Here is a 57,671-nt window from a genome sequence, read left to right as displayed (position 1 = left end):
CGCTCGGGTTTAAATTTAATGATACAAAAATTCTGCTTACAACGCAGGCTCATTATGATCACACCGGGGCAATGGCTGTTATTAAAGCCCAAACAAAAGCAAAGGTGATGGTTGATTCGGCAGATGCCGGCGTACTTGAAAGTGGCGGCTTGTCTGATTACGAACTGGGTAAATACGGCGTTACATTTAAACCTGTGCATCCAGACCGCTTATTGCATGATGGTGATACGATAAGCCTTGGTGAAATGCAATTGGTTATGTTGCATCATCCCGGCCACACAAAGGGTTCATGCAGTTTTTTGTTTACGGTGCACGATGCTGATACTTCTTACCGTGTATTTATAGCCAATATGCCGAGCATTATTGTAGATAAGCCTTTTAATGAGGTTACTGCCTATCCAAACATTCAGCAGGATTACGCCTATACTTTAAACGCTATGAAAAACGTTCAGTTTGATATATGGCTTGCGGGGCATGCCAGCCAGTTTGATTTGCATAAAAAACATCATCCCGGCGATGCGTATAAACCTTCGGTGTTTATTGATCAAAAGGGTTACGTTGATGCATTAGCCAAATTGGAAAAGCAGTATGATGAAAAAATAAAGGAAGATGTGAAGAAATGACCGCTGCTTGATTTGCTATTTAAACATTATATCTACAATACTTCCGGCACTTTATCCACCCGGTTTGTCAAGTATTGGCCCTGTATTTTACACAAAAAATTACTGCCAATAATTTTGATGGCAAGTGTTGCTATAGTTGATGTATTGCAATTTTATAGTTTGGGGCAATCGAGTGCTTTCATTTTTTTATGCCTGCCTATGCCACCAAACGATTCACTGCGTGAAAACATATAAATAATAGAAAGAGAAGAAGTATAATAATTATCGTTATGGGATGAACTGCCGCGTTGCACACCTTCGGCAGGAAAAGATCGTGAAGGATCAATCTCATCACCCCTGTATGAAAGATCAACAGCGAGTTGCCCGCTCCCATGCTGCAATGCAGCTTCATCGGGATAAGTTTTGCTTACATCATCCAGGTAATCTGAGAATAAAAACCGGCTGCAAAACTCCAGCGCTACATGCCAATGATCTGTAAGCTTATACTTAACACCAACACCAAGCGGTATGGCAAACTGCGTAAGTGAATACATTTCCCTGTCGGGATAGATTGAAAGGCCCTGGCCTTCTGTGCCCAGGTTTCTTAAATTAACCCTTCTGCCTTCATAAATGGTATAAGGGTTATGATAAAACAACGCTCCGCCTGCGAAAACATATGGGGTAAATTTTTTTTCATCCAGCGTGAATAAATCGTATTGTAAAGCAAGGCTGGCTTCTCCAAGTTTGCTTTGGAAGCTAAGGTTACGGACTTTAAAGCCACCGGTGGAATCGCTGCCCTGTATTTTTCCGTATGTAAGCGCCCCGCGTATGGTAAAATGGTTGAAATTGTATAATAAACCGCCACTTATGGCAAACCTGGCCTGGCTGAAAGTATATACTTTCTTTTGCAGGTCGCCGCCATAATTTATAATTCCTGGCGAAGCGTAAATACCAAAGCCCTGGGCAACAGATGTAATGGAAATAGTTAGAAAAAATGCAGCGATTAAAGTAAAAACAGTTGCTTTTTTGCTCAACATATAATGCTTCATAAACATAAATAACGCCAAATAGCAAAAATTATTCCCTTGTGCACGAATATTGCTAAATAATAACAAAAACCGGCAGTTCGGGCTGCCGGAAGCTTTAAACCGCAAGCCGTGAAACGGCCTCCGGCATACTGTATTGCCCTGTATATATCAGAACAGCAAAGCCTTTATAGCCGGTTTAAAGGCGGCAAGCCCATCCCATACAAACCGGTTATTATCATGTTCCCGTTCGCCAATATTTATTATTGCGCAATGTGCATTTATTTTTTCAGCAAGGTTATCAATAAGCTTAATGTTTGTAAGCGATTTTATAGCATCAGCAAACTGTTCTGCAAAAACATGCCCCCATATTTCAATGGTTATTGAATCGTCTGATACATCAAAATCTTTATTATAATTGTCGTAATATTCTTTTTTAACAACTGATATAAATTCTTCCATTGCATCTTCCGGCAGTTTCTTTACCAGTTCAAATAACCCTTCATTGCTTATGATGCCTATGCTGTTGCGATGAAATAAAACTGCAATGGTTTTATCCCTTATGATTATATCTTTCTTCATGTTTTTACTAATGTGATGTACCGGCATCATCTTATCCATTAAAAAATATCCGCCTTGTATTGCATATCCGGTTCTGATAATGCGGAATTATTCACAAAACTGCTATCGTTTAATGTTTGCAGGAAAGCCTCGAGTTGTTCTGCTTCTTTATTCGTCATATCAAAACCCCGCCTGCCTTTATGCATCAATAACGTATCAAGATTCGGATTATTTTCAATATAAAACCTGTATTGCGGAATAATGGATTTGAACTGATACAATTGCCCGTTATGCATATAAGGCGCGGTGTAAACAAGGTTGCGCAACGATGGCACTTTAAACTTATACATATCGGCTGAATCATGGGTTATATTAAAAACGCCTTTATCTTCTGTTGACACAATATTAAACCCATTGTTCCTGAATGAATAATCGGTAAACAAGGGTTCTTTATGGCAACCGTTGCAGGTTCTTTTGAATACTTCATAACCGGCTGCTTCATCTTCTGTAAATGTTTCGCCTTCATGCCGCATCACTTTATCATATTTCGAATTGGCGCTGATGCACATGAGCATAAACTGAGATAAAGCCTTTAATATATTTTGCTCTGTAATTGTTGAAGACCCAAAGGCTTTCTTAAACATAGAACGATAAGCTTTATCCGGTTGCAGCCTTGCAATAATCGTGTCAATAGAACCATCCATTTCCACATGCCCTGTAATGGGAATAAGCGCCTGTTTGTCTAATGTTGCTGCACGTCCGTCAAGCATGAACGATGTTGCCCATGCCAGGTTCATAACAGGCGGCGCATTACGAATGCCTGTGCGGTTATTTATACCGTGGCTTACAATATGTCCGTGCTGTGTAAATGCATCGCTTTGTATATGGCAAAAACCGCACGATATTTTAGCATTACCAGACAGCCTTGTATCATAAAACAAATATCTTCCTAATTCAAACCCGGCTCTTGTTACAGGGTTTTGTTCAAAATTATAAACAGGCTCGGGAAAATTGGAAGGCGGCTTAAATATAGATTTTGACTGATGGGTTGTTATATTGGTGAATGCATATAAAACCACAACAACAAAACTTAATATGGTAAACATTTTTATACGCATGCCCGCTTTTTATTACTGTTGTGTTGCAAATTCTTTCACAATAATACCGCATTTAAAAAATCAAAAAAATATTACGCAGGTACAGCTAACATGAATCAATTATTGAATTGCACCTGCTTAAATACTACGCTTTTTTTATCGTTATTGCTTTTTGTAAAAGCCACAAGTACTTTATTTTTATCAGCCGTACATATCACGGGAAATGAAGCGCCGCTGTTTTTATCCGTAATATACCTGCGGAGAATATTTTTATTTTCCGCGTCTTTTTCTTCCAGGCCAATGCAGCTACTATACGTATTGTTTACCGGCACACTTTCATCCCATACCGTAATTAAATTTCCCTGTGGCAGGGATGCAATCTGGCTGTGTTTTGCAGCATAACCGCTAACCATATCCCTGCTGCTGAACACCGTATCACTATGGGTTAAACTGGTATAATAAACACCTGCCTCCTTTCCACCGGTAAACCAGGTGCAATGCAACCCTTCTTTATTTTCAGTCATGCAGGGGCCGGTGTGTGGACAGCCGTTAATCACCCAGTTATCATTGCTTATTCTTTCAGGCCGTGAAAATGTTTGCCCGTTATTTTTTGATTCGATATGGGCAATATCGCGAATGCTATCGTTAATTATAGCACGATATAAAACATGGATATTGTTTGATTGATCAACAAACAAATCTGTGCGGCAGCACTGGCAGCAGGGTTCGCTGATAAGCTTTTCACTTTGAAAACCTCCTTTATTTTTTGTTACAGCATAATATAAACCGGAGCCTTCGTTGTTCATAGTTTTACGGTTATCCAGCCACACGATGGCAGCTTCTCCGCTCGGTAACAATGCCACATCAAAATAACGCTGGTCATAACTTGCCGTATCATTTGTGATAAGTTTTTTTGATGCCCATGTTTTACCATTGTCAAAAGACACAGAATAATACACAAGGCCCGCATAAGCATTTTTAGGATTTTTATTGGCAGCGCCCCATACCGCTATTATTTCACCGGAAGGTTTGAAAATAAGCTTAGGCATATTTTCCCCGTGCGGATAAACATTATCGCTTGCTGTAACCTCTATTGTGCTATCAAAGGTTTTGCCTTTATTTTTTGAAACCGCATAGCATACGATGGCTTTATCAGAACCCGTTTCCCTTACCCAGCTAAGGACGATATTATTGTTGTTGTCTTTTGTTAGAAACGGGCAGGAGCTTTGTGCGCTGTCAATATTCTTTTCCTGCGATAAACTGATAGAAGGCACGCTATTTTCCAGGTGGCAGGAAGAAAATATGAATATAATGATAGGATAAAAAGGAATTATCTTTTTCATGTCAATATGGTTTGCCATTATTTATTTATTTGTTTGACTGTCTTAATCCTTCTTAAGGTTTAATTTTAAAATACACAATAACTTGTTGTGCTATTAAAAATTTTAGGAAGTACTATTAAACAATGTTTTTAACACGTCATGCCGAGGTAACGAGACATCTCTGCACAATTACAAATTCAAAATAAAGCAGAGATTTCTCCTATCGTCGAAATCACGGCTCACCCTCCTTCTATATAGTTTAGTAGCACAACACGTTAAATAATAACCAATGTTCGATCTTCATTTTGCAGATGTTACAATTGAATATTCTTTTGAGTATAAATATTCACGTCATCATTTTCCAAACTTATAAGAAACACCAACCGTAAACGCCCTTGGATCGCCCAGTTGATAGGTATACCCGGAACCTGAATAAGTTGATAAAACAGAATAATATTTATCAAATATGTTTAAAGCGTTTATCCATATTTCATAATGCTGTTTTGCATAACCTGCTCTCAGGTTGAAAACATCATACCCGTTATAAGTATGCGTATTTAAATTGTCCATAAAGTATTTGCCAAGATGCTGCCATTCCGCATCAATCCTCAACCCTTTTATAACATTTGGTTTATAAGCTATTTCTGCATTGCAAAAAAAGTTGGGCGCAGCACTCATATCATAGCCATTATAATTTACACCACGTGAAATATAATTTACAAAGCTGTGCCTGGCATTGGTTGCGGAAAAACGCAGCATCCATTCCTTTGATGGTGTATATGTAATACCATATTCCAAACCTTTATGTTTTGTTTGCCCGGCATTCTGTGATTGCGAAGTGCCGTCATCCATCCTTACAGAAATGATCTCCTCTTTTCCATTCATAAGATAGGCGCTCCAGTCAATATATAATTTATGCTGCACCAGCGACAGCCATCCGCCAATTTCATAATTAATAAAATTCTGTGGTTTTAAATAAGTGCTGTTGGTTTTAGCAAACACATCTGTGATCTGCGGTGGCACATAACCCTGGCTGTAATTTCCATAAAACCCAATACCATTAAAGTTATAGGTGAAGCCGAGTTTCGGCGCCAGCTTATGATAATTGGTAACGGTGGAAGGGCCGCCTGTAACCTTTGAGCCGGTAAGAAAATTTACAAACGAATACCCGAATGCATCATACCGCAACGCCGTGGATATGCGCAGCCCTTTTGCAACTGCAAAATCATAAGCAGTATAAACGGATGCATTGGTAACAAGTGTTTTAAATTTTGCCAGCAGCGAATCCGGGCTGGCTTTTGTAAAGCTTACATAATTCCCGTTTTGTTTTTTTACCCATATAAAATCTTCATGAAAACGCTGCGGCGATACTTCAGCGCCCGAACCAATGATGAGCCTGCTTTGCAGGAATTTAAACTTCTGAACATGTTGTATAAATAATCCATAAGAGCTGAAGCTGTTGCTGTTAATATTGCCTGTGGCCGTATCATTCGATATAGGATTGGCTGCAATGCCCCCAACAGGATAAGAGGCAATCTGGTAGGCGGGGTTTTGTATTACAGAATTATTCCGGTACATAAAAGTTGCCGTGGTAACACTGTGATCATTCCATGAATGTTTCAATACAGACTTTCCCCTGAATGCATATATCTTCCTGTAGGTAAAAAATTTTTGCGCTGCATAATTTTTCTGTGCAAAATGTGCGCTGTCTAAAGAGCCGTACATATCGCTGTAATAATCCACATAAGTAACGCTGTTACTCCAGTTGGTTTTATTATCAATTTTATAATCCATCCTGAAAGTAGAAGCCGTTTTATGAAAATCACTGTGCTCTATGGGGCCGTTGGTTTGATCAGCATAATACCCGCTGTATATAAATCCAAGCTTGCCTTGTGTGGCGCCTGCCTGCGCATCGATGCGTTTATAACCCCTGTTGTTTAGCTGTGCGCTGATATAACCGCTTGTATACGCCGGCGGGGATTGTGTAATAAGGTTTACTACACCTGCAATAGCTTCTGCGCCATACAAAGCCGATGAAGGGCCTTTGATGATCTCAATATTTTTCGCCGCCGTCATATTCATTTCAATCAAAGCATTATGATTGAATACGGCTGAATTACGCAGTGGAATGCCATCTTCAAGATATAGAAAAAGATTGTTGGTGCTCATTGGCTGGCGTATGCTCATTTCGTGTTGCTCATTGCCAAGGTTCACCATGTTTACGCCGCTTACCTTATTCAACAAAAAATCCAGGCGCTGTGCTTTTGCATCTTCAATAGTTTGTTTATTGATAACAGCTATTGCAACAGGCGCCTCACTGCGTTTTTGCGCTGTACGGCTAGCACTTACTATCACCTGTGCCAGTTCGTAGACAGATGGTTGCAAAGCAACTGCCATATCTGAACCTGTAATTTTAATTGTGGCAATAGCATAACCTGTGCTGCCTATTTTTAAAATGCTGTCGCGGGTATTAATGGTGAACTTTCCATAAATATCCGAAACAACAGTTTTATTACCGCTGTTAATTGTAGCCCCATTAATAGCTTCCTTGCTTACCGCATCAAACACCTTTCCTGAAACGGAATGTTGTGCAACAGCCATGAGAGCTGTAAAACTGAAAAACAGGAATATAATAATACCTTTCATCTGATAATTTTTAATAGACCAGATGCAACACCCCGATAAATATTTTCAGTGTGCCAAAATTTGTATGGAGTGTCATAATCATCTGATCGTTATGTTTCGCTTCTTTCTGGTTATAAAAGAAACAACGTGTTTTGAATGTTTGTTCATAAGGCAATAACAATATTTAAATTACATTATGCATGGTCTATTTACATGCTTATAACCGGCACGGTAAGACCGATGCTGTTAAAAGTTATGCCTGCGGAGGATGGAAAATATCAGATGAACAGTTTATGGGATGATAGCAGGAAATAAAAACCTGCTTGTTATTATTAATGTCTGCAACAGGAACAGGTGGCAGTGAAGGCGCATGGAATTTTGAAAAAACAGCGATTTCCGTTTGACCACCTGGTTTTGTTTCAGTATTGTCCTGGTCCTTTTTATTCTCTTGTTGAAGCTTTTTGCTTAACCGGCATTTACCATTGCAATGCATTTGAGGTTTGTCCTTATTAATGCAGCGGGCAGCATAAGCATGTATGTTTGTATAATAATCCGCTACAATAAAAATGCAGGAAAAGCTTTCTGCAATCATCAATATTGCAAAAACCAATGCCGTTAAATACCTGTATGTTTTTTCTGCCAGCAATTAGTTATAATGTTTTAATATCGGCTATTAATTGTTGAACGGATTGTTTATCCGTAGCATCATAAAAACCGCGGATACGATTCTGTTTATCAACCAGTGTTATGTATTGCGTATGAATAAATGCACCATCATCACTGGCAGCAGTTGCCGTATCAGCGCTCAGCAAATAATCCTGCTGCGCCATTTTATATAATTCGTATTTATCACCTGTTAAAAATTCCCATTTGCCCGGGGTAGCATGTATGCGCTGCGCATATTTTTTTAATTCGGTAACGCTGTCTACACCGGGATCAACCGTGTGTGTAAGAATGATCACATCATTGCGTTGCTTAAAAGCATCCTGAACAGCTTTCAGGTTGTTATTCATAACCGGGCAAATGCCTTTGCAGGTGGTAAAAAAATATTCTGCTATGCGAATTTTCCCTTCAACATCCTTACCGGTAATGGTTTTGCCATCCTGGTCAATAAAAGAAAAATCACCCACGGTATGGCCGGGTTCTCCCAAAACCGGTAATGTTTTTTGAAAAGATGAATAGAGAAATATGCCAGCAAAAAACAGCAAGCCCATTAATATTACACCAAGGAAAAATTTACTGATCTGCTGGCCAACACGGAATTTCTTTTTCTTCGCCATAAGTAAACCGCTTTACAAAGCACATTGCTTAACTATAATTTCTTTTCTTTTTTAAGTACTGTAACAAATGCATTTTTACATTCTTTTGAACAAAAGCCATACACCTTGCCATCAAACTGTAAAGTATCTTCAATGCCTGCGCTTAAAGGCATGCCGCAGCTTGTATCTTTTTTTGTTGCAAATACAACGTGGCTAAAATCTTTCTTCACTGTATCTTTTGGCGGGCCTGCTTCAAAAACGGTTTGGTGTTCTTCTTTGTCTGATGCTGAATGGCAGGCTGCAATGCCAAAGCTTACAGCCATGCATGCAACAAAAATTATTTTATTCATGATTAATTTATTTTATGCTGAGGCGGCATAAAACCGCCGATATTTTAATGTTATGATAGTAGCAGGGTTTATGCGGTCAAACGCTTTAAACGTCAGACCGGTAGCAATCTCAGGCGCCTTATTAATAAACACCTGCTTTACCAAATGCAAGGCAGCTTTTTCATGCAATATTATATATCAGCATTGCAAATATTTTATATGCCTGTGCAGCATTACAAAGTGCTGCAGGCACTGCCTGCAAAAAGAGATCTTTAATAACTGGTGAAGATTATAGCTACTTATGCAAGAGGAGGGTGAAATATGGAAGAAGTATAACCCGGCAATTCAATATTGATAATATCGCCATAAGTTATAGGAAATGTTGTGCGGTAAACAATAGCAGTAATTTCCTGCGGCAATTCATAAACAGATACCTGTAGTTTTTCGGTTTTGTTATCGGCTGCCTGTTTATTGCTGCCTTCTTCTTTTTGCTTTTGTTTATTAAGGTAACAATGGCCTTCACAATGTGTTTGGGAATTGCTTTTGTTTACGCAAAAATTTTCCGCGATATAATTTTTATTGAGGGAATAAGCCGCATCAAATACAAACGAACTAAATGTTTGCACCATGATGATAAAAAGAAGCAATATGGAAATAGTGATTTTCAATTCTTTTTTAACCTGCGCAAAAGTAGGGATAATGTTTATTACGATAATATGATTTTGATCATAAGTAAGACTATTTAATGCAGTGCCCCGTCAATTGCATCCAGCAAACCACCGGTTGGTTTATCATCGGCAAGCTGCCAGAACATAATACCGTTTAAACCTTTATCAAGCGCATATTTTGTTTTCAACGCCATTGATTGCTCATTATCGTACGTAAATAATTTATGCTGTGTTTTATTATACATATAAGGCGCTTTGGCCGTATCATCCCAATAATAAACATATCCCTGCTGCTCCATATCCTGCTGGTTAAAATTCTTCCATGAAATGCCATGATCAAATTTGCCGGGCTGGTACAGGCCATTCTCTGCATCATTGTTTACATTAAATATTCTTCCATACATGGCAGCGCCAATAACCACTTTATTTAAAGGAAAATGTATGGAATCAAAAAAACGAATGGCATGGTCTGCCGACGCTACCTGTTGTGGCGTTGAATATAATGGTGTATGATGACCGGTAACGGTGCTGTTGCCATGCACTAGGTCGTACGACATTAAATTCACCTTGTCAACATACCGGTTAATCTTATCCCATTCAACAGATTCATGCAGAAAATTATCAAGCCCGCCGGCAGCAAAACTTATTTCATACTTGCTGCCAAGTGCTTTTCTGAGCTCCTTCATCAAAGCCGTAAAATTCTGTTTATCCTCCGGCAGGTATTGATGATCGGGATAGCCAGGGATAGCAGGATATTCCCAGTCAATATCAATGCCGTCTGTTTTAAAATATTCGTTTAAATGTTTTACCGAAAGGGCAAAATCTTTTCTTCCCTTTTCGGTGGCAAATACCGGCGAGCAGGTTTTGCAACCGCCCCATCCGCCAAGTGATAAAATAATTTTCAGCGATGGATTGCGTTTTTTCAACTCAACAAGATGCCGAATGGTTAAGGTATCTTCCATTTTATCAACATGCAATTCATTGCCCTGCAAATGACAAAAGCTGAAAATAATATGGGTGAGCTTTTCAACCGGGTAGGCGTCTATGGCGGTTGCATTGCCGGCATAATAGGCAATTACAGAAATCTTTTTGGGCGCGGTTTGCGCATTTGCCATACAGGCGACTAATAAACCGGAAAGCAATAGTAATCTCTTCATAAAATTTATGTTATGCTATGCAAGAATACAACATGCGGCCTGATATTAAAGCTGTTTATTTACGGGCGGATAATTTGCATAAGCCTTAAGCAGTAAATAAACATAATTAATTCAACATCACATAAAGCGATTAATACTAAGAAGCAATTTTTGATTTTCATTTAAAAATGATTAAGGGTTTATCGGTCATACGCTTTTCAGACGAAATAATTATAGATATCAATTAAAGCGTCACACCGTTAGCATTATTTTCATTATTTAAAACAGCTTCTTAATTTTAGAAAATATTTTGTACTACTAACAATTAAAACACCATGGCTGCAAATACAAAACGTTGCTTTGTTGTAATGGGTTTTGGTGTAAAAACCGATTACACTACCGGCCGCAAACTTGATCTGAATAAATCTTATCAATACCTTATAAAACCTGTACTGGAAAAGAAAGGATGGGAATGTATAAGGGCCGATGAAATTCCCAACACCGGCATGATAGATTTACAGATGTACCTTGAATTATTGCAGGCTGATGTAGTGATCGCCGACCTCTCAACCACCAATGCCAACGCCGTTTATGAGCTTGGCATACGGCATGCTTTGCGCCCTTTTACCACCATCGTAATTGCAGAAGACAAGCTGGTTTACCCATTCGATCTTAATCATATTGCCATTACCAAATACACCCATCTCGGCGACTCCATTGATTATGGTGAAGCGGAAAGATTTCATAGCGTGCTGGATGAGTTGCTTGATGCCGCGGCCAATCATACGCCGCCGCCAAGCGATAGCCCGGTTTATACTTTTATATCCAATCTTATTCCTCCCAAAATACAGAGTCAGATTGATAAGATTATCAGCAATGTTAGAACAACTGTTAATGCGGCAACTGCCGATGATGGCTCCGTAAAAACACTTGCGCTTATTTGCGATGAAGCGGAAGAAGCCTTAAAAGCAAAGAAGTTTACTGAAGCAAAAACATTATTTAATGCAGCAATGACGCTTAAGAAAAACGCTGACAAGAATAATATTTGTGTCGATCCTTATATTATTCAGCGGCTTACCTTAGCCACTTATAAGGCCGGTGAACCCGACACCGTAACAGCATTGAATGAGGCACTTCAATTATTAAACCAGTTAAACCTGGATCATACAAACGATCCCGAAACCGTTGCGCTGGCAGGCAGCATAGAAAAGAAATTATATGAAAACGGCCAGGGCGAAGAGCATCTTAAGAATGCTATCCTGTATAATGAACGTGGTTATTTTTTATTGAATAACCGCTACAACGCTATTAACCTGGCATATACTTTTAACTGCAGGGTTAACTCAAACCTGTATTCTAAAAAAGAAGATAAAATTGCGGATATGGTTTTTGCCAACCGTGTAAGGCAAAGGGTCTTATTTATATGCGATAACGACTGGGCGGAAATTGAAAAACGGGAAGCCGCTGAAATGGCAAGAACAGGCGATGCAGGTAACGCAGATATTCAAAAGCAGAAAGATTATAACAACGAACAAAAATTCTGGATACTGGTAAACAAGGCAGAGGCTTATTTTGGACTGGGCCGGTTTGACGAATACAGGCAAGCTATTGCGCAGGCGCAGGCAATTGAACATGCCGACTGGATGATGCAAAGCTTCCGGGAACAGGTAGATAAGCTAAAAGTGCTGCTTATAAAATATGGCAGCTTATTGGAAGAACCCTGGGTGTATAAGGAATAGTAATGAAGAAAAAATCAAGGTCAGGTTAATTGTGAGATTGTTCGTACTAAAAACGATATGTTATTCTTAGCATATCATTAATCGGTTTGAACGCGCAATATGATAAGTTCATCATTTTTTAACTCCGAAGGAAGGATGCCTTTCTTTCCATTTAAAGGACTTACTATTACAACATCATGGTCTTCGTAGCCAAGATCAATATATATCCTGTCATCTATCATCCAGCCGGTGCCCTTTATTATATTACCTTTTTTATTGAAAGTATTTTTTACAACAAGGTCCTGCTGCAACTGAAAAGATATAAGCTCACCGTCGGTGAATTTTTTATACTTCCCTATAATATTCGCAGCAACAGAAACAACTCTTGCCGGTTGTCTGGCAATATTTAATGAAGAAATATAACCTGAGGAATCATTATTACTTACATCCACCGTCATTGTATTAAAAGCGGTGGTATCAGCCTGCATTTCCTGCAAATGGCCGGCTGGATTTTGAAGCGCATTAAAAATATTGTAACCAAAATCTTTCATATAGAATTCGGGGTATTCAAAAAGCTCTTTCACAGCAATAATCTTATAAACATAAGATGCTGTTTCCGCGTTAAGGTTCATGGAAAAATAATCATTATTGCCTTGCTTATTTACAGCATTAAAAATATTCCCAATGCCAAAATTGTAGGCGGCGGCAGTTAATACCCACGATGATATATTGTATTTGTTTCTTATCATGCGGTAGTAATCCGTTAAAGTTCGGCAGGCTGCATTGGTTGACTTATAAAAATTTTCGCGGTCATCACCGTTTTCCGAAACATTCAGGCCAATGCCGCGGGCTGTGGCCGGCATAAGTTGCCAAAAACCACCTGCGCCTGCACTCGACGTGAGGTTTTGAAACCCGCTTTCTATAATGGGTATGTATTTTAAATCTTCGGGCAGGTTATTCTTTTTTAAATAATCTTCTATCCATGGAAGGTAAGTATTAGCGCGTTTGCGCAATGCAGGCATATTGATGTTCTTAACCTGTTTCCGTATTACATCCATCAGCTTGCCCGAAACAATAGCATTATTGGCAGGCACTGTTTCACCGCAAAAAATAATAGTATGCTGTGCGGATATTATTGATGAAGGAAATAAACTGGCACAAAAAATAAGATATGTTATAACAATAAATTTCATCCATGTATATATTATTTTTTTTGCCGGATGGAACGCCTTTATATTCTACTGTTTGAAAATATTTTACACAGGCATTTCATAGTTGCTGGCAATAAAGCATGCAATTTTTGCTACTATGGTTATTGCAAACAGGCATACTGTCTCAGTGCCCCTGCTCTTTGTTGTAAGCGGAGCCGGGTATTGTTATCTCAAGTTTTAATTTATCAAGCCTGTCAACTAATTCGAAGCGCAGATTTTCTTCATCAGCAATCGCTGCAGGCCTGGCTACATATACCAGCACCTTTTGCCTGCCGCCTAAAATTATAGGATAGCTGGCAACATAGTTTGGATAGAGCTTAATAGAATCCTTGCTGCCGCGTGGCTTATAACTCAGCAACATTCTGCCGGTAAGAAATTCTGTGGAGTCGTAATTCTGAACAAGAAATTTAAAATAAACATTGTTATGTTTAAAGTCTATATTTTGGCAAATAAGCTTAACATTACCGGAACTATCCATTAATTCAAGCTCAGGTTTTAATGACATTATTTCCCTGCCGATGAGGTTGCTTTGTACATTAAAATTTAAGAGGCTGTCAAACTTTTGATCAGTAGGAGAACTGAAAAAATTAATGTCAGGATATTTCCTGTAAACATAACCCAACGCAGGATCTTTCGGATTTGGATAATAAATGGCCGGTGCATAGTAAGCATAAGCCACAGGCGCTTTTGCACGCACGGTATCTTTATTGGTACCGGCAATGCTTTTTCTTTCCAATTCATCATTAATATTTGTGATAACAGTTCTTACATATTTAGTGATGTTTACCAGGTTGTATTGGCTTTGTTCCAAAGTAGCGCTATCCATATTGCCAACAATATCGAGGTACTTCCTGTAGTGGAACAAAACCTCTTCATAATTGTCTTTATATTTTAGTGCGTCTTTACCTTTTTCATAAGCGCTCATCGCCGAATCAAATTGCTGCTTTAGTGCTTCATGCGCCCTTTGTTTTTCAAGTATGGTTAACTGGTCTTGTATATAACTAACCTGTCTTTGAAGATAATATTGCTGTTCCGGTATGTTTAGCGCCATTGCCGCCTTAAAATTATCAAGGGCCAAAGGGTATAACTGCGTTGCCATTGCAATTTCCCCGTTGGCAATTAATGAATCAGCCTGGCTTTGTATAATTTGCTTTTGCGCTATTTCAGCCAGCTCAGAATCTATTATCACTATTTTATTTCTCGCTTCAGGTTCATCAGGTTTTATACCGGCTGCTTCAGAAAACATTACACGTGCTGTGGTATAATCTTTTTCACTATATGCTTTTTGTGCATCTGTAATAAGTGCTGTATATTTTTTATTGATCTCGTTTATTTTATTAATACTGTCTTTTTCCGCCTGCTTTTTTATGGCGTCTTCCGTTAATATGTGTTCTATTTCTGTTATCCTTGTATTGGTATATTCATCATCGGTTTTATATACCAGTGCAGCATTATATAAAGATTTCGCAGTTATATATTCTTTTACGACAAAAGCATCATCAGCTTTTTTTATAGCTGCCGTATATTTTATATTGTTGAGAGAATCCTGTTTCAGCTTTAATTGCTTTTCTTCAAGTGCTTTCTTTATCTGGGCTATTTTGGTTTTTGAATACTGATCATTTTTGTTAATGGTTAATGCTTTGGTATAACCTTCAAGTGCATCATTATACATGGCTGCCTTATAGGCCTCGTCTGCCTTACTGATCAGGTCATTGTATTGTTTTTGAAGGATTTCATTCTTTTGTTGTTCAATTTCTATCCGGGCCTGGCGTTGCTGTTCAGCTAAAATATCATCTATCTTTTTTATTTGGGCATTGGCATATACATCGCCCGGTTTTAGCAGTAAGGCACTATCGTAACCAGATTTTGCAACGCCAAAAGTTTTTTCAGTGAAAGCTTTATCCGCCGAATTGATATATGCAGCGTACAAATCTGCGTTTTTCCTGTTCACTGTATTTATGCTGTCTGCAATAATTTGCTGATTGATATTCTTCAATCTTGCTGCAACGGCTGCATCGCCGGGCTTAATCAGTAAAGCCTGGTTATAAGCGGTTTTGGCCGCGTCATACGATTTTTTATGCACCGCTGTATCGCCGAGCATAACATAGTTTGCATACAACGCTTCTTTCTTTTGCTGAACGGTTTTCACACTATCCACAGCAATATTTTCGTCAAGCTTTTTTAACCGATCCAGGGCAGCCGCATCACTCGGTTTAATCTTCAGCGCCTCCAGGTAAGCTATTCTTGCGGCGTTGTATTGTTTATCATTTAATGTTTTGTCGCCCGCATTAATATAGCTTTGAAATGAACTGTCTTTACGGCGATTTTCTTCTTCAATCTTTGCTGTTGCTATGTTCTTCTGAATAACCTGCACCTGGGTATTCAGGTATATATCATCCGGTTTTAATGCCAGCGCTGCCGTATAAAATTTAAGCGCATCATCATACCGGCTGGAAGTAAAAGCATTGTTGGCCCTTCTCACCAAATCTGCATATTTCGCTTCATTATTATCTGCTGTTTCAGCAGTTTGCACTGCAGCAGGCGCTTCATTTTTGGGTGGTTCAGGCTCAGGTGATGCAGCAACAGGCTCGTTTACGGGCGCTTTGCTTAATTGTGCTACGAGGTCCAGGTCAGTAAAATAAATATCTCTTTCGGCATCTTCAAGATGCTCTTTATATATAACGGTAAATTTATGTTTGCGCCCGCCTTCGGTTACATACAAGGTATAAGGCGCTGTCACATCACTTGATGTTTCTAATGCAATAGATTTTTCATCGCCCAGCAGGGAATTGAATTTATAAGGGCAGGTGGCTTCACCAAAATTATACTTGGTATAAGCATCGTGAAAATATAGCGTGGTAGCATATAGTCTGGATACATAAACTTTATAGCCGTTAATGTTTTGGGCCAGGAGGTTTTGCGAGCCGGCCAGCAAAAAAAAGAATAAGAGGTAATTATGCCTTTTCATTTTTCGTTTAGACGATTAAATGAAGATCAGGCAAACAAAAAAGCTTAAAGTTTGATGTTCAATATTTCAAAACTCGCAAGTGCACAGGTCTATTTTCAAATTTCTAATTCCTGATTCCCAAATTAGCCACCAATCAACTACTCTCCGTTATTCAAAATCTTCATACAGCAGATACTTTTTTCTTATTTGTTTAAACTTATCCAGGCCGGGTTGCCAGCTCGCACGGATCTCGGCTTCTGTTTTCCCATCTTTTATCTGCTGCATTAAAATATTGTTGCCGGCGAGTTTATTAAAGAAATAATCACCGGTTTTTGGCTTTAGAAAGAAGTTGTTTTTATCAGGAAATAATTTATAAGCTTCCAATAAATAACTAAGGTTTATTTTCCCGTTATCTGCCTTCTCATCACTCACATTCCATCCGTAACATTTTTGATTCACGAGTTTAGGCGCTGTAGCGCCGGGTTTTGAAACCGGCGTAAAAGCATAGAGGTTTTTTGGTAAAGACGGGTGGCCGAAAATTTCAAAAGGCTCATCTGTTCCCCTGCCTTCACTAAGATTGGTGCCTTCAAAAAAACAGGTGGACGGATACCAGTAAACAGCGCCCATATCCGGCAGATTAGGCGATGGTTTCACCGGCAACTGGTACCTGCTTTTGTGATTATAATTCTCACATTTAATTACCAGGAAATGAAAAGGCGTATCCACCGAATTCTGCGCATGATTTTTATACCAGGCAAATTTTTTATTGGCTTTGTCAGTAAACAGCCAGCCTTCGCCGGAAATCATCATGGCATATTCGCCCATCGTCATTCCATACACAACAGGTATGGGTTGTTTGCCAATACCACTCCTGAAATTTGTATCCAGCACGGGCCCGTCAACATAAAAGCCATTGGGGTTTGGGCGATCGAGCAGCATTAAAGGTTTATTGTTTTCAGCAGCAGCTTCCATAAAATATTGCATGGAATTGATATACGTATAAAACCTCGCGCCCACATCCTGTATATCAAATACCAGCACATCCACATCTTTAAGATCATTTGCATCGGGCTTGCTTTTATTGCCATATAAAGAAACAATGGGCACATGCGTGTCAGGGTCAACAGAATTACCCACATGTGCACCGGCATCTGCATTGCCGCGAAAACCATGTTCGGGCGAAAATATCTTTACCACGTTAATACCGCTTTTAACGAGCGTATCTACAAGATTGGTTTGATGAATAACGGAGGTTTGATTGGCAAACACACCCACACGCTTTCCCTTTAATAAAGGCATATAAACGCTGGTTCTGTAAGCGCCGGGAATAGCAGGCTTTGACAGATCAACCTGGGAAAAGCAAACTGTTGTACATAATATGCACACTACAAAAACGGGCAATAATTTCATGTAATAAAATTATGTGTTGAAAAATAAACTCTTTGTGAAAAGATCAACTGTATTTCAAAAATAGGCAAGCAAAACAAAATTGCTTTTTAAGATATCTTCAGCGTAATTTTATTGAGCGATCAAACTCACTATTTGCATTATTCATTAAATGTTTTGTAAATATGCCAGTGCAAAATCCTGAAACAACATCTTTAAAACCCCGTAGCTCAAAGCTGAAAAAATTTTTTACCATATTGATAATAATACTTGTAATAATTGGGGGCGGCATCTTCTGGTGGAATTATCTTTTTGTGTTTGGTGAAGGCGTAAAATCCGGACAGTTAAATTATGTGGTAAAGAAAGGCAACCTGTTTAAAACCTATGAAGGCAAGCTGATACAAAGCGGTTTCCGGTCACAGGCTGCCGGCAGTATTCAGTCGTACGAATTCGAGTTTTCTATTGCCAACGACAGCCTCGCCAATTATTTAATGAACAACAGCGGCAATTATTACGACCTGCATTATAAAGAATACAAACATGCTTTACCCTGGCGTGGCTTTAGCCCTTATATTGTTGATAAAATAATTAAGATGCAGCCTGTTCAGCCGGGACGTTAATCATTGATGCGCTTCATAATAATCCCACATTATTTTAAACACTTTGTCTTTTAATGCTTTTGCAGAGGTATTAACGCTTTCCACAGGCGGCAGAAAATGCATTTCCAAACGATGCGGTACCAAGTAAAATATTTTATGTGCGGGCAAAACTTTCCTTGTATTAAAAACCAGCGTTGGTACAATTGGTTTTTGCGTATCCACAGCCAAACGAAACGCCCCGTCATAAAATTCCTTCAAAGGTTTATCTGTTCTGTTGCGTGTGCCTTCAGGATAAATAACCATATCGAGGCCCTGGCTTAATACCCGCTTCATATCATCGTAACTTTTACGCCGGCTGCGGTCATCATTCCTGTCAACCAATACGCTGCCAAAGCTGTATATCCACCCAAAAACCGGTATGCGTGAAAAACTTTTTTTGGCAATGGTTTTATTTGCCCTTGACATAAACGGTGTTGTTACCGGCACATCCATTAAGCTGTTGTGATTGGAAACAATAACACAATTGGGCAAACCTTTAAAATATGATGCGCCTTTAACTTTGAGGGGGCAACCAATAAGGGTAAGGTAAATGAACATCCAAACCCTTGATACATGCCGGTGCCATTTTGCTTTTTGCGGCTCTTTTAAAAAATGACAGGGGATATAAAATATATAGGCGATAATAATTGTACTTACAAAAAGAACCAGGGCCCATGTTGCCCAAATGCGTCCAAATATTTCTTTTATAAATTTCAAAAAGTAAGCGTTATTTTTTTGTTACCAGCTACTGTAGATGTGGCATCACGGTTGTGTCACTCCCTTCAGCTGCATATTTTTAATCAGCTATAACCCGGCGGAATATTTCAAAATTCAGTATTTCTCAAAAAATGCCATGCTGCCGCCAACCCATTCACGGTCTTTGTTATAACGAACACCAATCATTTTGCCTTTGCTTATGCGGGCCAGGTTTTGGGCGGCCACCGGCCTTGCTTCGCCATCTTTCCAGAAATAGAAAATTCTTATTTCCACCTTTGCATTATCATCAGGCGTTTTAATAACATCAGCATATTTCACCTTGCGCTGCAATATCCAGTTATGCCGGTCTTTCACCGCATCAATATCTTTCTTTGTTATATCAATTACCACACCTTGCCCTGCAAAAGAAAACAAAGGTTTCAATACATAATTTTCAAGGTCTGAAGGCAATTCTTTTACATCGCTTAAAAACTTTGTTTCAGGCACGAACTTATGTTTTATAAACGGCAGTGTGTATTTGCTGATGCGGTAAAACCAGTCAGGATGCGGCGCCCACTCAACATCCAGATCTTCAAATAATATTTTACCTTTTTTCTGTACTTCGGATGATTGCTGCTGAAGTTCATCGAAAATAATCCTGTTGTAAATGCGTTTTACTTCAACTTTCTTTTCATGCTGCACATAAAATAATTTTTTCCCTTCTTTTACAAGCTCTGTCAAACAAACCACGGGAATGTTTAAATAATCCTGTGTACAGTAAAAGTCAATTTTAGTTTTTTGTTTATGCGGAAAAATTTCAAGCAGTATTACATTTTCAGGATCATGGCCTGCAATAATTATATCTTTCAATAACTGTATGTAGGTGCTCTTTATATAACCGTTTAGGTAAGAACTGTAATTATCCGGAATATTAAAATGTTTGCGGGTAACCTCATCATCTAAAACCTGGTAAGCAAACAAGGTGGGAAAGCCCTGCATTTCTATCAGTTGCGGTTCCAGTTCGCCATCAGTATTTTCACAAACACCAAAATCAAATGCTATAAAATGCGAATGCGCATTTTCGTTTGGCACTTTCAAATCCTTGGGTACAGCATTAGCAGTAAGTTGTTTAAAATCCGGCTGCGCAATTACATCAACAATGCTTTCGCAGGCATCCAGCATCTTTTTTGTAAAAGTTTTATCTACAAACACAGGTGTTTCTGCAAGCCTGAATTCAATACCGCCCGGATGCAGCGCATTCATTTCTTCTAAAAAATCTGTATATTTTTTTTGCGTAAACGCTGCATTGAAATTATCGCGCAAGCCAGGTACCATACAGTTGTTTTAATGCAAAATACGAAATGACAAATTAGATATTAAGGAATCTATAATCAATGGTCGCCAGTCATACAACAAAACTCTCTACTCACCATTCATCACCTATTTTAAAAATCCTTCGGTATATAAAACTTATTACGCTCTTTCACTTTATTGTCCTCATACAGTTCAAAATAAAACCAGCCGGAACGCATAAAATCTGTTTTATCAAGCAGCAGCATCGGTTGTGTTACATGCTGAATGCCGAAGAGTGGCTTATGAAATTCATCAAAAAAACGAATCCTGTAATTTTTTTGCAAAGCATCTGCAAGTGATATCTGCACATAGCCATCAGCATTGGTGAATACATGCGGCGAAGGCATCCAGTTTATATTGTTGGCATAATAGCGTATCAGTATATCTGCATCAGTTAATGAATACAACGTATCTCTGGTATAGTTAACAATCGAATCGCGGAAATGTTTGTATTGATCATAATTAAGCTGCGCAATCACTGTATCATCGTCGTGCACGGTAACCAGAAAATTTTCATCAGCCTTGCTTGCTTCGCTGATATCATCCGTAAAATCAGACCCGGTTTTAACTTTTTTTGCTTTTGTAAAAAAATAAGAACCGTTGGCCAACACATAAAAAACGCGGTAATACATACCATTGTAACCGGCAGTTTCATCAATATAACCGTTTTCCGGAAGCCCGGGCGACAAAGGTGAAAAGATAGTCTTGTAGTTTTTTACACTGTCCCATGAGCGCTGCACATTCAACTGCACTACGCTGTCTCCATACGGATTAGTCCATGCAACCCGCACTTTGGTATTGCCTGCATCTGCCACTGTTACTAAAAATTTATTCTGAGCATGTAAACTATTTGCTGCTGCGAAAGCAGTAAAAACAAAAAACAATATATATATCTTCTTCATACCGGTTACGTACGGACAAATATAGTGTCGATGCTTTTTAGAAACTGAAACTTTAATACATTAATGTAAAAACAGTGCAGTGTCAACGCAAATTTTATCATTTATTTTGCTGCATGAATAAAACAATTCTTGTTACAGGTGCAACATCAGGCCTCGGAAAAGCCATTGCTGAAAAATTTGCGGCTGCTAATTATAACTGCATTATTACCGGCCGCAGAAAGCAGCGGCTGGAGGAACTTGCTGCAACATTATCATCAAACCATAATATAAAAGTTTTACCGCTTGCTTTTGATGTAACTAAAAAAGAAGAGGCTTTTAATGCCATCAATAATTTAAGTGAAGAATGGCGCAATATTGATGTGCTCGTAAATAATGCAGGCCTTGCAGCAGGCCGCGACCCTTTTGATGAAGCTTCCCTTGACGATTGGGAAACCATGATAGATACGAATATAAAAGGGTTGCTGTATACATCGAAAGCTGTTATTCCTTTCATGAAGAAAAATAAAAAGGGCCATATTATAAATATTGGCTCAACAGCCGCTAAAGAAGTATATAAGGATGGCAACGTGTATTGCGCTACCAAGTTTGCGGTAAATGCCATAAGCCAGGCACAGCGTATTGATCTGTTGCCGCACAGGATAAAGGTTACATGCATTAATCCTGGTGCTGTTGACACGGAATTTTCAATCGTACGTTTTAAAGGTGATACGCAGAAAGCAGATGCTGTGTATGAAGGTTATGAACCATTGCATGCAGAAGATGTGGCTGACACTGTATTTTACTGTGCTACTTTGCCCGCGCATGTTTGCATTAATGATCTCGTGATGACCTGTTTATCTCAGGCAAGTTCGTTTTATACATATAAAGAATAACCTCATCATCATTCTCTTCTCACAAGTGCAGAGGTTATCCAATTGCAGCCCCGTTATATAGTCTAATTCACATTGTTGAAAGATATTTCACATCCTTCATAACATGCTTTTTTACTTTGCAGCATGGATACAACATTTTCTTATCAGTCTTTATACAATTTTACTTATTCCGTTTTTAAACATATTGGCTGCAGCGATACCGATGCAACAACTGCCACAAAAACTTTACTGGCTGCGGATGTGCGGGGTATTGACAGCCACGGCGTGGCCCGTCTTTCAGGCTACGTGCGTTTATGGGAAGCGGGCAGAATTAATAGTAAACCCAACATTTATATAAAACATCAAACGCCTTCTACCGCTGTTGTTGATGGCGATGCAGGTCTGGGTTTGGTGGTGGCGCCGCATGCCATGCAAATCGCTATTGAAAAAGCGGCTAATGTGGGAACAGGCTGGGTAAGTGTTGGCAACAGCAATCATTTTGGTATAGCCGGTTATCATGCCATGATGGCTTTGCAACATGATATGATCGGCATTGCCATGACCAACGCCAGCGCGCTGGTTGCACCAACCTTCAGTATTGAAAAGATGTTGGGAACCAACCCGATCGCAGTGGCTATTCCCGCAGGCAGTGAAGCACCTTTTGTTGCCGATATGGCCACAACAACTGCCGCCAATGGCAAGCTCGAAATTTTACAAAGAAAAAATGCAGAAGCACCTTTGGGCTGGGTGCAAACAAAAGAAGGCTTCCCATCAACCGATGCGAATGCATTAAAAACAGGCGGTGCTTTATTACCGCTGGGCAGCGACCGGGAGCACGGTTCGCATAAAGGATATGCATTGGGAAGCATTGTCGATATTTTCTCTGCCGTATTAAGCGGCGCCAGCTATGGCCCCTGGGCGCCACCTTTTCCTGCCTATATTCCCATACCGGAAAACATGCCGGGTAAAGGGCTTGGCCATTTTTTTGGCGCCATGCGCATTGATGCTTTCCGTACCGCTGATGAATTTAAACAGCATATGGACAACTGGCTGCGCCGTTTCAGGAATGCCAAACCTGCTGAAGGCTATGAGAAGGTGCTGGTGCCCGGCGATCCCGAAAGGGAAATGGAGACAATAAGAATGATGGAAGGTATCCCGGTTGTGGAAAGTGTTGTAAACGAATTGCTGGCTGTTGCCGCAAAGTTCAATATTGAATTCCGGTAAGATTAACCTGCATAATATAAACAAACTGAGGTGATGCTTGAAAGATTTAAATAAGCCGGCTATTTTCAGGCAGCTTTCCGTTTAAGATTGGGCAGAAAAGCTGTGAGCAACCCGATAAGCGGCAGAAAAGCGCATAACTGGTAAACATATTCTATGCTGGTTTTATCGGCCAAAGCACCTAAAACCGCAGAACCTAATCCGCCCATGCCAAATGCAAACCCGAAAAACAAGCCCGAAACCATACCAATTTTTCCCGGCAGCAATTCCTGTGCATACACAAGAATGGCGGAAAAAGCAGAAGCTATTATTACCCCGATAAAAACCGTAAGCACACAGGTGAAAAACAGGTTGGCATGCGGCAATATCAAAGTAAACGGCGCAGCGCCTAAAATGGAAAACCATATCACATATTTTCTACCAAAACGGTCGCCGAGCGGACCGCCCAATATGGTTCCGGCAGCTACCGATGCCAGGAAAATAAACAAATAGATCTGTGATGATTGCACCGAGACATTGAATTTATGAATAAGGTAAAAAGTATAATAACTCGTCATGGAAGCGAGATAAAAATACTTTGAAAAGATGAGCACCAGCAAAATAACCACGCTGCTGATGATCTTTCTTTTTGATAAATGAATATGGCTTTCAGCGCTTATTGTTTTTGATTTTTTTCGCAACGAGAGATGGTCGCGGTACCAAAATCCAAGCTTGCTTAAAATAATAATAGCTGCAAATGCGAGAAGTGAAAACCACAGAATATTACCCTGGCCGTAGGGCTCTATTATTAATGCAGCCAGTAACGGGCCGATAGAACTGCCTGCATTCCCCCCTACCTGGAAAATAGATTGCGCTAACCCACGCCGGTTACCGGCAGCCATGTAGGCAAGTTTTGATGCTTCGGGATGAAATACGGAAGACCCGATACCTATTAAAGAAACAGCTACCAAAATAATTGTATAGCTTGATGCCTGCGACAGCAATACCAGCCCCACCAGGCTGAATGTCATGCCGGTTGCGAGGGAAAACGGCTGCGGCTTTTTATCGGTAAAAGAGCCAACCATTGGCTGCAGCAATGAAGCAGATAACTGAAAGGTTAAAGTTATAAAGCCAATTTGCGTAAAACTCAAATGAAAAGAGTTTTTTACTATCGGGTAAATAGACGGAATAAGCGACTGAACCGTATCGTTCAGCAAATGCGATAAACTTATGGCAATAAGAACGGGAAATATTGTTTTTGGCTGAATTGCGGCGCCGGCATTTTCAACTTCCAATTGCAAAATTTTAAGGCGCGAAAATACAATGGTAAATTTTTTCTATTTCGAAAATTAAAAGGCAACATTAAGCGGTTTATTAAGAATCCTTTCATATAATCTTTTGTACTTTTGCACTTCTAAAAGTTTTCTGATGATTAAAACAGGTAACCCCATTATAAGCATTTATACCGAAATGACGCCCAACCCGGAAACAATGAAATTTGTTGCCAACAAATTGCTCTACCCCGGCAAAAGCATAGATTTTCAGGATGAAAGCCAGGCTGGCCCCAGCCCGCTGGCAAAAGAATTATTCAGCTTTCCTTTTATAAAAGGGGTTTTTATAGCCAGCAATTTTATTACACTTACCAAAACTGCAGATACTGAAGACTGGCAGGATGTTATTCCTTCCGTAAAACAATTCTTAAAAGATTATCTCGAAAACGGCGGCCCGGTAATTAACGAAGATGAAGTGGCCAAAGTAAAACAGGATACAGGCAATATTATTTTGAGCGATGATACCGATGTGGTAAAACGCATTAAGGAATTGCTTGATAATTACGTGCGCCCGGCGGTGGAAATGGATGGCGGTGCCATTCAGTTTAAAAATTATGATGATGGCGTGGTAAGCCTTATGTTGCAGGGAAGCTGCAGCGGCTGTCCTTCATCAATGGTAACTTTAAAAGCTGGTATTGAAGGCATGATGAAACGCATGATACCCGAAGTGAAAGAAGTGGTAGCTGAAGCAGAATAGTTATTCTTATAAAAAAATTAAACGCCGGGCAGTTAATAATGCCTGGCGTTTTTATTTGGGATTGTTGTTTGGTCGTTATTTTTTTGGATTACATCCATTTTATCATAACACTTTGTCGATAAATATTACTTTGAAGCATTATTTTTAATTTTTAAATGATTGAATAAAATCATGCACAGGCATAAAAAGCTTTTTTTCCTTTCATTAATATGTTTAGTGTGTTTATTAAGCTGCCATTCAAAACAGGAAAATAAAGAGCCACGGCAATCTCCGCCACCAGTTGTGGATGTAATTATTGCGCAACCGCAAACTGTTTCAAATATTATAGAAGCAAACGGAACGGTTGTGGCAAATGAGTTTGTTGAGCTGCATCCCGAAGCCACGGGCCGCATTACTTATTTAAATGTTCCGGAAGGAAAATATATTACCAAGGGAACGGTTATAGCCCGCATTAATGATGCAGACCTTGTTGCCAATCTTAATAAAAGCAAAGCTGCACTTAAACTTGCACAGGATTATGTTAACCGCCTGAAACCTTTGCTTTCTGTACAGGGCGTGAACCAGGCCGATTATGATGTTGCCGTCAATACGGTTATAAGCACAGAAGCTGATATTCAATATACACAGGCATTGATTGACAAAACAGTCATCCGCGCCCCTTTCGACGGCGTTGTGGGATTGCGGCAGGTGAGCCTTGGCGCTTATGTAAGCAATTCAGATGTTATTGCCACCATGCAGCAGGTAAATAACCTGAAGATGGATTTTACAGTGCCGGAAGAATATGGCAAATACGTTTCCACCGGCTCCACAGTCCAGGTTACGCTGGATGCAGCCAACGATACATTGAAACATAATGCTACTATTATAGCTGTAGAACCGCAGGCTAATACGGTAACACGTAATCTCAAAATAAGGACTATACTGCAGGACAAGACAAAAGCAAACCCGGGTGCTTTTGCCAAAGTATATCTTGCGCAGGGCGGTTCCAAGCAAAGCATACTGGTGCCAACAAATTGTATTATTCCCAGCGATATAAACAAGCAACTTTTACTTGTTAAAAACGGCAACGCACAGTTTACAGATGTTACAACCGGCGTGCGTTTGCAAAACAATGTAGAAATAACAAAGGGCATTGCAGTGGGCGACACTGTAATTGTAACAGGCGTTTTATTTGCAAAAGATAAAAGACCCGTGCGGGTGCGCAGAACATTATCGATAGACAGCCTTACCGATTAATGTTACATATTTCATCCGGCAGCGCCTGTTTCATTTATCCGAACTATTCTCTGGCAGTATTCTTATATCTTCCATATTTATTTCGAAAAACTTACAACGGCAAGTGATTATTTTTGCACATTGTACTATGCCTGAAGCAAATTCAAATACAACATTAAAGCGGCTTCGCAACCATTACCGTATGGTAATTATGAACGATGATACTTTTGAAGAAGTAATAAAGTTCCGCCTTTCCCGCCTGAGCGCTTATATCGTATTAAGCACAACATTTTTATTAATGATAGGGCTTGCTGTTGCATTGCTGGTGTTTACACCATTACGGTATTATATGCCGGGCGCATCTGCCAACAGCGATACCCGGCGTGAACTGCAAACATTAAAAATACGTACAGATTCACTGGAGCAGGCGCTGAAATATAAAGATGTATATCTTAACGGAATAAAACAGGTGTTAGGCGCCGATGATGTTTTAAGGGATACCGCTTCTCTGAAAGTACCAAAATAATGTTGTCGATGAATGAGCCTGGTAAAAAGAAAGATACTTCAAACAAAAACCTGCTGATACAATATGCAGGTATTGGTGCGCAAATAATTGCCGGGTTGCTGATTTTTGTTTTTATTGGTAAATGGATTGATGGCAAGTTGCAATTCTCCTTTCCAATATTTATCTGGCTGATGCCGCTTATTTTTATTATCGGAACAATTATAAAAGTTATAAAAGATACTTCAACGAGGAAAAAAGATGAATAAACTTATTAAAAATAAACTCTTCGGGCCTGTTATAATTTTCTTTATAATCATTAATGCATTGTGCCTGTCATTTTCAACATGGCTTGATGAGAAGAATATCAATCACTCCGTATTGCTGGCTGCTAACTTCATCCTGTTTATTATTACTTTAACAGCCTGCTATATATATGCAAAATCTCTGGCCTCAGACAATGCGCATGCATTTGTGCGCAGCGTTATGATGGTTTCATTTATTAAACTGATGGCTATTGCAATAAGCGTTTTTATTTACCTGATTGCCGCAGGCGAAAACAGGAGTTTGTATGCAGTTGCCGGCGGCATGCTGCTTTACATCGTTTATACAGTGCTTGAAGTAAGTGGTGCAATGAAGGTTAACAGGCTAAGAAATGTCAAAAACTGAACATCCGTTACAGGCCCTTGCATCTTATTTACCTGATAACAGTTTTGAGCAGGTGGCCTATTTTCTCCAGCATTATAAAGTACACTTAACCATAACAAGACAAAGACAGTCTGTACTGGGTGATTACCGCAATGCGGTGAATGGCAAAAATCATCGTATAAGCGTAAATGGCAATCTTAATAAGTATGCTTTTTTAATTACGCTGCTGCATGAACTTGCGCATTTGCTCGCTTTTGAAATTCACGGTAACCGCATACAGGCACATGGCAAAGAGTGGAAACATTTATACAGCACACTGCTGAAAGATTTTGTAAACAACAAAATCTTTCCTGCTGATATTGAATTTGCGCTGAATGAATCCATAAAAAACCCTGCCGCCAGCAGTTGTGCAGAAGAAGGCTTAATGCGGGTTTTGCGTAAATATGATGAGCGAAAAAAAGGAATTGTGTTGCTGGAAGAACTGCCGAAAGGTGCTTTCTTTTCAACAAATGATGGCCGCATATTTAAAAAAGGCGAGCAGCTGCGCAAAAGATTTCGTTGCGTGGAAAAAGATACGGGGCTTGTTTATTTGATAAGCCCTTTATATGAAGTAAAAATAATGCAATAAAAAGCGCTTATACAAAATTGTATAAGCGCTTATATAATTTAAGTAACGGGCTTATTATGCCACCGCTTTCTTAACCAGATCGGCCGCTTCGCTCAGCAATATAGCCGACTGAACTTTAAGCCCGCTTTCATCAATTAATTTTTTTGCTTCTTCTGCATTGGTTCCCTGCAGGCGCACAATGATTGGTATATTAATGTTGCCTAAGTTTTTATAGGCATCAATTACACCGGCTGCCACACGGTCGCAACGCACAATACCGCCGAATATATTGATAAGAATAGCTTTTACATTCGGGTCTTTCATAATAATACGAAAACCGGCTTCAACAGTTTGTGCATTGGCTGTACCGCCCACATCAAGGAAGTTTGCAGGATTACCGCCGCTTAGCTTGATCATATCCATAGTGGCCATTGCCAAACCTGCGCCATTAACCATACAACCAACATTGCCATCAAGTTTCACAAAGTTGAGGTTGTATTTACCGGCTTCCACTTCTGTCGGGTCTTCTTCCGCAAGGTCGCGCAGTGCTTCAATATCCGGATGACGCATCAAAGCGTTATCATCAAGGTTCATTTTACAGTCAACCGCAATAATTTTATCATCGCTTGTTTTAAACAAAGGATTTATTTCCAGCATAGAGCAATCAAGCCCAACATAAGCATTGTATAAGTTGGTTACAAATTTTACGCAGTTTTTGAACGACTCTCCTTTCAATCCAAAATTAAACGCAATCTTTCTTGCCTGGAATGGCAATAAACCACCTGAAGGATGCACCCATTCCTTAAAAATTTTATCAGGGGTTTTATGCGCTACTTCTTCAATGTCCATCCCGCCTTCCGTGCTGTACATAATTACGTTCTGGCCTTTTGCACGATCCAGCAATATGGATAAATAAAATTCTTTTGTGGGATTGGGGCCGGGATAATAAACATCCTGCGCAATTAAAACCTTGTTTACCTTTTTACCGGCTTCACCTGTTTGAATAGTAACCAAAGTGCCGCCCAAAATATTACCGGCGATAGTTGCAACTTCTTCAAGACTTTTACCAACAGCCACTCCACGTTGTTCAGTTCCTTTAATTTTTCCCTTGCCGCGGCCACCCGCATGTATCTGGGCCTTTACAACAGCAAAATTATTTTGTGTCTGGCTTTTAATGTTGCGGTATGCTTCTTCGGCTTCATGCACCGTGCTGCTTGCATAGCCTTCCTGCACCGGCACGCCATATTTTTTTATTAATTCCTTTGCCTGGTATTCGTGAAGATTCATAATCTATGTGTTTGCGCGAAGATAATAGTTTGTGTTTTGATGATTAACAGTTAATAATATTTTTAGGAAACCGGTATATCATAAGGCAGTTAACCGCTTCAGAAAATCATCTTTCCTTCTTGTTGAAACTTCAATTTCTGAACCGTCATTCATTGTTACAGTTCCGCCTTTTCCTTTATTATACATTTTTATATAAGCAAGATTAAGAAGGTGCGAATTATGAACGCGGTAAAAATTATACTCAGTAAGCATTTCTTCAAACTCCTTTAGTGTTTTTGCCACAAGCAGCTTTTGTTTATCTTTTAAAAAGAGGGTTGTATAATTTACGTTGCTTTCGCAACGGATAATATCATCTGTTTGAATAAATACGAGCCCGCTTAACACGGGCACACAAATTTTTTTGGAAGCGCTTTGTATGTTTTTGAGATTATGAAAAAGTGCATCAAATTTACCGGCAATATCTTTCTGCGAGACTTTATCATTAAGCTTTTTCAGCGCTGCCTGCAATTCATCCGTATCAATGGGTTTCAGCAAGTAATCCAGGGCGCTGAACTTAAACGCCTGCACTGCGTATTTATCATAGGCAGTGGTAAAGATGACTTCAAAATTTATTTCCGGCAATTGTTTTAAAAGATCAAAGCCCGTTTTATTACCTATTTCAATATCTAAAAAAACAAGCTGGGGTTTATATGTTTTGATAGCAGTTAACCCTTCATCAACAGATTGAACGCTGGCAAGCAATTCAACCATATTGCTCGAATTTCCGGAAAGCATCTTCGTAAGCCGGTCTATGCAATGTTGTTCATCATCTATAATGATTGCTTTAATCATAGTGTGAATTTATAACTTAATCGCAAAAAGATTTGCCGTTAATGCCAGGCTTGCCGGGTTCACGTTTTCTCAAAATTTTTCAGCAGAAAATAAATCATGCTTTGCACTTAATCAATTAAGCTTGATACAATCCATTATACAATTTAGGTTTATGCTGTATTTAAAACAAATGAAAACAATGCCGTTGCCTGCATCGCCTGTTTCACTTTCCCCGGCTGTATATACCAATCGGAGTTTCTGCTGCATGTATTCAAAATGGCATTGTTTACATCGCTTTTAATGATGTGTGAATAGATTCGGGCATTATAATTCCATTTCTTTAAATACGATACCGATCACCAATCATAATTAATATTAATGGCAAAACATAATGTAAGGGTTAAGATTCCACGCAATGCAGAACACCTCCTTCAACTGGCGAATGCCGTATATTTAAAGCATATAGCAGATGCGGAAAAATCGCCGTTAAACCTGTTAAATGATTATAACTGGAAAGATAACAGCCACCGCATGACTGAGGCACAGGCCCTGCAACAGCAGATAAAGCAAGCTGAAAAGGAACTAGATAACTTATACCGTAAACGGGATACACTGCTCGCGCCTGTAAACCTCACATTAAAATGCAGCCGCGACCTGCTGCTGGGTATGTACAAAGCCAATTATAAAAAACTTACAGAATGGGGCTTTGAAGTAGATGATACGCCAAAACAAAAACAACCTGTAACCATTAATCAATAAAAACAGTATTACATTGAATATATGTTGTAAGAAATAATCAGAAACTCAATTCCAGCGGCAACCGTATTTCAGCCCTTACCCCGCTTCCTTTGCCAGCTACAGTTACGCTTGCATTGGTGTTTTTCTGTTTATTAATAACTTCTATACGTTCCCTCGTAATGCGCATGCCTAAAGACTTTCGCTTCTTCGTATTTTCATTTGGCTGCATACCAATACCATTATCTTCAACAATGCAATTAAGCATATTGTTTTGTTGCTGCACATGAACAAGAATTTTCCCTTCGCCTTCCTTATGGGCAATGCCATGCCATATACTGTTTTCAACAAATGGCTGCAGTATTAATGGCGGTATAAGTGTGTTTTCTTTATCAATTGTATCATCAACAATAATTTTATAATCGAATTTATTGTTAAGCCTGAAACGTTCAAGCTGCATGTATAATTCAAGGGCTTTAAGATCTTCATCCAGCGGAATTTCTTTTTGTTCGGAATTTTCCAAAACCATGCGCATGAGCCGTGCAAACTTTGATGCAAAATCAGAAGCAGCCTGCGTTTGGTTCTTATCAATATAATCAGCAATAGAGTTGAGTGAATTAAAAATAAAGTGAGGGTTCATTTGTGCACGAAGGGCTTTCATCTCAGTGTCGGTAACCATGGCTTGTAGTTCCGCCTCATTCTTTTGAACTTTTATATCCCGGTTGTGTTTATAAAAAATGAATGTGCCGATGCCTGCAAGTATTAAAAAAACAGAACCCGCCATTATAGCATTTTTCACTACATGCTGCTTCTGAATTTCTGCTTTGGCCAGCGCCTGATTTTTCTCGTTAACAGCTTTTATCGAATCCTGAGTTTTACTGAATTCATACTGCATTTCAAGGCGGGTTATTTTCTTAGTATTACTATTGTTCAATATGCTATCGTTCAGTACCACAGCCTGTTCATAAAAATCCAATGCCTTTTTGTAATTATTTTGTTTTATATAAATTTCTTTCATTGTTTCCAGCGCAAACCATTGCCTTCTTAATGCATTGATGCTTTTTGCCATATTAAGGGCAGTTTCATTAAATTTTATAGCGCTGTCAAAACGATGACCAGGATTAATTCCTGCATGCAGCAGGTCTTTATCAGGCGCCTCAAGTATGCAAACCGCCATAATATTGTACATTAAAGACAGATTAGATTTATCGTTTAGTTTCTTATACATAGGGACCGACTCTCTAATAATATCCATTGCCAGTTTATAATTGGAATGATAGTAATGAAAAATGCCAATATTGCCCATATTACTGGCAATACCAAACTCGTAGTTTATCTGTTTGCTTATCTCAAGCGCCTTCGTATAATTAGCTATGGCATTTGCAGAATCTTCCAGATTGTCATACGCTGTTGCTATATTACCAAGCGTATTTACCATTGCCTTTTTATTGCCCGTTTGCTCATTCAGCTGCAATGATTTTTTGTGGTACTCCAGCGCTTTATCAAAGTTTTCAAGGTTTAAGTAAATTATACCCATATTGGTAAATACATCTGCAATGCCCTGCGTATTATTTGTTTTGGTAAAAATGGTTAATGCCATTTGCTGGTACTTTAATGCTTCGGGTAAATTTGACATAAACTGATAATTCAAACCCATACCCACAAAAGCTTTCGCAATAGCCGCACTGTCATTTATTCTTTTAGCCTGCATTAAAAGTTTTTCCTGCATTTTCATGGCCTCACCATATTCCGACATATTAAAGTAAGCTGTGCCCAGGCGCTGGTAAGCATTCAGTAAAGTTTGATTAAAATTCCGTTGTTCACTAATAGCCAATGCTTCTTTAAAAGATGCGACAGCGGTTTTGTTGTCGCCTGCTGAAATATAATTTTCTCCTTTGCATAGATAAGCAGTTGCCAGCAATTGCATTGCATTTAATTTCTTCGCCAGCACAATAGCCTGTTCTGCTGTTTCTAATCCTTTAGCAGGATTAACATCAGAAAAAGCAAAAGCAAGATTATTCAGCAACTTTAATCTTACGGTATCTTCTTGCGGATGTTTGTTTAATGCGTTTAATAAGCTGTCTGATTCATTTTTCTGCGCAAACATCACTGCAGTTATCAGCAAAAAAGGGGTTATTAATAACTTTCTCATGTGGCAGAATATTTAGTATGAAAATGCAACTGTAAAAGTCAGGATTTCATAAACAGTTTTTTCAAAATCCCCTGCAAAAAATAAATCAAAGCCTTCAATTAATCAATGTTGCTTGTGTCCGGATTATAAGCAGGTTAGGTTTATGCAATAATAAGAAACAAATATAAACAACGCGGGTGTTAATGAATGCAACAGCAATGTTCATATAAATTTTCTTAAGACAAGAAATGTTTGGAAAAGAAGATTATTAATGCACCTGCATTTTAAAACCGAAACAATGAAAACTTATCAGGCATCAGGAAAAGAAATTCAATTGTACAATTTCACTGGCATTGTTGCCGAAACCGGCAAAAACATGGAAACAATTGTAAGCGGCGGCGGAGGCGGCGGTTACAGTTACCAGGGCACAGGTGGTACAGCGCCCGTTTCCATTCGTTCCCGCACCGTTGTGCACGACCAATTCTTTCTGGTTGATGCAAAGGGAAATGAAATGTCCTTTCAGTTGCAGGATTTTAATATAGCCTGCAGGAGAGACAATAAACTGACTGTGATATGGGGTATTAAAAAAGGCAAGGATAAAGGCCCTTACATAATTGTGCATAACCATTCTACCAATAGTACTTTTTATGATGATAAATCAATGGCCAGGCTTTTCAGGCCAAGCCCCTTGCTATTATTTGGTGGCGGTTTGCTTGCAATAATTATTCTCTGGAATATAATAGGCGGCTGGATTTTAGCCATCGCAATCGGGGGACTTATTTATTATGAAATAACGCTGCGCAAACAAATTAAAGCATTTAAAAACAGTATCGATTTTACTGAATTTGCCTGATTCCCCATCCCTTCTCTTACCCTTAAAATGTACCTTCTGTGAAAACAATAAAAACAATTTTATGAAATACGATCACTTCAAAACCACTTTATTATTTGCTGCTGCATTTCTATGTATGAATACAGGAAGTTTTGCACAGTCGCCAAAAGCAGACAAGAATAAAGACAAAGTAACGATTGAAGATATTAAACCGATATGTACTGATCTACCCAAAGAAAAAAAGCCAAGGGTAACCGTTGCTAATTTTAAGCTCACAGCGCCCAATGCGCCACGCGATCAATTTGGCGAAAACCTTGCCACCATGCTTACAAATGCCTTACAAAAGGTACAGTGTTTCCGTGTGCTTGAGCGGCTGGCCAATATGGGCGATGTGCAGGCAGAACTGGACTACCAGGGCAATTCAGGTAATGTAAATAAGAAAAGCACGGTTCAAAAAGGCAATATGATGGGGGCCAACGTAATCGTGCAGGGTGAAGTAACAGAGTTTGAACAAAGCGCCGGAAGCGTAGGCGTAACGCTTGTAAAAACAAAAAGCTACAAAGCTAAGGTGGGTATTATCATCCGCCTCGTTGATCCGGAAACAAGGGAAGTAATCGCATCAGAATCATTCAATGTGGAGAAGAAGACTGGCGGTGGTGTTCAGGTGGGCGTAACCATGCCTTATGGTTTAGGCAGCATTAATGCCATGAGCACTGCATTTCAAAACCCTGCCGTTCAGGACGCAACAGAAGATTGTATAATTCAAGCCACGCAGTACATAGCAGGTGAAAAAGATAAAATTGACCTGCCTGAAAATGATGTGCCTGATGGAGCCTCCCAATACACGCTTACATTTAAAAATATTGATTATACCCAATTGGGAAAAGTAACATCTGCCCTTGAAAAAATTCAAGGCGTATCAAATGTTAACAGCGATGATTTTAGCGACAATGTGGCCAATGTTATGGTAACACAAAACATTAAGCTGAAAGAAGTGGTTGATAAAATAATTGCTGCAAATACAGGTGTGAAATTATCTGTTTCCGGCATGTCGAAAGATGGGGCAACGTTTACTGTGAAATAATGTCTCAGCGCGTTACAATTCAAAAACCTGCATTTTCGATGCAGGTTTTTTGCTACGGTTGCAAAAAACCATTAACAAAAGCCCCTGTATATAATCCTGTAACTCTATTGTACCTTTGCACAAATTCTATATATGCTGAATACGATAGAAAGTGCGGTGGAAGATATAAAAAAAGGCAAACTGGTAATTGTGGTAGATGATGAAGACCGTGAGAATGAGGGCGATTTTATAACAGCAGCCCGCAATGTAACACCGGAGATCATCAACTTTATGAGCAAGGAAGGCCGCGGCCTTATCTGCGTACCAATGTCAGAAGAGCGCGCCAACGAGTTACAGCTCGACCTGATGGTGAGTAAAAACACAGCGCTGCACGAAACACCATTTACGGTAAGTGTTGATTTAATCGGGCATGGTTGCACCACCGGCATCAGCGCTCACGACCGGGCCAAAACAATACAGGCATTAATTGATCCCCATACAAAACCCGAAGACCTCGGAAGGCCGGGCCACATTTTCCCTTTACGTGCAAAAAAAGGCGGCGTTTTAAGGAGAACCGGGCACACGGAAGCCACCGTAGACCTGGCAAGGTTAGCCGGTTTTGAACCTGCTGGTGTATTGGTTGAAATTATGAACGAAGACGGCACCATGGCGCGTTTGCCCGAGCTGAGAAAAATTGCTGATAAGTTCGATCTCAAAATAGTTTCCATCAAAGATTTAATTGAATACAGGCTGAAATCGGACTCCACTATTGAAGAAGTGGTACGTGTGGATATGCCTACAAAATACGGGATGTTCAAACTGGTAGCATTTAAAGAAAAAACTACCGGCGGCGAACATCTGGCTTTAATAAAAGGCGAATGGAATAAAGATGAACCTGTTTTAACGCGGGTGCATTCAAGCTGCTTTACCGGCGATATCCTCGGCAGTTTCCGCTGCGATTGCGGCGAGCAACTGCACAAAGCCATGCAAATGGTAGAAGCCGAAGGCACAGGCGTTATTCTCTACATGAACCAGGAAGGCCGCGGCATTGGATTAATGAACAAACTGCGTGCTTATAAGTTGCAGGAAGAAGGAATGGATACGGTGGAAGCTAACCTGCATCTTGGTTTTGGCATGGATGAACGCGACTACGGAGTGGGTGCACAGATTTTGCGGCATTTAGGTATAACCAAGCTCAAGTTGATGAGTAATAACCCAAAAAAGCGTGCAGGGCTAAGCGGGTATGGCCTGGAAATTGTTGAAATTGTACCGATAGAAATCAAGCCTAATGAATTCAATGAAAAATACCTGCTCACCAAGCGTGATAAGCTCGGCCACAAAATATTATCACATAAATAAAAGGTGTTACACACCTTTTGTTTTTTATTTGGTTACCGGCAGTTGTTTTTCATGGCATCGTTCCTTGCCTCGCAACACTTGTACAAATTTTTCATGGCAGCAGTAAAACTGCATTAAAAATCAAATCATAAATCAGATATAACAACATGGGTTTCTTCAATAAATTATTCGGCAAAAAAGAAAAAGAAAGTTTAGATGAAGGTTTGCAGAAAACCAAAACCGGTTTTTTTGAGAAAATAACCAAGGCCATTGCCGGCAAAAGCTCGGTTGATGAAGAGGTGCTTGATAATCTTGAAGATGCATTGGTAAGCGCTGATGTTGGTATCGATACCACTATTGAAATCATTAAGCGGATAGAAGACCGTGTGGCCCGCGATAAATATGTTAGCACAAGTGAATTGAATAAATTGTTGCAAAGCGAAATTGAAAATATTCTTACCGACGCGCCGGAAGATTCCTACAAAGAATTTGATCTTCCGGAAGACAAAAAACCCTATGTATTATTGGTTGTTGGCGTAAATGGCGTTGGCAAAACTACAACCATCGGTAAGCTTGCACATAACTATAAAAAAGCAGGTAAAAATGTGTTGCTTGGGGCCGCCGATACTTTCCGAGCCGCTGCGGTTGACCAGCTTACGATCTGGAGTGAAAGGGTTGGCGTTCCCATCGTAAAACAGGCAATGGGCAGCGATCCGGCTTCTGTGGCTTTTGATGCCGTTCAAAGCGCAGTTTCGAGGAAGTCGGATATTGTAATTATTGATACGGCAGGCCGCCTGCATAATAAAGCACATTTAATGGAAGAGCTTTCCAAGATCAAGCGTGTTACACAAAAAGTTATCCCGGATGCACCGCATGAGGTGCTGCTGGTGCTCGATGGATCAACCGGTCAGAATGCACTGGAACAAGCCAAACACTTTACCGCAGCCACCGATGTTACTTCTCTTGCCATTACCAAATTAGATGGTACGGCAAAAGGCGGCGTTGTGCTGGCAATTGCCAATCAGTTTAAAATTCCGGTAAAATATATTGGTGTAGGCGAGAAAATGGATGATTTGCTGCTGTTTGACAAGCATGAATTTGTTGACAGTTTGTTTAATTTGGAAAAGGCATAAATTGTTTAAATTTGAATCATGTCAGCATTGATGAACAAACCTGAAACGCTTGTAGATGTGTACCGGCTTTTGCCGGAAGGCACGCCTATACAGGTTATCAATAATCAATTCTATATGAGCCCTTCGCCAGCATTTGCACATTTCTCAATTGCAAGAGAAATATTTAGGAGTATTGACGCATACGTTCTCCAAAACAATTTAGGCGAAGCAATTTATGCTCCCGTTGATGTTTATCTTGGTGACAAAAATGCGGTTCAGCCGGATGTTTTCTTCATAAGCAATGCTAACAAGCATTTTATTAAAAACGATGGTGTTTATGGGCACCAGATATTATTGTTGAAATACTTTCTCCATCTAATAAGAATACAGATCTTATAAAAAAGAAAGCCGTTTATGAGCAGTTTGGCGTGCAGGAATATTTTATTGTTGAACCTTCTGACAAATCTGTTTTAAGCTATTATTTAAAAGATGGAAAATACGCCGAACCTAAAAAACAAAAAGCCAGGTTTACCAGCAAAATACTGCGCAAGACATTTAGCTTTTAATTGAAATTTTTTGCACCGTTGCAATATTTATCTTTACTGGGGTGCAGCCAAAAATCTACATAGCACATTTCGATCTCGATTCATTTTTTTACAGTGTTGAGGTTTTAAATAACCCGGAATTAGCGGGCAAAGCTGTAATTGTTGGCGGCAGCCGTGAACGCGGCGTAGTTACCACCTGCAGTTACGAAGCGCGCAAGTTTGGGGTGCATTCTGCCATGCCTATGAAAAAAGCGGTGGAGCTTTGCCCCCATGCTATCCTGGTACGCGGCTCTCACGGCCAATATGGCAAATTTTCAAAATGGGTTACGGATATCATTGCTTCCAAAGCGCCTAAGTTTCAAAAGGCAAGCATTGATGAATTTTATCTTGACCTTACCGGTATGGATAAATTTTTCGATCCCTTTCAGTGGACAATCGAATTGCGCCAACTGATAATGGATGAAACCAAACTGCCCATTTCTTTCGGGCTTGCCAGTAATAAACTTGTTGCCAAAATTGCTACGGACGAGGCCAAACCAAATGGCTATCTTTTTATCCAGCATGGCAGGGAAAAGGATTTCCTGGCGCCGCTGCCGGTAAAAAAAATACCGGGTATGGGCGCACACACTTTATCGGTTTTAAACGAAATGGGTATAGAACTGATTGGTGATATTCTCAGGTTACCAAAAAATGAACTGGAAAACCGGCTTGGTAAGTGGGGGCTCGACCTTTGGGATAAAGCGCAGGGCCTGCATCACGGCAGTGTTTCAGAATGGCGGGAAGCCAAATCTATCTCTACAGAAAATACTTTTGAAACCAATACAAATGATGTTGAATTTCTTTTAAGCGAACTTATCCGCATGACCGAAAAAGTGGCTTTTGAACTGCGGCAGGATGAAAAACTTGCCGGCTGCATTGCGGTTAAAATACGCTATCCAAATTTTGAAACCACTTCCAAACAAACCGCAATAGATTACACTTTTCGTGACGATGAATTTATTCCCGTGGCAAAAGATCTATTTCATCAATTATACAAAAAAGGCATGCCTGTGCGGCTGCTCGGCGTTCGCCTTAGCGATTTTGCCAATATTACCATGCAGGGAAATTTATTCGATGATGTTTCCCGCAAATCAAATCTTTATAAAGCCATCGATAATATTAAACTCAAATTCGGGAAAAATTACCTGGCAAAGGGCCGGAGTATAAAATAGCATCAATAAAGCAGGTTTTGTACATCTGTGGCTTACTTTAATCAAAAACTTTGCTGCCTGCAAACCAAAAAACAGCCAGCCATATTAAACCTTTAATCAGGAAAAACAAAAACCCGGCCCAGCCAATACGCTTAAGCCAAAGTTTAAAATTCCTTGTTTTTTTCTCCTTCACGGCAAAGGCTTTAGAAACTGCAAAATTAAAGCACTCTTATAAGTATGGATGTGAAATTCAGGTAACAAAAAAAGCCATCCCGTTTTAGGCGGAACAGCTTCTTAATATTTTAAATGCAAAAACTTATTTACCGGCGAGAAAATCCTTGATCTTGTCTTTGTGCACAATCGCTTCCTTAAAAGTATAAGCGCCTGTTTTAGGGCTGCGCACAGTGCGGATTACTTTACTCCAGTTCTTAGCTTCTGCTGCGGCTTTCTGGTCTTTCGTTTTAATCGCCGTTTTTGCTGCTTTTGCCATCTTTATATAAGTTAATAAGTTGAATTGCTGGTTAAGTTAATAAGTTAATGGCAATACCAGTTAACCTTTCAACCGGCCAACAAACTATTTAATTTCTTTATGAACAGTAACTTTTTTCAGGATTGGGTTATATTTCTTCAATTCCAAACGTTCAGGTGTATTTTTTTTGTTTTTGGTGGAAATATAACGGCTTGTACCCGGCAAACCGCTGTTTTTATGCTCTGTGCATTCCAAAATTACCTGAACCCTGTTTCCTTTCTTTGCCATTTGTAAAAAGCTTTAAATATGATTACCGTTGGCCCTCAATTCTTTAATAACCGCAGCCAACCCTTTTTTGTTAATTGTACGAATAGCGTCTGTTGATACTTTTAAAGTAACCCACCGGTCTTCTTCAGCAAAATAAAAACGCTTTGTTTGAAGATTAGGTAAAAAACGGCGCTTTGTTTTTATGTTTGAGTGAGAAACATAATGGCCGCCCATTGGCTTTTTACCGGTTACTTCGCAAACTCTTGCCATAAATAATTTTTTTGGGACGGCAAAGGTAATAAACTGCAATCAATAAAACGCCATCATTACCAAAGTTTTTGCAAAAACTGCGTTTTTTGATGGCTTTTTTGGTTACCAACTACGGAACCCCATTCTACTTCATTGCGTCGCACACTGCAACTGAAGCAAATTATTCAGCCCCGGTTTCCGTTTCAAAGTTGCAGCATAATCACCAACCGCATAAAAATTTCAGGTTCTTTAATTCACCCGGCGCAAATTCCTCGTATTTATCTTTGAGAAACCTTATTGAAACACAACAAATGAAACCGGGTATGGTATTTTTTCTAACACGGGGAGATGTATATCCTGAGATCATTGAAAAATCAAACTTGTAAGAATGAAAATATTACTCCTTTCCGATATTCATGATAACGTTTGGGCCTTGCAAACCATTTTGCAATCCGGCCACGCCACTGAAGCCGGTGTTTTAATTTGCGGCGGAGATTTATGCTCGCCATTTATTATAGACCTGCTATCGGCTTTCAAAAAACCGGTTCATATTGTGCTTGGCAATAATGATTGTGATGTAGCCGCAATGACAGGCAAGCTGCCCAAATATCCCAATATCAAAATTCATGGCGAATATTACCGCGATGAGCTGGATAATAAAACCATTGCTGTAAACCATTATCCTGAAAAAGCACAGAAGCTATTGCAGTTACAGGCTTATGATATAGTTTGTTATGGTCACGATCATTCCATTTTTGCAAGGCAGGAAGGCAAAACCTTATTGCTGAACCCGGGCGCAGTAATGGGGTTTAACGCTATGCAGCTAAAAGATATTGATAGTTCCTTTATGATATACAACACCCGCACGAATGCTGTTGATGCGTATCGCTTTGCATCAAAAAAAAGTAATGATATTGTCCGTTGGGATGCATATTGTATTGACAGCCCTTTCTGAGTTTATTCGCTTTGATAAACTGCATAATGTTTCAGCACTTTTACCTTCAGTTTATTGTTGGCAAATGCAATCAGCTTCGATTCCCTGAACTTCTTTTCCTTATCTAAAAAACCAACAATGCATGAAGGGTGAATAGAATCGCCTTTTACAATATCAACAGCAGGCGGAGTACCAAAATTGGGCACACGCAAAGTGTCTTCCACTTCCATTTGTTTGTAAGAAATTTTTATAAGATACCTGAAGGTTTGCCGGGTTTCATATAAACCGACTTTAAATTCATCTGTTGTTTCAAAACTTTTTATGGTTTCCGTATATGTCTTTATAGGCTGGGGGTTTATATTGTTTCTTTCCAAAGGAATATTATCAGAAGTAAGTACAACTGAATCTTCCTGGTTCTCTGGGTTTGTACCTGCTGAATTACAAGCCGCCAATACGAATACTAAAAAAAAGGGGTAAATGGTTCTCATGCTAATAATATTGTTGTAAAAATAAAAGAGGTTGCTTTCTGCAGCAACCTCTTTTAAAAAAATATTTGGGAATTTATTACCTGGCTATAATCAGCTTTTGTGTGTGCTTATTGCCTTTTTCGTCCATAACCGTTACCAGGTAAGTACCGGCAGCGTAGCCAGAAACATCAATAGACTGCAGCCCTGATTTAGCCGATTGCAATTGTAACTTTCTTTGCTGCAATACTTTGCCTTTCAGATCGCTAACGAGTATAACAACATTGCCGGTATACCCGTTAAGTGAAATGTTTGTGGAGTTGATTGCCGGATTAGGCGACAGCTTAATTCCATTATCTGTTATAAATGCAGCCGATGCGGCATCTTCATTGCCCGCTGCTGCAATGGCTGCGCCATCATCATTAATAATTGTTCCTGTTGCTTCACCATCACTTATAGTAGCATTAACCGGGTCGCTCAGGATAACTTTAAATGTTTCATCTGCCTCGTTAACCTTATCACCTTTAATAAGCACTGGTATTTTTTGTATTTTAGCGCCGTTCTTCGGGAATATTAACGTGCCTGACGTTGCAATATAGTCGCTGTTTATTTTGGCAGTACCCGGCTTAATAGCAAATTTTACTGTTACTTTTTTTGAAGGTTTATCGCTGAGCGCAACATTAAAATTCACTAGTTTATAACCAATGTTCCCTTCTTTTACTGATTTATCAGCTATGGAAATTGAAAGCCCTGGCGGTGGCACTTCAGCGCAAACATCACTTGCTGTAGTAATGGTTAATTCCCATCCGCCATTCAAATTACCCTGGTCAAGGCCGGAATAATCATCCACAACATACAGGCTCCATGTTCCATTCGGATCATCACCGCCAAACACACTGTTTAAAGTTGCAGCGCCTGCGGTTGCCGCATTTTCATAAGGACCAGCAGGGGCCGGTGCGGCAAATGCATCGCCTGCACCATAATTGGTAGGTTTGTAAGTGCCTGAAACAAGGCCACTTCCTGCAGGCATCAGGTTAGCAGCCTCATCATCTAATACCAGGTCAATATTGGCCGTAGTATTTGAGGCTTCCATTACATCAGACATAATTACCATCTTCCTGCCCGTTGGGCTAACCAGTAATATATCCACATCTCCGGGCCATGTATGATTAAACTGTTTTAAGCCCACTGTTATTTTGGTAACTTTTCCTGATAATCCTGTAACAGAAATATCTGAAGGATATGGTGTTACCGAACCGGTAAGTGGTATTGTAACAGCATTTGTATTAGCAAATGTAACCGGCGAATTAGGCGTGCCCGTAGTGCCCAGTTTTAAGGTATAGGTTACTGTACCAAGATCATCACTGCCATCCTGCAGGGCAAGCGTAAGCGTTATGTTATCGCCGCAATTGCCTTCTGCCTTGAATGTAAATGACTGCTCAACCGTATCCCCTGCATTTATAACGCCGTAAGCCTGGGGTCCGCTTGGGTCGGTTACGCCGCCGGATGCCTGTAATGTGGCTACAAGATTGGAGGTGGCTGCGTTTCCTGCATTTGTCAATGGCAGATTTACAGTAACTGTTTCACCGGGATCAGGGGCATTATTAGGCGGAACGCCATTTTCAGCAGTGATTGTAACAGGTGAGGCGGGCTGTATATAAACCGCAGAGGCGCCTGCGGCTTCGAGGGCTTCATAAGCCATAACTATACCCGCACCGGCGTCCCTGTCAGCGCCGGGTGTTTCAATATCAATAGCGCTGCTTATCAGTGCCGTGCGTATTTGCGCAGGCGTTAAAGCCGGGAATGCAGATTTCACAAGTGCTGCTATGGCTGCGGCATTAGGCGCAGCGGCAGAAGTGCCATAAAAAGTTTCGAAACCAGGTGTGGTGGTAGCGCAACCATCTGCCGCCGTAATATCTGGTTTTTGGAGCAATGTGCCGCCACCGGTACCAAATAATACATTGCCTGCAGTAATTTCAGACCCGTCGGGATTGTAAAATATCCTTCTCGGCCCGTCTGAACTAAAACCTTCCACCACATTGGTGGCATTGAACGGATCGGGATATGGCCCCTGGGGAAAATTACTATAAAAAGGAATGCCCGCAGGCGTAGCTGCAACGGTATAAGCACTGCCGGCAGCATTATGGCCATACATTACTCCAGGCGTAGCATTTTGAAGCCTTCCCCTGTTTGTATTTAAATGCAGCGCTCTTATTGCTGCCCCTTCATTTTTAATAATATAAAACCTGTAGCCGGCCGGAAAGGCGTAGTTCAGGTATTCATAAGCGTTATCATTCCCATCCTGGATATTGGTGGAGAAGTCAACGATAGATGTACCGGCAGAGTTGGTAGCATAGATGTCGTAATCATTTGAAGACTGGCCCAATGGGTCAGACCATTTTAAAGTTACCAAACCTGTGGTTCCTGTAACTGTATTATATAAAACGCCACCGCCAAAATCGTTTACGGTGCCCGGGAATAACGGGAGGCTTCCGCCGTCTGTAAAATCGCCTTCCCATACACCAGCAGTACCATCATTTACATTGCCTGAATTGCCTGCTGAAGAAAAGTAAAGCGCACCTGAAGATGTAACAGTATTTACAGATTGTGCCACATTATCATCCTGGAAAACGCCTTCTGCGTAATAGGTTACATCATCCACAATAATATCGCAGCCTGCTGTGCGAAGGTCAAGTATATTTTGAGCGAAACCTGCCTGGCTGGTGAAGGCTGTGGCAAAATATAAATCAGCATCGGGAGCAATGTCATGTATCAATTCCAGCATAGCCCTTCCCTCCCTGCCGGAGCCAGCCTGACCGGGAAGAATGTTAAGTACGGCCGGTAAATCGCCGGTAGCCTGTGATGCCGTATAACCATCTACGCCATCAGATAGTACACCAATTTTTACACCGGCGCCTGTAACTCCAAAAACAGTTCTTGCCAAAGCTGCTTTGTGCGTGGCATCAGCTTCTGATGTTACAGACCCTGCAAAATTGTTATTCGCTTCAGCATTGAAAATATTGTTTAATTCATTGCGAACAGTGGCTGCACGGGCGGCAAAGCCAGCATGCTTTTTATGGCCTGTATTATCATTTCCTGTTATCTCCTTTTTGCGGATGCTGCCTGAATTGTCATTAATGTACGGATCATTGTGCGTGGGCGCCAGCCATTGGTTCACATGCAGCACCGCTTTATAACCCGCAACTTGTTCAACCTTATTCAAAGGCACGTTGGCAACAATATTATTGAACCTTTCCGAAGAAAAAATAATATCGGCGCCAAGCGCTTTTAAATCGCTTAATAACTGCTGCGAAACATGCGCTTCTATATCTACTTTTACTTTTCCCTGGCTGTTAGTCTTTACACTTATACTAAGATCGGGCAGTTGTTTTGCGAGTGCAGGGTTGCTTTGCATTTTATAGGCAAACAGCAAACGTGAATCAACTTTCTTTTGGGCCGGCGTTCGCAATGCTTTTTCCTGCGCCAGCAGCTTAATTTGTTGTATTGCCTGGGGCTTAAGATCCTGTGCACTTGTCCTGAAAGAAATTAATACAATAATTAAAAGGAAAATGCACTTTGAAATAATTGTTTTGCCATTAATCTTTAGACTGATTAACGGGAGGATTGGTAGATGTTTTCTCATATATGTGTGTTTTTGTGAACGGTTGTTAGCGCTGACAGCAGGTCAGGATGGCTACGGATGAACTTACAAGGTACACATATTTTTAACTTTTTTCCTAATCTTATTAACTTTTTTTTATTTATGATACTACAGGAAAAGCACGCTTCCAGCATGCTCTTAATGCAACAATAAAAGTTATTGGGTTTTGAATATATTATTTGAGAAATGAGTAAATTTATTGCTTGGAGCTCTTTAAAGCGCGGGATTGTTTTTCTGTTAAGCATAGGGAAATAGCAAGGTAGTTACTATTCTTATTTAATTATCTAATACAATTTTTTATGAAAACAATCAATATTGCCGACAAGCTAATCCCAAATAAACCAACCTCCTATTCATTCCTGAGGATTTTAACCGGGATCATTATTCTCTTAAGGGCTTTCATTTTTATTTTTGTAACAGCCAATCTTCAATCAATCATAAAAGCTGATATAACCGTATTTGCAGAAAACTCATCAGCGCTTTCCACTATAATTTCAATACTTAATATTGCCTGTGGCCTTTTTATACTGGTTGGCTTTGTTACAAGAATAAGCGCCATTATACAAATACCTATTCTGCTTGTTGCTGTGTTTATTGTAAACATAAAGCACATTGGTGAAAACCCCACTGAATTTATACTTTCACTTATTACGCTCGTTTTATTATTTATAGTTGCCTATAAAGGAAGCGGGCCTTTTTCTGCAGATGAATATTTCAGGCGCGGTGCTGCGTTGGATAAAAATAATGAGGGCAATAGCTGATATCCGTTGAGGTATAAATTAATTGTTGCGTACTTAAAAGCACAAAAGCTTTTGCTTTACATTTACGCCTCATTTAATCAACATGAAAACAAGAAGGGATTTTATTAAAGCATCGGGCATGATGGGTGCAGCCACATTGCTTTCATCAAAAAATATTTTCGCTAATAAAGCATTGGATTTTGAAAGCAAACGCCCGCCGCTTGCAGAACGGAATTTTACCAGTGATGCTGTTGAAGCCACCATCAAACAAATGAAAGCAAGCCTGCCAAACAAAGAGCTGGGCTGGCTGTTTGAAAATTGTTTTCCCAACACACTGGATACAACTGTTTTTTATGAAGAAAACAGTGGCGTGCCTGATACGTATGTTATAACCGGCGATATTGATGCCATGTGGCTGCGGGATAGTTCTGCGCAGGTGCATCCCTATATTCCATTGGCCGCAAAAGATAAAAAATTGCAGCAACTGATTACGGGCGTTATTAACCGGCAGGTAAAAAATATATTGAAAGACCCTTATGCCAATGCATTTTATAAAGATCAGAACCAGGTAAGCGAATGGAAAGATGACCTTACCAATATGAAGCCCGGCATTCATGAACGCAAGTGGGAAATAGATTCGCTTTGCTTTCCCATTCGTTTAGCTTATGAATACTGGAAAACAACCGGCGATACAAAGCCATTTACAAATGACTGGAAAGAATCCATTCGTTTAACCGTTCAAACATTTACAGAACAGCAACGCAAGCATGGCAACGGCCCATACAGTTTTCAGCGTAAAACGGCATGGGCTACAGACGGTGTGCCGTTGGGCGGATATGGTTATCCTGTAAAACCCGTGGGGCTTATCTGCTCTATGTTCCGGCCAAGCGATGACGCCACTATTTTTCCTTTTTTAATACCCAGTAATTTCTTCGCCGTAACATCGTTAAAACAAGCAGCTGAAATTTTAAATACCGTGCTTAAAGATGCTTCGCTTGCACAAAGCTGCCATGCGCTTGGAACAGAAGTAGCCAATGCCTTAAAACAATATGCCGTTGTGGAGCATACACAATTTGGTAAAGTATATGCGTATGAAGTAAACGGTTTTGGCAGTTTTAATTTAATGGACGATGCCAATAACCCCGACCTTTTATCACTTCCTTACCTGCATGCCATTGACGCCGGTGATACCGTGTATAAACAAACCAGAAAGCTGGTATTATCTGCTGAAAACCCCTTCTTTTTTAAAGGCAAAGCAGCAGAAGGTATTGGCGGGCCACATGCCGGAATGGATATGATATGGCCGCTGGGCATTACCATGCGGGCATTAACCAGTAACGATGATGCTGAAATAACACATTGCATAAAAATGCTTATCGCCTCCAATGCAGGTACCGGTTTTATGCACGAAAGTTTTCATAAAGATGATCCATCAAAATTTACGCGCAAATGGTTTGCCTGGGCCAATACATTATTTGGTGAAATGATCATGCATGTACAGGCCACAAAACCAGCATTGCTGCAAGCGGTATAATTTTTTAGTTTATGCAGCATAATATCAGGGCTTTCGTTTTTCCAAACGCAGTTGGAAAATATTCACCAGCAATGCAAATGCCACTGAAAAATAAATATAGCCTTTGGGAATATGAAAATCCAATCCTTCCCCAATTAATGATACGCCAATAAGCAGCAAAAAGCTTAATGCAAGTATTTTAAAGGACGGATATTTATGGATAAACCGGGCTATAGGCTCTGCTGCAAACAACATAACGGTTACACTTATAATAACGGCGGCATACATTGTCCATAAATGGTTTACCATGCCTATTGCCGTTACAATGCTGTCAATGGAAAATACAATATCAAGCATAATAATCTGGCCAAGGGCGCCGCTGAAATTTGTTGCTTTTTTTGTGTTCACCTCCTCCGGGCCGCCATCAGCCCTATGATGAATTTCGGTAGCGCTTTTATACAGAAGAAATAAACCGCCAAGAATAAGAATGATATCTTTTCCGGAAATGTCAATACCAAAAATAGTAAATAAATTTCCCTGCAATTTTAAAATAAAAGAGATAAGCGTTAGCAACACAAGCCGCATTAACATAGCCAGCAGCAGGCCTAACCTTCTTGCTTTTTTTTGCTGCTGCAAGGGCAGCCTGCCGGTAACTATCGAAATGAAAATGATATTATCAATGCCCAGAACAATTTCCAGTAAAATAAGCGTTAGCAATGCAACTATATCTTCCATTTACGGCTTGTATTTGTACCGAAAATAGTGGATTCTTTAAAGAAAAACGTTGGTAAAATTCAACCGGTAAAAGCAGGTATAAATAGCACTGTAAACCTGTGCATCAGAGAAAAAATTTGAAGCGCAATTAATTTTTTCACGCTGCTAATACTTTATATTGCATATTCAAAGCTAATTGTACCGCATACACTGAAAATTTATTCAATCTTTTAAATTTTTTCTCATGAAATCTGGAATTCTACAATTGAAAACAGCAATGCTGCTTTTGGCAGTATTGTGCTTATCTGTAAACGGGCTGTTTGCTCAGGAACTTACAGATGTATCGGCATTAAGCCTCGTTAAAAAAAATGCTTCATTAATAGGGCTAACCAAAACAAACCTGCAGAATGTACGCATATCGGCGGCATACATTGATAAAACTTCAGGCGCAACGCTTGTATATGCCCAGCAAACCTACAAGGAGGTGGATGTGTTTAATTCAATTCAAACCTATTCATTTAAAAACGGCAGGTTATTTTCCAAGGCAGGCAGCCCGATAGATAATATTGCAGATATAACTAATTCAAAAACAGGCAAACCTTCAGTAACGCCTGCCAATGCCGTAAGCGCAGTTGCATCTCACCTTCGTTTAGCCGCTGCATTCGCCGTTGCCAAACAAATTACAGATAGGGAATTTGATTTTGGTAACATGAATGTTTCTTCCGTGAACGTAGTATCAAAATTGTGCTGGCTTCCTGACGAAGACAACAGGAATGCAGTATTAACATGGCAGGTTGAAATTCAGCCTAAAGGAAGTTCAGATTACTGGCTTGTGAATGTGGATGCTTTAAAAGGACAGGTTATAAGCAAATTAAACCTTACTGTAAAATGTAAATGGAACGGCCCCAGGCTGGATGCTGTTGATGCAGATCAGATTGAATGGGATAATGTTGATGCAGCAATGGAAGACGGGCCGGAAAGCGCTGAGGCAATCAGTTCTGCCAAATATAAGGTTATACCATTTCCGGCAGAAAGCCCTTTACATCCCGGCGGCACGCCTGCTGTTAAATCAAACCCATGGTCGCTTGCCGGTTCCGGCAATGATGCCACCACTTTAAAATGGAATGATGATGGCGCCACTTCTTACGATAGTTCAAGAGGCAATAATGTGCTGGCGCAGGAGGATGCCAATGGCAATAATGGTTTTGGCATTGGCGCACATTCTTCAACAGCGGTTCCCGATCTTACTTTTAATTATACGCCTAATTTTAGTAGCGCTCCTTCCGTTGCTGCTAACCAGCAGTTTGCCATCACTAATCTTTTTTACTGGAACAATATCATGCATGATATTTCTTACCGCTATGGCTTTGATGAAGTGTCGGGCAATTTTCAAAAGAATAATCTTGGCAGAGGCGGTAAAGCAAACGATTTTGTACTGGCAGATGCGCAGGATGGTTCCGGAACAGATAATGCCAATTTTGCCACACCAAAGGATGGCAGCAGCCCGCGCATGCAAATGTTCCTGTGGAGTGCCAATGCTGTTGTAAACGTAACAAAACCAGATGCCATTAAAGGTAAAAAGGCAAATAAGGAAAGCGCTTTCAGCACTGCTAACAAATTATCTGATGTTGGCCCTGTTCAGGGCAGGATTATTTTATATGCCGACGATGCAGGCAACACCACCCACCTGGGTTGCGGCGCAGCAGCCAACCCAGCACAGCTTAATGGTAAGATTGCCCTTATTTACAGGGGGAATTGCGGCTTCACAGATAAAGTGAAGAATGCTCAAAATGCAGGCGCAATAGCGGTTATTATGGTTGATAACATCCCGGGCGAATACCCGATTACTATGGGTGGCACGGATAATACTATTACCATACCAGCCGTAATGGTGAGCTATGAAACCGGTGAGGAAATGAGGCAGAATATTGAAGCCGGTACCGTAGTGAGTGCAAAACTAAGCGCAGGCGTGCAAATTGATGGCGACCTTGATAACGGGGTAGTTGCTCATGAATATACGCATGGCATTTCCAACAGGCTGACAGGCGGGCCTAATAACGCAGGTTGCTTAAGCAACAAAGAACAGATGGGTGAAGGCTGGAGCGATTATATGGCTTTAATGGTAACCACTAACTGGAAAACTGCAACGGTGGCCGACTCATCCAAATCAAGGCCTATAGGCACTTATGCTTTTGGCCAAACACCAGACGGGCCCGGCATCCGTTATTATCCTTACAGCACAGATTTGAATGTTAACCCGTGGACTTACGACAGCTTAAAACTCAGTTCACGCATTCCAAACGGTATTTTAACCTACGACTCCCATGTAGTGGGCGAAGTATGGTGCAATATGCTCTGGAATATGACCTGGGCAATTATTAAGGACAAAGGCATTGGCACCAATATTTACAATGCAGGCAGTAAACTGGGTAACCAGGTTGCATTGCAGTTGGTAATTGAAGGCATGAAACTGCAACCATGCAGCCCTGGCTTTGTAGATGGCAGAAATGCTATTTTAAAAGCCGATACACTGTTGTATGGAGCTGCACACAGCGCCACGATATGGAAGGCTTTTGCCAGCAGAGGCTTAGGTTATAATGCATCCCAGGGTTCTACCGGCAGCCTGAAAGATGGCGTTGCAGATTACAGCCTGCCGCCTTCACTTTTTGCGAAAGCAGTTCAACCACAGGCAGATGCTGTTGCAGCCAAAGTGCTTGCTTCTTCCATAAGCTTATCTCCTAACCCTGCCAATAAAAAAATAACGCTTTCAATTGCAGGCAATAAACAATCATTAAAAGTTAGCCTGCTCAGTGAAAATGGCCAGGTGCTGAGAAGTTTAAATATGACCGGGCAGATATTGGAAATAAATCTTCCCAAACTGGCATCAGGAATATATTATGTAAAGATTACAGGCGATAATTTCTCAGAAACACGAAAAATACTGGTTAACCAACAGTAATAAAAAAGCCCCGTTCCGGGGCTTTTTTATTTAATAATCATGAAGTTATAAAAAGAAACCTGTTCTTTAACAAACCCGGAAGGTTACTTTTTAATAAATAATGGTATTAATGTGTAATAAATACATATTAATATATACAAACTGATATACCATGAAAAATTTAAAAAGCTTATTTTTCGACAAAGAGATAGTAAGGCAGATCCGCAGTGCAAAAGTTGATGCGAATTTTTTATACAATCAGCTTTATGCAGGCAGAATTACTTTGCAGGAATACCTTTCTGCAGTTAAAAATGCTTAACCAGCAGACTTTTTAGACTTTAAGATTAAACAATAGTCTAAACAATTATACAACGCCATGTGAGTAAGTAAAAAATCTCTTACGAGCATGGCGTTAATTTTTATACTATGAAATTAGCGATCTGTTTCCCTGCAATCCGCCACTATGTATGAAAAGTATCCTGACGTTTTCCGGAAAATATTTTTTGGCGGAAAGATCGCACACTGCATAAAATGCTTTAGCGGTATAAACAAAATCAAGCGGTAATTGATGATTGATTTTAACCTGGTTCATAAATGCAATCAGTTCGGAAGTATGTTTCGCATAACCGCCAAAATGATAATCATGAAAAACATTTACCTGTTTTTGCCGGGCCTCATCAGTAAGTAAAGAATTTACGGTTTCATTCAGGCTGAGATTATTTTTCATTACACTTATGCCAATACACTGCTGGTGTGGTAATGATGCATTTGTTATCCCGGCTAACATTGTTCCGGTGCCAACGGCGCAAACTATATAATCGTATGCAGCAAGATTGGGCACAGGCTGCAAAATTTCCCCCGCTCCTTTTGCACCTTTTATTCCAAACCCACCTTCCGGTATAAAAAACATTTGCGGGCTTTCATTTATAACCGCCTGTTTATTTTTATAAGCTTCACGACTTAAGAATTTAAGTTGCATATTCAGCGCCGCAGCATCAAGCAAGGTTTGCGAATAGTTCGTGGGTTCTTCGCCTCTTATAAAACCTGTACATTTTACATTGAGTTTATTACAGGCATAGGCAGCAGCAATAATATGGTTTGAAAATGCGCCGCCAAACGTTGCAACAGCTTTTGCATTATCAGCTATTGCTTGTTGCAGGTAATATTTCAGCTTAAACCATTTATTGCCGCTGACAACAGGATGCAGTTTATCAAGCCTTAAAACATCTGCGTGAATATTTGAAGAACTAAAGACCTCGCTCTTTATGGATTCAACAGAAACCGCATTAAAATTTAATTCTTCGGGCAAATTCATAATGTAGCATTATTCAATTTCAAATTCATCACTTTCATTCAGGCAATTTTTGCTTTACCCACCCACAGTTCACTTGCTCACCGTTTATTTCCAAATCCCAATTCTTAATTCCAGGTAATCAACTACCATTTGCAATTATAAGTTGAATGATTTTATTTTTGAATGATGATACAGCTACAAAACAATAAACTTTCTGTTGCAGTAAGTGAAAAAGGTGCAGAACTGCAAAGCCTTCAATTAAATAATGTTGAATATTTATGGCAGGCCGATGCTGCATTCTGGGGCAAGCACTCGCCGGTGCTTTTCCCAATTATTGGTGAATTAAAAGATGGTAAATATATTTTTGATAATAAAGAATATAAATTATCAAGACATGGTTTTGCGAGAGATAAAGTGTTTGAAGTAACAGTACCTTCCCAAACACAGGCTATATTTAGTTTAAAGAGCGATGAATCAACTTTAGCGCTCTATCCATTTCGCTTTGCGTTTAATGTAATTTATTCAATTGATGATACATCGCTGTTCTGTACTTACCAGGTAATTAATACAGGTAATGATAACATCTATTTTTCTGCCGGCGGCCACCCTGCTTTTAAAGTTCCGCTGAATGATTATTTGCAATACACGGATTATTCTTTATGGTTTAATAATGATGACGTATTAAACCGTTATTTATTGCACCAGGGCTTAACCGGTGATAATACTGAAAAAATCGTACTGGATAATAAAACGCTGCAACTAAAACCTTCACTGTTTTATGGAGACGCCATTGTGTTGAAGCACATTGACAGCGATCAGATAAAATTATTTTCAGCTAAAGATGAACATGGTTTAAACTTCAATTTTAAAGGCTTCCCGTATTTTGGAATATGGGCGGCAAAGGACGCGCCGTTTGTATGCCTTGAGCCCTGGTGCGGCATTGCAGATAATATCAGTCATAACCATCAGCTCACAACAAAAGAAGGCATTAATACACTGGCTGCCGGTGAAACATGGGAACGTACATGGAGCGTTGAACTATTTTAAAAGCTCATCAATTCTTTTAAACGAATAACCTTCCTGTTTTAACCATTTAATTAATTCGCCGAGCCTGTCATACAACTTATCTTTTCTTCTTGCGTCTGTTCCTGCATGAATTAATATGATAGCACCGTTAAAAGCGTTTGTATTTTTTTCTTGTTGTTCTTTTAATGACTGCATTATCCAATCACTGCTCTTGTAGGAAGCCATTTCAGGATAAGTATAATCTGCATTCGTTCTTATGCCGGGCGTAAAGCAAAACAGTTTCAGGTCCAGCTTTTTACTCCATGTTGTAATTGAATCATTCCACCATTCATACGGCGGAATAAAATATTGCGGATGATTAATATTTATATGTTGCAGGCGCATGGCATTAAGGTTGTTTTGCATGTCTGCATTAAACTGGCTGTGCGTTACTAATAGACTGTCACGTTTATTCCAGTCGTTGTATAAAAGATGATTGTCAGAATGCGGGCCGGGATAATGCCCGTCTTTATTTAACTGCTGTACATAAGGCTGAAATTTTTTGTTGCGATAAAATCTTCCCGTAAAAAAGAAAGCGCCTTTTACATTTTCAGTTTGCAATGTTTTAATGATTGAAGGCAGGCCGTCACCAAATTCATCGGCGCTAAATACCAATGCAATTTCTTTTTTGGTTGAATCACCCCGGATTATACCACCATGCGAATAGGTAAAGTCGTTTGCATGGTTCGCTTCTTTTTGTTTGGCTGCAAGCAAATAAATTAAAGATGCTGTGCCATCCATCGTTGGTTCATTCGTGCTGTAGTCGCCATAATCATCATGATATACGGCAAGGTCGCTTTGATAGGCTGCATATTCATCTTCCTCGTGCAATTGAATGCCGATCAGGTCTTTATAGATGGATGTATAAACCGGCCCATCAACCAACCCGCCATCAATAGGATAATTTTTCAGGTGCGTAAAAGCCGAATGTGGATCGGTTGGCGTATCGCCCCATGAAGGCAAACCATATACCATGCTGGTGCCCCAGGGATTACAACCAAATATCCAGTCGAAACAGGCCTGCTCCAATGCCTGGTACGTTTTATCACCCGTTAATTGCCTATACCAGTAACATTGAATGGCAAAGCTTACCGTTAAATTATTGCTGCACCAGATAAAAGGCACGCCGCGGTAAAACGCATTTTGCTTTGCTTTTTTCCAAACGCGTTCAATACCTTCTTTATAAAATTGAATGATGGAATCTCTTTTTGTACCGGTTAATTGTTTGGCCAATTCATAATGCCCAAGATTTATAAATGGATACCATTGGTAATGTTTCGCCGTATCAGCGCCCAGCCAGGGCGTTATGCGTTCTTCCAATGCATATTGATATGCCTCATCAAGCAACGAAGTTTCCCCTTTTTCTTTTGCAAGAGTGGCGCTTGCCAGTTCCATATCATCTGTCCAGTTATCTTCTGCATAAATGTATGGGGAAAGCACAGACACGGTTTGTGCAACACCGGGTTTATCAATTCCGAGCTGAAATGCAGTTTGCGCATTATGCCTCAATCTGCCCGAATAGTTCTTATCAAGATTTAAAAACAATTCACTGCCCAACGCAAAGGCACTCGCAAATTTTCCGGCGGTTGAAGCCACACCGGTTGTGTTATTCATAAACTTACCGCGCTGTTGTGGCTGACCGTTGCAGAAATAAACCGGCCTTTCCAAACCACGGCCATAATAATTGGTATCTTCTTTTGGTATGCGCATGCCGCGATGATCACGGTCATCGCCAAGCTGGTTAAATAACCAATCATCTTTTGGATGCATTTTAAGCAGCCAGTCAAGCCCCCATTTGGCTTCATCCAAAACATCAGGGATATTATTTTGTCCGTCAAGGCCGTTTGCCGATTTTTCATCTGTGAAGACACCCGGAAAATCGCGGTAAGCCGCCAGCAAATGATAGGTTGCATTAGCTGAAGTGGTTGAATACTGGAGATAATCGCTGGCATCATGCCATCCGCCCACAACATCAATGTGCGTGCTGTCGGGCACCGGTGCGTACAGCGTATAACCGTCATGTGTATGGCAGGAGTCTTTTAGAAAAGGATTGAAACCGCTGCGTTGCTGCCGCATATAGCGCAGGCAAAAATCAGCAGCGCCATCATAAACGGCATCAGTAATTGAAAAAATCGGCGAAGTAATATCATCAATATAAATACTGAATTTCCCTTTGCCTGTAAACGGGGAAAAATCGAGCCGGTATGTGTGGCTGAAAGGGCCGTATTTACCAAAATCTTTCCCAACCGGCCCGGAAAAAACTACCTTATTTTTTTCATCTTTTACAGAGAAAACATTTGAGCTTATTTGTTTATCAGCGCCTAAAACGGCGGTTTTAATTCCCGCGGTTGCATACCCTAACTGGTTAATTCTTATACACGAAATATCTTGGTTATATGCAGTGACATTGCAAAGCAAAAAAAGCAGCCAAAAAATGGTTCTAAACATATTATACCGTTAGCGGTTAAAGTTATGCGTTGATATCTGAACAGTCTGAGCTTAAATAATCCATTCTATTTCACCGGAACGATAAGGCTTTTCAATACCGCTGTCAAGTATAATATTACCGGATTCATTTACGCCCTTTATAACAGCCGGAAAGGAAACGCTGCTATACCTGAAATTTTCCGTTTCATTCAGCCTGTACAAATGCCTGTTATAATCGCTTAAAATTTCCTGGCCCCGGCCCGCATACAGGTATTTTATTCTTTCGTTCAGCAGACCGCAAAATGTTTTTGCAAGTTCAACCGCGTTGTGGCTTTCGCCCGTAATCTGTTTTAGCGAAACCGGCCTTTTTGCCGCTGGGAGAAATTCAGTTTGATTAATGTTAATACCAAACCCTGCAATTGCAAATTGCCAGTTCCGGCCGCGTATCATATTTTCAACCAATATGCCTGCTGCCTTTCTGTCACGACAATACACGTCATTGGGCCATTTAATTTTTATTTTTTCAGTTGTGTATTTGTTAAATAAATCAAACACGGAAAGTGCACAAGCCATATTCAGGAGGAACTGTTTGCTTAACTCCAACGTTCTTGTATCCAATACTACAGACAGAATAATATTTTCCCCTTTAGCCGAAAGCCATTGGCGGTTAAACTGTCCCCGCCCGGCTGTTTGTTCAAAAGCAAACCAGGCATCCCCATGGCCGGCATTGCCGTTTTGCACCTGTTGCATGGCATAGTTGTTGGTGCTGTCAACACTTAATAATTCTATAAAGCGTTTGCCGATTACATTATTTATTGAGGCTGCTGACAAAGAATTACTAATTTTGGCGAAACTACATTATTGATAAATAGTTTATTTTCGGAGAAACGTTATATGCCTATAAAATTTTTTCACTTAAAATAGTTGCTTATTTGGAACCTCTTACCGTTTTAGCTTCCCGCAAAAAAAGCCAGGTTACCCGGCTTAATTCAAATTCCAGGATTTTCAAACTTATTCTTAAAGCTATTCAGGAAAAAAAAGGAGAAAATATTGTTTCCCTTGATTTGCGAAAAATACCGGAAGCAGTAAGCGATTATTTTTTTATTTGTGAAGCTACAAGTACCACGCAGGTAAGGGCAATTGCTGATTTTGTTGAAGAAACTATTAAAAAAGAATTAGGCGAAGTTCCGTACAGGCACGAGGGTTTTAATGCCTTGAAATGGGTATTGATTGATTACGTAAACATTGTAGTGCATATTATGCAGCCTGATACAAGAAAGTTTTACAAGCTTGAAGAAATGTGGAGCGACGCTGTTTTAAAAGAACATTCATTATAAAAATTTAACCAGCTAATTTAACCTTACAGA

At 40.0% G+C, this 57,671-nt stretch carries 55 protein-coding genes (1 of these 55 running past the window's edge); 26 read left to right on the top strand and 29 right to left on the bottom strand.

Features of this window, described 5'->3' with window-relative positions:
- On the top strand, positions 1–623 hold the 3' portion of the coding sequence (bla, locus tag ACTHN6_RS02365; protein WP_440434105.1) for a subclass B3 metallo-beta-lactamase. It extends 262 nt beyond the left edge of the window; only the last 623 of its 885 coding nucleotides appear in the window; its start codon lies beyond the left edge, outside the window; it ends in the stop codon at positions 621–623.
- A gap of 152 nt (positions 624–775) precedes the next feature.
- Here the strand turns inward: bla and ACTHN6_RS02360 are convergent, their stop codons facing one another.
- The 10 genes from ACTHN6_RS02360 to ACTHN6_RS02315 form a co-directional block, all read right to left on the bottom strand.
- Positions 776–1,651 (bottom strand): DUF6089 family protein, encoded by an 876-nt coding sequence (locus ACTHN6_RS02360; RefSeq protein ID WP_440434104.1) that lies wholly within the window; start codon positions 1,649–1,651, stop codon positions 776–778.
- Positions 1,652–1,798: 147 nt separating this feature from the next.
- Positions 1,799–2,209: a hypothetical protein gene (locus tag ACTHN6_RS02355; RefSeq protein ID WP_440434103.1), complete on the bottom strand. Its 411-nt coding sequence runs from the start codon at positions 2,207–2,209 to the stop codon at positions 1,799–1,801.
- A gap of 38 nt (positions 2,210–2,247) precedes the next feature.
- Complete coding sequence (locus ACTHN6_RS02350) at positions 2,248–3,306, bottom strand: cytochrome-c peroxidase (protein WP_440434102.1); 1,059 nt, start codon at positions 3,304–3,306, stop codon at positions 2,248–2,250.
- Between the two features lie 95 nt (positions 3,307–3,401).
- Positions 3,402–4,628, bottom strand: coding sequence for a sialidase family protein (locus ACTHN6_RS02345; protein ID WP_440434101.1), 1,227 nt, complete (start codon positions 4,626–4,628; stop codon positions 3,402–3,404).
- 333 nt (positions 4,629–4,961) lie between these two features.
- A complete protein-coding gene (locus tag ACTHN6_RS02340; protein WP_440434100.1) occupies positions 4,962–7,253 on the bottom strand; it encodes a TonB-dependent receptor in 2,292 nt (763 codons plus the stop codon).
- Between the two features lie 232 nt (positions 7,254–7,485).
- A complete protein-coding gene (locus ACTHN6_RS02335) occupies positions 7,486–7,878 on the bottom strand; it encodes a hypothetical protein (RefSeq protein WP_440434099.1) in 393 nt (130 codons plus the stop codon).
- 4 nt (positions 7,879–7,882) lie between these two features.
- The gene (locus ACTHN6_RS02330; protein WP_440434098.1) at positions 7,883–8,512 is read right to left on the bottom strand and encodes an SCO family protein; all 630 of its coding nucleotides are present in this window, start codon (positions 8,510–8,512) and stop codon (positions 7,883–7,885) included.
- Between the two features lie 32 nt (positions 8,513–8,544).
- Positions 8,545–8,841 carry a hypothetical protein gene (locus ACTHN6_RS02325; protein WP_440434097.1) on the bottom strand — a complete coding sequence of 99 codons (297 nt, stop codon included), beginning with the start codon at positions 8,839–8,841 and terminating at the stop codon, positions 8,545–8,547.
- A 278-nt stretch (positions 8,842–9,119) separates the two neighbouring features.
- On the bottom strand, positions 9,120–9,488 hold the full coding sequence (locus ACTHN6_RS02320) for a hypothetical protein (protein ID WP_440434096.1): 369 nt from the start codon (positions 9,486–9,488) through the stop codon (positions 9,120–9,122).
- Positions 9,489–9,562: 74 nt separating this feature from the next.
- Positions 9,563–10,645, bottom strand: coding sequence for a glycoside hydrolase family 18 protein (locus ACTHN6_RS02315; protein ID WP_440434095.1), 1,083 nt, complete (start codon positions 10,643–10,645; stop codon positions 9,563–9,565).
- A 314-nt stretch (positions 10,646–10,959) separates the two neighbouring features.
- Here ACTHN6_RS02315 and ACTHN6_RS02310 point away from each other — a divergent pair, with 314 nt between their 5' ends.
- The gene (locus ACTHN6_RS02310) at positions 10,960–12,363 is read left to right on the top strand and encodes a tetratricopeptide repeat-containing protein (protein WP_440434094.1); all 1,404 of its coding nucleotides are present in this window, start codon (positions 10,960–10,962) and stop codon (positions 12,361–12,363) included.
- Positions 12,364–12,440: 77 nt separating this feature from the next.
- Here the strand turns inward: ACTHN6_RS02310 and ACTHN6_RS02305 are convergent, their stop codons facing one another.
- The 3 genes from ACTHN6_RS02305 to ACTHN6_RS02295 all read right to left on the bottom strand — a co-directional run bounded on the left by ACTHN6_RS02305 (position 12,441) and on the right by ACTHN6_RS02295 (position 17,910).
- Positions 12,441–13,535, bottom strand: a complete 1,095-nt coding sequence (locus ACTHN6_RS02305; RefSeq protein WP_440434093.1) for a lytic transglycosylase domain-containing protein — start codon at positions 13,533–13,535, stop codon at positions 12,441–12,443.
- Between the two features lie 142 nt (positions 13,536–13,677).
- The gene (locus tag ACTHN6_RS02300; RefSeq protein ID WP_440434092.1) at positions 13,678–16,521 is read right to left on the bottom strand and encodes a hypothetical protein; all 2,844 of its coding nucleotides are present in this window, start codon (positions 16,519–16,521) and stop codon (positions 13,678–13,680) included.
- Between the two features lie 147 nt (positions 16,522–16,668).
- Complete coding sequence (locus ACTHN6_RS02295) at positions 16,669–17,910, bottom strand: exo-beta-N-acetylmuramidase NamZ family protein (RefSeq protein WP_440434091.1); 1,242 nt, start codon at positions 17,908–17,910, stop codon at positions 16,669–16,671.
- 233 nt (positions 17,911–18,143) lie between these two features.
- Between ACTHN6_RS02295 and ACTHN6_RS02290 the strand changes: the two genes are divergently transcribed.
- Positions 18,144–18,506: a hypothetical protein gene (locus ACTHN6_RS02290; RefSeq protein ID WP_440434090.1), complete on the top strand. Its 363-nt coding sequence runs from the start codon at positions 18,144–18,146 to the stop codon at positions 18,504–18,506.
- Here the strand turns inward: ACTHN6_RS02290 and ACTHN6_RS02285 are convergent, their stop codons facing one another.
- The 3 genes from ACTHN6_RS02285 to ACTHN6_RS02275 all read right to left on the bottom strand — a co-directional run bounded on the left by ACTHN6_RS02285 (position 18,507) and on the right by ACTHN6_RS02275 (position 21,475).
- Entirely contained in the window at positions 18,507–19,241 is a 735-nt protein-coding gene (locus tag ACTHN6_RS02285) for a lysophospholipid acyltransferase family protein (protein WP_440434089.1), read from the bottom strand. It lies immediately after the preceding gene.
- 114 nt (positions 19,242–19,355) lie between these two features.
- Positions 19,356–20,555, bottom strand: a complete 1,200-nt coding sequence (locus tag ACTHN6_RS02280) for a hypothetical protein (RefSeq protein WP_440434088.1) — start codon at positions 20,553–20,555, stop codon at positions 19,356–19,358.
- Positions 20,556–20,665: 110 nt separating this feature from the next.
- Positions 20,666–21,475, bottom strand: coding sequence for a hypothetical protein (locus tag ACTHN6_RS02275; protein ID WP_440434087.1), 810 nt, complete (start codon positions 21,473–21,475; stop codon positions 20,666–20,668).
- 113 nt (positions 21,476–21,588) lie between these two features.
- Here ACTHN6_RS02275 and ACTHN6_RS02270 point away from each other — a divergent pair, with 113 nt between their 5' ends.
- The gene (locus ACTHN6_RS02270) at positions 21,589–22,347 is read left to right on the top strand and encodes an SDR family NAD(P)-dependent oxidoreductase (protein WP_440434086.1); all 759 of its coding nucleotides are present in this window, start codon (positions 21,589–21,591) and stop codon (positions 22,345–22,347) included.
- A gap of 123 nt (positions 22,348–22,470) precedes the next feature.
- A complete protein-coding gene (locus tag ACTHN6_RS02265; RefSeq protein WP_440434085.1) occupies positions 22,471–23,550 on the top strand; it encodes an Ldh family oxidoreductase in 1,080 nt (359 codons plus the stop codon).
- Between the two features lie 65 nt (positions 23,551–23,615).
- On the opposite strand, the gene ACTHN6_RS02260 is transcribed toward ACTHN6_RS02265, so the two are convergent.
- Positions 23,616–24,821, bottom strand: a complete 1,206-nt coding sequence (locus tag ACTHN6_RS02260) for an MFS transporter (RefSeq protein ID WP_440434084.1) — start codon at positions 24,819–24,821, stop codon at positions 23,616–23,618.
- A gap of 133 nt (positions 24,822–24,954) precedes the next feature.
- Between ACTHN6_RS02260 and ACTHN6_RS02255 the strand changes: the two genes are divergently transcribed.
- The 6 genes from ACTHN6_RS02255 to ACTHN6_RS02230 all read left to right on the top strand — a co-directional run bounded on the left by ACTHN6_RS02255 (position 24,955) and on the right by ACTHN6_RS02230 (position 28,547).
- Positions 24,955–25,554 (top strand): NifU family protein, encoded by a 600-nt coding sequence (locus ACTHN6_RS02255; RefSeq protein WP_090655104.1) that lies wholly within the window; start codon positions 24,955–24,957, stop codon positions 25,552–25,554.
- A 216-nt stretch (positions 25,555–25,770) separates the two neighbouring features.
- Positions 25,771–26,790: an efflux RND transporter periplasmic adaptor subunit gene (locus tag ACTHN6_RS02250; RefSeq protein ID WP_440434083.1), complete on the top strand. Its 1,020-nt coding sequence runs from the start codon at positions 25,771–25,773 to the stop codon at positions 26,788–26,790.
- Positions 26,791–26,917: 127 nt separating this feature from the next.
- Positions 26,918–27,295: a hypothetical protein gene (locus ACTHN6_RS02245; protein ID WP_440434082.1), complete on the top strand. Its 378-nt coding sequence runs from the start codon at positions 26,918–26,920 to the stop codon at positions 27,293–27,295.
- Positions 27,296–27,303: 8 nt separating this feature from the next.
- On the top strand, positions 27,304–27,540 hold the full coding sequence (locus ACTHN6_RS02240) for an AtpZ/AtpI family protein (protein ID WP_440434081.1): 237 nt from the start codon (positions 27,304–27,306) through the stop codon (positions 27,538–27,540).
- Complete coding sequence (locus ACTHN6_RS02235; RefSeq protein WP_440434080.1) at positions 27,533–27,940, top strand: hypothetical protein; 408 nt, start codon at positions 27,533–27,535, stop codon at positions 27,938–27,940. Before ACTHN6_RS02240 ends, ACTHN6_RS02235 begins: the two co-directional genes overlap by 8 nt.
- Positions 27,927–28,547: a SprT-like domain-containing protein gene (locus ACTHN6_RS02230; protein WP_440434079.1), complete on the top strand. Its 621-nt coding sequence runs from the start codon at positions 27,927–27,929 to the stop codon at positions 28,545–28,547. The genes ACTHN6_RS02235 and ACTHN6_RS02230 overlap by 14 nt, the downstream gene beginning before the upstream one ends.
- 54 nt (positions 28,548–28,601) lie before the next feature.
- On the opposite strand, the gene sucC is transcribed toward ACTHN6_RS02230, so the two are convergent.
- Together sucC and ACTHN6_RS02220 are read right to left on the bottom strand one after the other, a co-directional pair.
- A complete protein-coding gene (gene sucC / locus ACTHN6_RS02225; RefSeq protein ID WP_440434078.1) occupies positions 28,602–29,813 on the bottom strand; it encodes an ADP-forming succinate--CoA ligase subunit beta in 1,212 nt (403 codons plus the stop codon).
- A 78-nt stretch (positions 29,814–29,891) separates the two neighbouring features.
- A complete protein-coding gene (locus ACTHN6_RS02220; protein ID WP_440434077.1) occupies positions 29,892–30,644 on the bottom strand; it encodes a LytR/AlgR family response regulator transcription factor in 753 nt (250 codons plus the stop codon).
- Between the two features lie 357 nt (positions 30,645–31,001).
- Here ACTHN6_RS02220 and ACTHN6_RS02215 point away from each other — a divergent pair, with 357 nt between their 5' ends.
- Positions 31,002–31,382, top strand: a complete 381-nt coding sequence (locus ACTHN6_RS02215; RefSeq protein WP_440434076.1) for a hypothetical protein — start codon at positions 31,002–31,004, stop codon at positions 31,380–31,382.
- A 37-nt stretch (positions 31,383–31,419) separates the two neighbouring features.
- On the opposite strand, the gene ACTHN6_RS02210 is transcribed toward ACTHN6_RS02215, so the two are convergent.
- Positions 31,420–33,510 carry a tetratricopeptide repeat-containing sensor histidine kinase gene (locus ACTHN6_RS02210; RefSeq protein WP_440434075.1) on the bottom strand — a complete coding sequence of 697 codons (2,091 nt, stop codon included), beginning with the start codon at positions 33,508–33,510 and terminating at the stop codon, positions 31,420–31,422.
- Between the two features lie 277 nt (positions 33,511–33,787).
- Between ACTHN6_RS02210 and ACTHN6_RS02205 the strand changes: the two genes are divergently transcribed.
- From ACTHN6_RS02205 to dinB, 7 genes are all read left to right on the top strand, one after another.
- Positions 33,788–34,342, top strand: coding sequence for a hypothetical protein (locus ACTHN6_RS02205; RefSeq protein ID WP_440434074.1), 555 nt, complete (start codon positions 33,788–33,790; stop codon positions 34,340–34,342).
- 61 nt (positions 34,343–34,403) lie between these two features.
- Entirely contained in the window at positions 34,404–35,405 is a 1,002-nt protein-coding gene (locus ACTHN6_RS02200) for a CsgG/HfaB family protein (protein ID WP_440434073.1), read from the top strand.
- Positions 35,406–35,537: 132 nt separating this feature from the next.
- Positions 35,538–36,743, top strand: coding sequence for a bifunctional 3,4-dihydroxy-2-butanone-4-phosphate synthase/GTP cyclohydrolase II (locus ACTHN6_RS02195; protein ID WP_440434072.1), 1,206 nt, complete (start codon positions 35,538–35,540; stop codon positions 36,741–36,743).
- A 146-nt stretch (positions 36,744–36,889) separates the two neighbouring features.
- Entirely contained in the window at positions 36,890–37,855 is a 966-nt protein-coding gene (ftsY, locus tag ACTHN6_RS02190; protein ID WP_440434071.1) for a signal recognition particle-docking protein FtsY, read from the top strand.
- Positions 37,856–37,873: 18 nt separating this feature from the next.
- Positions 37,874–38,233: a Uma2 family endonuclease gene (locus ACTHN6_RS02185; protein WP_440434070.1), complete on the top strand. Its 360-nt coding sequence runs from the start codon at positions 37,874–37,876 to the stop codon at positions 38,231–38,233.
- Complete coding sequence (locus ACTHN6_RS02180; RefSeq protein WP_440434230.1) at positions 38,185–38,400, top strand: Uma2 family endonuclease; 216 nt, start codon at positions 38,185–38,187, stop codon at positions 38,398–38,400. The genes ACTHN6_RS02185 and ACTHN6_RS02180 overlap by 49 nt, the downstream gene beginning before the upstream one ends.
- 41 nt (positions 38,401–38,441) lie before the next feature.
- Positions 38,442–39,590: a DNA polymerase IV gene (dinB, locus tag ACTHN6_RS02175; protein ID WP_440434069.1), complete on the top strand. Its 1,149-nt coding sequence runs from the start codon at positions 38,442–38,444 to the stop codon at positions 39,588–39,590.
- 295 nt (positions 39,591–39,885) lie between these two features.
- Here dinB and ACTHN6_RS02170 read toward each other — a convergent pair whose 3' ends face one another.
- The 3 genes from ACTHN6_RS02170 to rpmB all read right to left on the bottom strand — a co-directional run bounded on the left by ACTHN6_RS02170 (position 39,886) and on the right by rpmB (position 40,575).
- A complete protein-coding gene (locus ACTHN6_RS02170) occupies positions 39,886–40,059 on the bottom strand; it encodes a DUF4295 family protein (RefSeq protein WP_090653584.1) in 174 nt (57 codons plus the stop codon).
- An 84-nt stretch (positions 40,060–40,143) separates the two neighbouring features.
- Positions 40,144–40,326 (bottom strand): 50S ribosomal protein L33, encoded by a 183-nt coding sequence (gene rpmG, locus ACTHN6_RS02165; RefSeq protein ID WP_090653586.1) that lies wholly within the window; start codon positions 40,324–40,326, stop codon positions 40,144–40,146.
- 12 nt (positions 40,327–40,338) lie between these two features.
- Entirely contained in the window at positions 40,339–40,575 is a 237-nt protein-coding gene (gene rpmB / locus ACTHN6_RS02160) for a 50S ribosomal protein L28 (protein ID WP_090653588.1), read from the bottom strand.
- A 367-nt stretch (positions 40,576–40,942) separates the two neighbouring features.
- On the opposite strand from rpmB, the gene ACTHN6_RS02155 reads away from it, so the two are divergent.
- The gene (locus ACTHN6_RS02155; RefSeq protein ID WP_440434068.1) at positions 40,943–41,509 is read left to right on the top strand and encodes a metallophosphoesterase family protein; all 567 of its coding nucleotides are present in this window, start codon (positions 40,943–40,945) and stop codon (positions 41,507–41,509) included.
- A 2-nt stretch (positions 41,510–41,511) separates the two neighbouring features.
- Here the strand turns inward: ACTHN6_RS02155 and ACTHN6_RS02150 are convergent, their stop codons facing one another.
- Entirely contained in the window at positions 41,512–41,976 is a 465-nt protein-coding gene (locus ACTHN6_RS02150; protein WP_440434067.1) for a hypothetical protein, read from the bottom strand.
- Between the two features lie 76 nt (positions 41,977–42,052).
- Positions 42,053–45,595, bottom strand: a complete 3,543-nt coding sequence (locus tag ACTHN6_RS02145) for a S8 family serine peptidase (RefSeq protein ID WP_440434066.1) — start codon at positions 45,593–45,595, stop codon at positions 42,053–42,055.
- A gap of 317 nt (positions 45,596–45,912) precedes the next feature.
- Here ACTHN6_RS02145 and ACTHN6_RS02140 point away from each other — a divergent pair, with 317 nt between their 5' ends.
- Together ACTHN6_RS02140 and ACTHN6_RS02135 are read left to right on the top strand one after the other, a co-directional pair.
- On the top strand, positions 45,913–46,374 hold the full coding sequence (locus ACTHN6_RS02140) for a DoxX family protein (RefSeq protein ID WP_440434065.1): 462 nt from the start codon (positions 45,913–45,915) through the stop codon (positions 46,372–46,374).
- A gap of 82 nt (positions 46,375–46,456) precedes the next feature.
- Positions 46,457–47,887, top strand: a complete 1,431-nt coding sequence (locus tag ACTHN6_RS02135; protein WP_440434064.1) for a glycoside hydrolase family 125 protein — start codon at positions 46,457–46,459, stop codon at positions 47,885–47,887.
- Between the two features lie 24 nt (positions 47,888–47,911).
- Here ACTHN6_RS02135 and ACTHN6_RS02130 read toward each other — a convergent pair whose 3' ends face one another.
- Positions 47,912–48,601: a TerC family protein gene (locus ACTHN6_RS02130; protein WP_440434063.1), complete on the bottom strand. Its 690-nt coding sequence runs from the start codon at positions 48,599–48,601 to the stop codon at positions 47,912–47,914.
- 223 nt (positions 48,602–48,824) lie between these two features.
- On the opposite strand from ACTHN6_RS02130, the gene ACTHN6_RS02125 reads away from it, so the two are divergent.
- The gene (locus tag ACTHN6_RS02125; protein WP_440434062.1) at positions 48,825–51,539 is read left to right on the top strand and encodes a M36 family metallopeptidase; all 2,715 of its coding nucleotides are present in this window, start codon (positions 48,825–48,827) and stop codon (positions 51,537–51,539) included.
- Between the two features lie 151 nt (positions 51,540–51,690).
- On the top strand, positions 51,691–51,837 hold the full coding sequence (locus ACTHN6_RS02120; protein WP_440434061.1) for a hypothetical protein: 147 nt from the start codon (positions 51,691–51,693) through the stop codon (positions 51,835–51,837).
- 105 nt (positions 51,838–51,942) lie between these two features.
- Here ACTHN6_RS02120 and ACTHN6_RS02115 read toward each other — a convergent pair whose 3' ends face one another.
- The gene (locus tag ACTHN6_RS02115; protein WP_440434060.1) at positions 51,943–52,833 is read right to left on the bottom strand and encodes a 1-aminocyclopropane-1-carboxylate deaminase/D-cysteine desulfhydrase; all 891 of its coding nucleotides are present in this window, start codon (positions 52,831–52,833) and stop codon (positions 51,943–51,945) included.
- A gap of 162 nt (positions 52,834–52,995) precedes the next feature.
- Here ACTHN6_RS02115 and ACTHN6_RS02110 point away from each other — a divergent pair, with 162 nt between their 5' ends.
- Positions 52,996–53,859 (top strand): aldose 1-epimerase family protein, encoded by an 864-nt coding sequence (locus ACTHN6_RS02110; protein WP_440434059.1) that lies wholly within the window; start codon positions 52,996–52,998, stop codon positions 53,857–53,859.
- Here the strand turns inward: ACTHN6_RS02110 and ACTHN6_RS02105 are convergent.
- Together ACTHN6_RS02105 and ACTHN6_RS02100 are read right to left on the bottom strand one after the other, a co-directional pair.
- On the bottom strand, positions 53,851–56,325 hold the full coding sequence (locus ACTHN6_RS02105; protein ID WP_440434058.1) for a glycoside hydrolase family 9 protein: 2,475 nt from the start codon (positions 56,323–56,325) through the stop codon (positions 53,851–53,853). The two genes, ACTHN6_RS02110 and ACTHN6_RS02105, sit on opposite strands and share 9 nt — an antisense overlap.
- Before the next feature lie 51 nt (positions 56,326–56,376).
- Positions 56,377–57,135, bottom strand: a complete 759-nt coding sequence (locus ACTHN6_RS02100) for a biotin--[acetyl-CoA-carboxylase] ligase (protein WP_440434057.1) — start codon at positions 57,133–57,135, stop codon at positions 56,377–56,379.
- A gap of 101 nt (positions 57,136–57,236) precedes the next feature.
- Between ACTHN6_RS02100 and rsfS the strand changes: the two genes are divergently transcribed.
- The gene (gene rsfS / locus ACTHN6_RS02095) at positions 57,237–57,641 is read left to right on the top strand and encodes a ribosome silencing factor (RefSeq protein WP_440434056.1); all 405 of its coding nucleotides are present in this window, start codon (positions 57,237–57,239) and stop codon (positions 57,639–57,641) included.
- The last annotated feature ends 30 nt before the right edge of the window (positions 57,642–57,671 follow it).

The organism is Parafilimonas sp., assembly GCF_051953455.1.
GTDB lineage: Bacteria > Bacteroidota > Bacteroidia > Chitinophagales > Chitinophagaceae > Parafilimonas.
The sequence above is the reverse complement of the archived record's forward strand: the minus strand, read 5'-3'. Positions and strand labels throughout refer to the sequence as shown.

Excerpts from the sequence above, each read along its gene's own strand:
- ACTHN6_RS02360 (WP_440434104.1), bottom strand. The coding sequence starts at position 1,651 with ATGAAGCATTATATGTTGAGCAAAAAAGCAACTGTTTTTACTTTAATC.
- ACTHN6_RS02355 (WP_440434103.1), bottom strand. The coding sequence starts at position 2,209 with ATGAAGAAAGATATAATCATAAGGGATAAAACCATTGCAGTTTTATTT.
- ACTHN6_RS02350 (WP_440434102.1), bottom strand. The coding sequence starts at position 3,306 with ATGCGTATAAAAATGTTTACCATATTAAGTTTTGTTGTTGTGGTTTTA.
- ACTHN6_RS02345 (WP_440434101.1), bottom strand. The coding sequence starts at position 4,628 with ATGAAAAAGATAATTCCTTTTTATCCTATCATTATATTCATATTTTCT.
- ACTHN6_RS02340 (WP_440434100.1), bottom strand. The coding sequence starts at position 7,253 with ATGAAAGGTATTATTATATTCCTGTTTTTCAGTTTTACAGCTCTCATG.
- ACTHN6_RS02330 (WP_440434098.1), bottom strand. The coding sequence starts at position 8,512 with ATGGCGAAGAAAAAGAAATTCCGTGTTGGCCAGCAGATCAGTAAATTT.
- ACTHN6_RS02325 (WP_440434097.1), bottom strand. The coding sequence starts at position 8,841 with ATGAATAAAATAATTTTTGTTGCATGCATGGCTGTAAGCTTTGGCATT.
- ACTHN6_RS02315 (WP_440434095.1), bottom strand. The coding sequence starts at position 10,645 with ATGAAGAGATTACTATTGCTTTCCGGTTTATTAGTCGCCTGTATGGCA.
- ACTHN6_RS02310 (WP_440434094.1), top strand. The coding sequence starts at position 10,960 with ATGGCTGCAAATACAAAACGTTGCTTTGTTGTAATGGGTTTTGGTGTA.
- ACTHN6_RS02305 (WP_440434093.1), bottom strand. The coding sequence starts at position 13,535 with ATGAAATTTATTGTTATAACATATCTTATTTTTTGTGCCAGTTTATTT.
- ACTHN6_RS02300 (WP_440434092.1), bottom strand. The coding sequence starts at position 16,521 with ATGAAAAGGCATAATTACCTCTTATTCTTTTTTTTGCTGGCCGGCTCG.
- ACTHN6_RS02295 (WP_440434091.1), bottom strand. The coding sequence starts at position 17,910 with ATGAAATTATTGCCCGTTTTTGTAGTGTGCATATTATGTACAACAGTT.
- ACTHN6_RS02280 (WP_440434088.1), bottom strand. The coding sequence starts at position 20,555 with ATGGTACCTGGCTTGCGCGATAATTTCAATGCAGCGTTTACGCAAAAA.
- ACTHN6_RS02275 (WP_440434087.1), bottom strand. The coding sequence starts at position 21,475 with ATGAAGAAGATATATATATTGTTTTTTGTTTTTACTGCTTTCGCAGCA.
- ACTHN6_RS02270 (WP_440434086.1), top strand. The coding sequence starts at position 21,589 with ATGAATAAAACAATTCTTGTTACAGGTGCAACATCAGGCCTCGGAAAA.
- ACTHN6_RS02265 (WP_440434085.1), top strand. The coding sequence starts at position 22,471 with ATGGATACAACATTTTCTTATCAGTCTTTATACAATTTTACTTATTCC.
- ACTHN6_RS02255 (WP_090655104.1), top strand. The coding sequence starts at position 24,955 with ATGATTAAAACAGGTAACCCCATTATAAGCATTTATACCGAAATGACG.
- ACTHN6_RS02245 (WP_440434082.1), top strand. The coding sequence starts at position 26,918 with ATGCCTGAAGCAAATTCAAATACAACATTAAAGCGGCTTCGCAACCAT.
- ACTHN6_RS02240 (WP_440434081.1), top strand. The coding sequence starts at position 27,304 with ATGAATGAGCCTGGTAAAAAGAAAGATACTTCAAACAAAAACCTGCTG.
- ACTHN6_RS02235 (WP_440434080.1), top strand. The coding sequence starts at position 27,533 with ATGAATAAACTTATTAAAAATAAACTCTTCGGGCCTGTTATAATTTTC.
- ACTHN6_RS02230 (WP_440434079.1), top strand. The coding sequence starts at position 27,927 with ATGTCAAAAACTGAACATCCGTTACAGGCCCTTGCATCTTATTTACCT.
- sucC (WP_440434078.1), bottom strand. The coding sequence starts at position 29,813 with ATGAATCTTCACGAATACCAGGCAAAGGAATTAATAAAAAAATATGGC.
- ACTHN6_RS02220 (WP_440434077.1), bottom strand. The coding sequence starts at position 30,644 with ATGATTAAAGCAATCATTATAGATGATGAACAACATTGCATAGACCGG.
- ACTHN6_RS02215 (WP_440434076.1), top strand. The coding sequence starts at position 31,002 with ATGGCAAAACATAATGTAAGGGTTAAGATTCCACGCAATGCAGAACAC.
- ACTHN6_RS02210 (WP_440434075.1), bottom strand. The coding sequence starts at position 33,510 with ATGAGAAAGTTATTAATAACCCCTTTTTTGCTGATAACTGCAGTGATG.
- ACTHN6_RS02205 (WP_440434074.1), top strand. The coding sequence starts at position 33,788 with ATGAAAACTTATCAGGCATCAGGAAAAGAAATTCAATTGTACAATTTC.
- ACTHN6_RS02200 (WP_440434073.1), top strand. The coding sequence starts at position 34,404 with ATGAAATACGATCACTTCAAAACCACTTTATTATTTGCTGCTGCATTT.
- ACTHN6_RS02195 (WP_440434072.1), top strand. The coding sequence starts at position 35,538 with ATGCTGAATACGATAGAAAGTGCGGTGGAAGATATAAAAAAAGGCAAA.
- ftsY (WP_440434071.1), top strand. The coding sequence starts at position 36,890 with ATGGGTTTCTTCAATAAATTATTCGGCAAAAAAGAAAAAGAAAGTTTA.
- ACTHN6_RS02185 (WP_440434070.1), top strand. The coding sequence starts at position 37,874 with ATGTCAGCATTGATGAACAAACCTGAAACGCTTGTAGATGTGTACCGG.
- ACTHN6_RS02170 (WP_090653584.1), bottom strand. The coding sequence starts at position 40,059 with ATGGCAAAAGCAGCAAAAACGGCGATTAAAACGAAAGACCAGAAAGCC.
- rpmG (WP_090653586.1), bottom strand. The coding sequence starts at position 40,326 with ATGGCAAAGAAAGGAAACAGGGTTCAGGTAATTTTGGAATGCACAGAG.
- rpmB (WP_090653588.1), bottom strand. The coding sequence starts at position 40,575 with ATGGCAAGAGTTTGCGAAGTAACCGGTAAAAAGCCAATGGGCGGCCAT.
- ACTHN6_RS02155 (WP_440434068.1), top strand. The coding sequence starts at position 40,943 with ATGAAAATATTACTCCTTTCCGATATTCATGATAACGTTTGGGCCTTG.
- ACTHN6_RS02150 (WP_440434067.1), bottom strand. The coding sequence starts at position 41,976 with ATGAGAACCATTTACCCCTTTTTTTTAGTATTCGTATTGGCGGCTTGT.
- ACTHN6_RS02145 (WP_440434066.1), bottom strand. The coding sequence starts at position 45,595 with ATGAGAAAACATCTACCAATCCTCCCGTTAATCAGTCTAAAGATTAAT.
- ACTHN6_RS02140 (WP_440434065.1), top strand. The coding sequence starts at position 45,913 with ATGAAAACAATCAATATTGCCGACAAGCTAATCCCAAATAAACCAACC.
- ACTHN6_RS02135 (WP_440434064.1), top strand. The coding sequence starts at position 46,457 with ATGAAAACAAGAAGGGATTTTATTAAAGCATCGGGCATGATGGGTGCA.
- ACTHN6_RS02130 (WP_440434063.1), bottom strand. The coding sequence starts at position 48,601 with ATGGAAGATATAGTTGCATTGCTAACGCTTATTTTACTGGAAATTGTT.
- ACTHN6_RS02125 (WP_440434062.1), top strand. The coding sequence starts at position 48,825 with ATGAAATCTGGAATTCTACAATTGAAAACAGCAATGCTGCTTTTGGCA.
- ACTHN6_RS02120 (WP_440434061.1), top strand. The coding sequence starts at position 51,691 with ATGAAAAATTTAAAAAGCTTATTTTTCGACAAAGAGATAGTAAGGCAG.
- ACTHN6_RS02115 (WP_440434060.1), bottom strand. The coding sequence starts at position 52,833 with ATGAATTTGCCCGAAGAATTAAATTTTAATGCGGTTTCTGTTGAATCC.
- ACTHN6_RS02110 (WP_440434059.1), top strand. The coding sequence starts at position 52,996 with ATGATGATACAGCTACAAAACAATAAACTTTCTGTTGCAGTAAGTGAA.
- ACTHN6_RS02105 (WP_440434058.1), bottom strand. The coding sequence starts at position 56,325 with ATGTTTAGAACCATTTTTTGGCTGCTTTTTTTGCTTTGCAATGTCACT.